The 57,671-nt window shown below is 42.0% G+C and carries 44 protein-coding genes, 5 tRNA genes and 5 pseudogenes (1 of these 54 running past the window's edge); 30 read left to right on the top strand and 24 right to left on the bottom strand.

Annotated features, from left to right (window positions below; genetic code table 11):
• Both ccsB and V7K48_RS14835 read right to left on the bottom strand, forming a co-directional pair.
• A protein-coding gene (ccsB, locus tag V7K48_RS14840) for a c-type cytochrome biogenesis protein CcsB (protein ID WP_335073632.1) crosses the window boundary here: on the bottom strand, nucleotides 1-1,030 show its 5' portion. Its footprint begins 38 nt before the window's first position; 1,030 of the gene's 1,068 nt are visible here — the first part of the coding sequence; its start codon is at nucleotides 1,028-1,030; its stop codon lies beyond the left edge, outside the window.
• 303 nt (nucleotides 1,031-1,333) lie between these two features.
• Nucleotides 1,334-3,118 carry a DUF3352 domain-containing protein gene (locus V7K48_RS14835; protein ID WP_335073630.1) on the bottom strand — a complete coding sequence of 595 codons (1,785 nt, stop codon included), beginning with the start codon at nucleotides 3,116-3,118 and terminating at the stop codon, nucleotides 1,334-1,336.
• A 470-nt stretch (nucleotides 3,119-3,588) separates the two neighbouring features.
• Here V7K48_RS14835 and V7K48_RS14830 point away from each other — a divergent pair.
• Nucleotides 3,589-3,777 (top strand): annotated as a pseudogene (locus tag V7K48_RS14830) (hypothetical protein); the annotation flags it as partial.
• Nucleotides 3,778-4,036: 259 nt separating this feature from the next.
• Here V7K48_RS14830 and V7K48_RS14825 read toward each other — a convergent pair.
• Nucleotides 4,037-4,109 (bottom strand) — tRNA-Val (locus V7K48_RS14825).
• A gap of 143 nt (nucleotides 4,110-4,252) precedes the next feature.
• On the opposite strand from V7K48_RS14825, the gene V7K48_RS14820 reads away from it, so the two are divergent.
• Nucleotides 4,253-4,843: a metal-binding protein gene (locus tag V7K48_RS14820; protein ID WP_335073625.1), complete on the top strand. Its 591-nt coding sequence runs from the start codon at nucleotides 4,253-4,255 to the stop codon at nucleotides 4,841-4,843.
• 40 nt (nucleotides 4,844-4,883) lie between these two features.
• Nucleotides 4,884-5,702, top strand: coding sequence for a nucleoside triphosphate pyrophosphohydrolase (gene mazG, locus V7K48_RS14815; protein WP_335073623.1), 819 nt, complete (start codon nucleotides 4,884-4,886; stop codon nucleotides 5,700-5,702).
• Nucleotides 5,703-5,771: 69 nt separating this feature from the next.
• Here mazG and V7K48_RS14810 read toward each other — a convergent pair whose 3' ends face one another.
• The 3 genes from V7K48_RS14810 to V7K48_RS14800 all read right to left on the bottom strand — a co-directional run bounded on the left by V7K48_RS14810 (nucleotide 5,772) and on the right by V7K48_RS14800 (nucleotide 9,081).
• Nucleotides 5,772-6,989 (bottom strand): transporter substrate-binding domain-containing protein, encoded by a 1,218-nt coding sequence (locus tag V7K48_RS14810; RefSeq protein WP_335073621.1) that lies wholly within the window; start codon nucleotides 6,987-6,989, stop codon nucleotides 5,772-5,774.
• Between the two features lie 136 nt (nucleotides 6,990-7,125).
• A complete protein-coding gene (locus V7K48_RS14805; RefSeq protein WP_335073619.1) occupies nucleotides 7,126-8,598 on the bottom strand; it encodes an aldehyde dehydrogenase family protein in 1,473 nt (490 codons plus the stop codon).
• Nucleotides 8,599-8,874: 276 nt separating this feature from the next.
• Nucleotides 8,875-9,081 (bottom strand): hypothetical protein, encoded by a 207-nt coding sequence (locus V7K48_RS14800; RefSeq protein WP_335073617.1) that lies wholly within the window; start codon nucleotides 9,079-9,081, stop codon nucleotides 8,875-8,877.
• A gap of 51 nt (nucleotides 9,082-9,132) precedes the next feature.
• Here V7K48_RS14800 and V7K48_RS14795 point away from each other — a divergent pair, with 51 nt between their 5' ends.
• Nucleotides 9,133-11,418: a hybrid sensor histidine kinase/response regulator gene (locus tag V7K48_RS14795; protein WP_335073923.1), complete on the top strand. Its 2,286-nt coding sequence runs from the start codon at nucleotides 9,133-9,135 to the stop codon at nucleotides 11,416-11,418.
• A 393-nt stretch (nucleotides 11,419-11,811) separates the two neighbouring features.
• Here the strand turns inward: V7K48_RS14795 and V7K48_RS14790 are convergent, their stop codons facing one another.
• Complete coding sequence (locus V7K48_RS14790) at nucleotides 11,812-13,803, bottom strand: zinc metalloprotease HtpX (protein ID WP_335073615.1); 1,992 nt, start codon at nucleotides 13,801-13,803, stop codon at nucleotides 11,812-11,814.
• Between the two features lie 425 nt (nucleotides 13,804-14,228).
• On the opposite strand from V7K48_RS14790, the gene V7K48_RS14785 reads away from it, so the two are divergent.
• Nucleotides 14,229-15,536 (top strand): glutamate-5-semialdehyde dehydrogenase, encoded by a 1,308-nt coding sequence (locus tag V7K48_RS14785; RefSeq protein WP_335073613.1) that lies wholly within the window; start codon nucleotides 14,229-14,231, stop codon nucleotides 15,534-15,536.
• Between the two features lie 371 nt (nucleotides 15,537-15,907).
• A pseudogene (locus V7K48_RS14780) lies at nucleotides 15,908-16,861 on the top strand (L-lactate dehydrogenase); the annotation flags it as partial.
• Between the two features lie 169 nt (nucleotides 16,862-17,030).
• On the opposite strand, the gene V7K48_RS14775 reads toward V7K48_RS14780, so the two are convergent.
• The 3 genes and pseudogenes from V7K48_RS14775 to V7K48_RS14765 all read right to left on the bottom strand — a co-directional run bounded on the left by V7K48_RS14775 (nucleotide 17,031) and on the right by V7K48_RS14765 (nucleotide 19,202).
• Entirely contained in the window at nucleotides 17,031-17,267 is a 237-nt protein-coding gene (locus tag V7K48_RS14775) for a XisI protein (protein WP_442949439.1), read from the bottom strand.
• 86 nt (nucleotides 17,268-17,353) lie between these two features.
• A pseudogene (locus V7K48_RS14770) lies at nucleotides 17,354-17,770 on the bottom strand (element excision factor XisH family protein).
• Nucleotides 17,771-17,789: 19 nt separating this feature from the next.
• Complete coding sequence (locus tag V7K48_RS14765) at nucleotides 17,790-19,202, bottom strand: isochorismate synthase (protein WP_335073612.1); 1,413 nt, start codon at nucleotides 19,200-19,202, stop codon at nucleotides 17,790-17,792.
• Nucleotides 19,203-19,514: 312 nt separating this feature from the next.
• On the opposite strand from V7K48_RS14765, the gene menA reads away from it, so the two are divergent.
• Genes menA through V7K48_RS14750 form a run of 3 tightly spaced genes read left to right on the top strand, consistent with a single transcriptional unit; the run spans nucleotide 19,515 to nucleotide 22,820 of the window.
• Nucleotides 19,515-20,411 carry a 2-carboxy-1,4-naphthoquinone phytyltransferase gene (menA, locus tag V7K48_RS14760; protein ID WP_335073610.1) on the top strand — a complete coding sequence of 299 codons (897 nt, stop codon included), beginning with the start codon at nucleotides 19,515-19,517 and terminating at the stop codon, nucleotides 20,409-20,411.
• A 13-nt stretch (nucleotides 20,412-20,424) separates the two neighbouring features.
• Nucleotides 20,425-21,453, top strand: coding sequence for an o-succinylbenzoate synthase (locus V7K48_RS14755; RefSeq protein ID WP_335073608.1), 1,029 nt, complete (start codon nucleotides 20,425-20,427; stop codon nucleotides 21,451-21,453).
• Nucleotides 21,438-22,820: a 2-succinylbenzoate--CoA ligase gene (locus tag V7K48_RS14750; protein WP_335073606.1), complete on the top strand. Its 1,383-nt coding sequence runs from the start codon at nucleotides 21,438-21,440 to the stop codon at nucleotides 22,818-22,820. The genes V7K48_RS14755 and V7K48_RS14750 overlap by 16 nt, the downstream gene beginning before the upstream one ends.
• Before the next feature lie 40 nt (nucleotides 22,821-22,860).
• On the opposite strand, the gene V7K48_RS14745 is transcribed toward V7K48_RS14750, so the two are convergent.
• From V7K48_RS14745 to V7K48_RS14735, 3 genes are all read right to left on the bottom strand, one after another.
• The gene (locus V7K48_RS14745; protein ID WP_335073604.1) at nucleotides 22,861-23,304 is read right to left on the bottom strand and encodes an acyl-CoA thioesterase; all 444 of its coding nucleotides are present in this window, start codon (nucleotides 23,302-23,304) and stop codon (nucleotides 22,861-22,863) included.
• 67 nt (nucleotides 23,305-23,371) lie between these two features.
• Nucleotides 23,372-23,833, bottom strand: a complete 462-nt coding sequence (locus tag V7K48_RS14740) for a type II toxin-antitoxin system VapC family toxin (RefSeq protein WP_335073602.1) — start codon at nucleotides 23,831-23,833, stop codon at nucleotides 23,372-23,374.
• The gene (locus tag V7K48_RS14735) at nucleotides 23,830-24,096 is read right to left on the bottom strand and encodes a hypothetical protein (protein WP_335073600.1); all 267 of its coding nucleotides are present in this window, start codon (nucleotides 24,094-24,096) and stop codon (nucleotides 23,830-23,832) included. The genes V7K48_RS14740 and V7K48_RS14735 overlap by 4 nt, the downstream gene beginning before the upstream one ends.
• Nucleotides 24,097-24,126: 30 nt before the next feature.
• On the opposite strand from V7K48_RS14735, the gene V7K48_RS14730 reads away from it, so the two are divergent.
• The 3 genes from V7K48_RS14730 to V7K48_RS14720 all read left to right on the top strand — a co-directional run bounded on the left by V7K48_RS14730 (nucleotide 24,127) and on the right by V7K48_RS14720 (nucleotide 27,351).
• The gene (locus V7K48_RS14730) at nucleotides 24,127-24,318 is read left to right on the top strand and encodes a hypothetical protein (protein ID WP_335073598.1); all 192 of its coding nucleotides are present in this window, start codon (nucleotides 24,127-24,129) and stop codon (nucleotides 24,316-24,318) included.
• Nucleotides 24,319-24,590: 272 nt separating this feature from the next.
• Nucleotides 24,591-26,909 (top strand): NACHT domain-containing protein, encoded by a 2,319-nt coding sequence (locus V7K48_RS14725; protein ID WP_335073596.1) that lies wholly within the window; start codon nucleotides 24,591-24,593, stop codon nucleotides 26,907-26,909.
• A gap of 100 nt (nucleotides 26,910-27,009) precedes the next feature.
• Complete coding sequence (locus V7K48_RS14720; protein WP_335073921.1) at nucleotides 27,010-27,351, top strand: four helix bundle protein; 342 nt, start codon at nucleotides 27,010-27,012, stop codon at nucleotides 27,349-27,351.
• A 45-nt stretch (nucleotides 27,352-27,396) separates the two neighbouring features.
• Here V7K48_RS14720 and V7K48_RS14715 read toward each other — a convergent pair.
• Nucleotides 27,397-27,481 (bottom strand) — tRNA-Ser (locus V7K48_RS14715).
• Between the two features lie 132 nt (nucleotides 27,482-27,613).
• Complete coding sequence (locus V7K48_RS14710; protein WP_335073594.1) at nucleotides 27,614-28,534, bottom strand: TIGR04168 family protein; 921 nt, start codon at nucleotides 28,532-28,534, stop codon at nucleotides 27,614-27,616.
• A gap of 149 nt (nucleotides 28,535-28,683) precedes the next feature.
• Between V7K48_RS14710 and nadA the strand changes: the two genes are divergently transcribed.
• The 3 genes from nadA to V7K48_RS14695 all read left to right on the top strand — a co-directional run bounded on the left by nadA (nucleotide 28,684) and on the right by V7K48_RS14695 (nucleotide 30,024).
• Nucleotides 28,684-29,658: a quinolinate synthase NadA gene (gene nadA, locus V7K48_RS14705; protein WP_335073592.1), complete on the top strand. Its 975-nt coding sequence runs from the start codon at nucleotides 28,684-28,686 to the stop codon at nucleotides 29,656-29,658.
• A 121-nt stretch (nucleotides 29,659-29,779) separates the two neighbouring features.
• Nucleotides 29,780-29,865: transfer RNA gene (locus V7K48_RS14700), tRNA-Tyr, on the top strand.
• Between the two features lie 87 nt (nucleotides 29,866-29,952).
• Nucleotides 29,953-30,024 (top strand) — tRNA-Thr (locus V7K48_RS14695).
• Nucleotides 30,025-30,272: 248 nt separating this feature from the next.
• Here the strand turns inward: V7K48_RS14695 and V7K48_RS14690 are convergent.
• The 3 genes and pseudogenes from V7K48_RS14690 to V7K48_RS14680 all read right to left on the bottom strand — a co-directional run bounded on the left by V7K48_RS14690 (nucleotide 30,273) and on the right by V7K48_RS14680 (nucleotide 31,708).
• Complete coding sequence (locus tag V7K48_RS14690; protein ID WP_335073590.1) at nucleotides 30,273-30,851, bottom strand: hypothetical protein; 579 nt, start codon at nucleotides 30,849-30,851, stop codon at nucleotides 30,273-30,275.
• Nucleotides 30,852-30,884: 33 nt separating this feature from the next.
• Nucleotides 30,885-31,563 (bottom strand): annotated as a pseudogene (locus tag V7K48_RS14685) (group I intron-associated PD-(D/E)XK endonuclease).
• 72 nt (nucleotides 31,564-31,635) lie between these two features.
• Nucleotides 31,636-31,708 (bottom strand) — tRNA-Arg (locus V7K48_RS14680).
• Nucleotides 31,709-32,070: 362 nt separating this feature from the next.
• Between V7K48_RS14680 and V7K48_RS14675 the strand changes: the two genes are divergently transcribed.
• The 4 genes from V7K48_RS14675 to cutA all read left to right on the top strand — a co-directional run bounded on the left by V7K48_RS14675 (nucleotide 32,071) and on the right by cutA (nucleotide 35,083).
• Entirely contained in the window at nucleotides 32,071-32,730 is a 660-nt protein-coding gene (locus V7K48_RS14675; RefSeq protein ID WP_335073588.1) for an Npun_F0813 family protein, read from the top strand.
• A gap of 140 nt (nucleotides 32,731-32,870) precedes the next feature.
• A complete protein-coding gene (locus V7K48_RS14670) occupies nucleotides 32,871-33,722 on the top strand; it encodes a hypothetical protein (RefSeq protein ID WP_335073585.1) in 852 nt (283 codons plus the stop codon).
• 21 nt (nucleotides 33,723-33,743) lie between these two features.
• The gene (locus V7K48_RS14665) at nucleotides 33,744-34,745 is read left to right on the top strand and encodes a transposase (RefSeq protein WP_335073583.1); all 1,002 of its coding nucleotides are present in this window, start codon (nucleotides 33,744-33,746) and stop codon (nucleotides 34,743-34,745) included.
• A gap of 5 nt (nucleotides 34,746-34,750) precedes the next feature.
• Nucleotides 34,751-35,083 (top strand): divalent-cation tolerance protein CutA, encoded by a 333-nt coding sequence (gene cutA / locus V7K48_RS14660; RefSeq protein ID WP_335073581.1) that lies wholly within the window; start codon nucleotides 34,751-34,753, stop codon nucleotides 35,081-35,083.
• Nucleotides 35,084-35,154: 71 nt separating this feature from the next.
• Here cutA and V7K48_RS14655 read toward each other — a convergent pair.
• The 4 genes and pseudogenes from V7K48_RS14655 to V7K48_RS14640 all read right to left on the bottom strand — a co-directional run.
• A pseudogene (locus V7K48_RS14655) lies at nucleotides 35,155-35,338 on the bottom strand (ADP-ribosylglycohydrolase family protein); the annotation flags it as partial.
• A 99-nt stretch (nucleotides 35,339-35,437) separates the two neighbouring features.
• On the bottom strand, nucleotides 35,438-36,709 hold the full coding sequence (locus V7K48_RS14650; RefSeq protein ID WP_335073579.1) for a glycosyltransferase: 1,272 nt from the start codon (nucleotides 36,707-36,709) through the stop codon (nucleotides 35,438-35,440).
• A 135-nt stretch (nucleotides 36,710-36,844) separates the two neighbouring features.
• Entirely contained in the window at nucleotides 36,845-37,786 is a 942-nt protein-coding gene (locus V7K48_RS14645; RefSeq protein WP_335073577.1) for an ADP-ribosylglycohydrolase family protein, read from the bottom strand.
• Between the two features lie 87 nt (nucleotides 37,787-37,873).
• Complete coding sequence (locus V7K48_RS14640; RefSeq protein ID WP_335073575.1) at nucleotides 37,874-38,815, bottom strand: ADP-ribosylglycohydrolase family protein; 942 nt, start codon at nucleotides 38,813-38,815, stop codon at nucleotides 37,874-37,876.
• 570 nt (nucleotides 38,816-39,385) lie between these two features.
• Here V7K48_RS14640 and V7K48_RS14635 point away from each other — a divergent pair.
• The 6 genes from V7K48_RS14635 to V7K48_RS14610 all read left to right on the top strand — a co-directional run bounded on the left by V7K48_RS14635 (nucleotide 39,386) and on the right by V7K48_RS14610 (nucleotide 47,058).
• Nucleotides 39,386-39,859: a hypothetical protein gene (locus V7K48_RS14635; RefSeq protein ID WP_335073573.1), complete on the top strand. Its 474-nt coding sequence runs from the start codon at nucleotides 39,386-39,388 to the stop codon at nucleotides 39,857-39,859.
• A gap of 240 nt (nucleotides 39,860-40,099) precedes the next feature.
• A complete protein-coding gene (gene sir, locus V7K48_RS14630; RefSeq protein WP_335073571.1) occupies nucleotides 40,100-42,016 on the top strand; it encodes a sulfite reductase, ferredoxin dependent in 1,917 nt (638 codons plus the stop codon).
• Nucleotides 42,017-42,128: 112 nt separating this feature from the next.
• Entirely contained in the window at nucleotides 42,129-42,773 is a 645-nt protein-coding gene (locus tag V7K48_RS14625) for a Uma2 family endonuclease (RefSeq protein WP_335073569.1), read from the top strand.
• 13 nt (nucleotides 42,774-42,786) lie between these two features.
• Nucleotides 42,787-43,494 carry a 16S rRNA (uracil(1498)-N(3))-methyltransferase gene (locus V7K48_RS14620; protein ID WP_335073567.1) on the top strand — a complete coding sequence of 236 codons (708 nt, stop codon included), beginning with the start codon at nucleotides 42,787-42,789 and terminating at the stop codon, nucleotides 43,492-43,494.
• A 68-nt stretch (nucleotides 43,495-43,562) separates the two neighbouring features.
• Nucleotides 43,563-44,627 carry a tetratricopeptide repeat protein gene (locus V7K48_RS14615; protein WP_335073565.1) on the top strand — a complete coding sequence of 355 codons (1,065 nt, stop codon included), beginning with the start codon at nucleotides 43,563-43,565 and terminating at the stop codon, nucleotides 44,625-44,627.
• Nucleotides 44,628-44,736: 109 nt separating this feature from the next.
• Entirely contained in the window at nucleotides 44,737-47,058 is a 2,322-nt protein-coding gene (locus V7K48_RS14610; protein ID WP_335073563.1) for a VIT domain-containing protein, read from the top strand.
• 27 nt (nucleotides 47,059-47,085) lie between these two features.
• On the opposite strand, the gene V7K48_RS14605 is transcribed toward V7K48_RS14610, so the two are convergent.
• Nucleotides 47,086-47,637, bottom strand: coding sequence for a hypothetical protein (locus V7K48_RS14605; RefSeq protein WP_335073561.1), 552 nt, complete (start codon nucleotides 47,635-47,637; stop codon nucleotides 47,086-47,088).
• A gap of 404 nt (nucleotides 47,638-48,041) precedes the next feature.
• Between V7K48_RS14605 and V7K48_RS14600 the strand changes: the two genes are divergently transcribed.
• Nucleotides 48,042-48,674, top strand: a complete 633-nt coding sequence (locus V7K48_RS14600; RefSeq protein WP_335073559.1) for an esterase/lipase family protein — start codon at nucleotides 48,042-48,044, stop codon at nucleotides 48,672-48,674.
• A 51-nt stretch (nucleotides 48,675-48,725) separates the two neighbouring features.
• Here the strand turns inward: V7K48_RS14600 and V7K48_RS14595 are convergent, their stop codons facing one another.
• Nucleotides 48,726-49,157 (bottom strand): VOC family protein, encoded by a 432-nt coding sequence (locus V7K48_RS14595; protein ID WP_335073557.1) that lies wholly within the window; start codon nucleotides 49,155-49,157, stop codon nucleotides 48,726-48,728.
• A gap of 698 nt (nucleotides 49,158-49,855) precedes the next feature.
• Here V7K48_RS14595 and V7K48_RS14590 point away from each other — a divergent pair.
• From V7K48_RS14590 to V7K48_RS14575, 4 genes are all read left to right on the top strand, one after another.
• Entirely contained in the window at nucleotides 49,856-50,677 is an 822-nt protein-coding gene (locus V7K48_RS14590) for a DUF92 domain-containing protein (protein ID WP_335073555.1), read from the top strand.
• A gap of 440 nt (nucleotides 50,678-51,117) precedes the next feature.
• Entirely contained in the window at nucleotides 51,118-51,900 is a 783-nt protein-coding gene (locus V7K48_RS14585; protein ID WP_335073553.1) for a foldase protein PrsA, read from the top strand.
• Nucleotides 51,849-54,551: a type I secretion system permease/ATPase gene (locus tag V7K48_RS14580; RefSeq protein ID WP_335073551.1), complete on the top strand. Its 2,703-nt coding sequence runs from the start codon at nucleotides 51,849-51,851 to the stop codon at nucleotides 54,549-54,551. The genes V7K48_RS14585 and V7K48_RS14580 overlap by 52 nt, the downstream gene beginning before the upstream one ends.
• Nucleotides 54,552-55,836: 1,285 nt before the next feature.
• The gene (locus tag V7K48_RS14575; protein ID WP_335073549.1) at nucleotides 55,837-57,465 is read left to right on the top strand and encodes a S8 family peptidase; all 1,629 of its coding nucleotides are present in this window, start codon (nucleotides 55,837-55,839) and stop codon (nucleotides 57,463-57,465) included.
• Nucleotides 57,466-57,671 lie beyond the last annotated feature (206 nt).

Raw genomic sequence — 57,671 nt, 5'->3', positions numbered from 1 at the left:
AAAGATTCACACCTAGATAGCAAACCCAGACAACAACAAAGCCAGTGGCGGCTAAAATTGCGGGACGGCGTCCTTGCCAACTGCGAGTGATTCGGGCGTGGAGGTAGGCGGCAAACACTAACCAGGTGATTAATGCCCAAGTTTCTTTGGGGTCCCAACTCCAGTAGGAACCCCAAGCTTCGTTAGCCCAAACGCCACCGGCAATAATACCGATTGTCAGCAGGGGAAATCCTAGTCCGATGATGCGATAGCTGATGTTGTCGAGGGTTTCGGCAAGGCTAAGGCGCTGGGGTGAAAGGGGTTCGGCAGATGCTACAGTTTGAGGCTCAGAGGTAGTTACTAAATTCAAAACAGCGGTGTTAGCATTACCGTTGCCGTTGCCGTTGCTACTAGTTTCAAAACGAGCAAAGCCGTTATTTTCGGCAGAAGGGGCTGGTGGTTGAGAAATTAGTTCAGATGCCTTGTGTAAGCGGTAGCCGTTGCTACGATAGCCACCAGTACCTACAGAACTACCTTGTAGTTGGATGTTTTGACCGCGAGTGACCACTAAAAAAGCGATCGCTAATAATGCGCCCACCATCAAAGCAGAATAACTCAACATCATGACGCTGACATGCATCATTAACCAATTTGACTTCAAGGCAGGTACTAGGGGTTCTGACGTTTGCATCTGGGATGGTAATGTCATGGTAGCAAAAGCAGCGATCGCCATTGCCACAGGAGCTGTAACAACTCCTACTAAGCGGCTACGGCTACTACTTTCGGCAATTAGATGGACTGTGGTAATTCCCCAAGTCAAGAAAAACAGAGATTCATATAAATTACTTAAAGGAAAATAACCAGCTTCTATCCATCGTGCCCCTAGTAGAGTCGCCATGCACAAATTAGCGATCGCCATCCCAGCTGTCCCCAAAGCGGCTAGATAAGGCAGATTCGGAAAAGCCGCTCCTCCCCAATACACCAGCATTGTTAGGAATAATATGGCAAAGGAGGCATTGTCCAGCCAGTTTTGGAGTACAACCAAATTCATAAAGTGTTTTCTCCGTGGATGATTTAAAATATGGATTCGGACTGTTCTGATCCTATCTGGTTAGAGGGTCATGAAACAGGGGAAAGTTAACAGACGCGATTAATCGCGTCTGTTATGAATTAATTATTTTTAATACCATTTCATTTTAAGGTTACTACAGATGATATCGCTCTGAGGTAAAGACACACCAGACGCAAAGATTGATGTATAGCAAGATTTTTGAGAATTGGTACAACTCCTAACTCCTCTACAGAGGCGATTAATCGCGTCTCTACTCCTAACTCCTAACTTTTCCAATTGCTGTTATGGAGAAATTGTAGATGGTGTAGCAGAATTGCTCTTACTGCTTTCTGGACTAGGCAATGTAGTCATGTTGGTAACTTTTTTGAGTGCGATAAAAAAGTCGTAACGGTTACTGCGACTGTCGCTGACAGCAGATGTCATCCCAATTGAGCGCGTTGCATCTAGCAAAGTTTGTTGATTGGGAATTAGAGTTGGTAAAGGGAAATTTTTCACAGTTCGTTCCACATCCAGGAAAAATTGACCATTTGTTGGATTTGGTTCTGTAGGAACTGTTTGTTGGAAGGGAAGAGTGCTAGCTAGTGTGTTGTTAGGTTGGGGAAGAATTTTATCAGTGATCGGAGCGCCCACTACTAGAAAGGCGACATCTCCATCTAACCAGCCGTGGGTGGCAGTTAACGTACCATAAGGTGAAACCCAGTTAACAACGGGTTGACCGGCAACTTTCCCCGGTTGGACTTGGAACTGGTATTGATTTCTCATCACTTCATCGAGCTGTTTTATGGCTGCTTCAGCTGATTGGCGTAGGCTTTGCCCACCGTAGGCATCGCTTGCCTGTACCATGAACACTAAACCCGCACGAAAATCATCTGGTGAACCTTGTTTTGGAGTAGTCGGAATCACTGATAAGGAAAATTCGCCTTTCATCCAACTGAGCAAATCCTTATCTAAATCGAGATTGGTAAGAGATTTTATCCCACCTCTGATTTGTTCTGGTGCGATCGGTGAGAGGGGATTTCCTTGAGATGTTAAAACGTAATCTCCCCACAACCGCTGTAAGTTACCGCCAGATAGCATCATTAAGGTTTCCGCTGGGACACGGCTTTGCATTTTCCCAGCTTTGTTTTCTACCGCCAGCACACGTTGACTATTAGGGTTTAGCCAAGAAACGCCCTTGAAGCGAATTCCTTCTGGCTCTAAGGTCATTGTCCCCGCTAAACCTTGGTTATTTTGCAGTTGAGCCAAAACTTGAGCAGGTAAAGGACGGTTTGGAGAAGCTGCTGCTATTTTGGCTGCTGTTGGCACATTTACGTAAAACTGGGCAAAGGGTTGGTAATTGGCAATTTTCGGGAAATTCTCACCAAAGCCCCCTGTTGTCGCTAGGGATGTTTTATTTTTGTAGGCGTCAATCGCTCGTTCTGTGGCTTTGGGACTATCAGTTATGACTAAAAAACGCCCATCTAGTAATGCCGCTGAGAAGTTCTCCCCTGCTTGTCCCTGATTTTGTTTAATAGCAATTCCTTGATAAGTCCGGTCAATCCATTTGCCTTGTTTAAGGGTTTTGGGTTGTGCCAAAATACTTTTGGCGATTTCTGGGTTTTTCACTGGCAATACCATTACCATCGACTGCTGATCATTGGCAGCATCTTCATTAGTGGTAACTGGTTTGGGTGCAGGTTTACTAGCTGTGTCTGGGGCCAGAAATGCGATTGTGACGTTATCGCCTACCCAAGGAGCAACATCTTTCTGGAAGTCGTAACCATTATTAGTCAGAAAGCGATCGCGCAATTCTACTAAATTTTTGTCCAGTTCTGCTTGGGTTTCTTTTGTGCCAAACTGCCGCAATTTCTGCCACTGCTGGGGATCTGTTGTCAGAGAAACCGCAAACAGGGTATCACCAGGAATAATATTTGCACCTACTAGCTCGCTGGAAACTGTTTGTCTCTGGTTTAACAACCAGTATGCTATACTCCCTGCACCAATCAATAGCCCAGCAGCCGAGAGCGTCAGCACCAGAGACGGTTTCTTATTTTTCTTCATCGGAACAGACACAAGAGGCGGTGCCATTGAAACCTATACCTTATACTTGCAAACTCATGACTTGTTTGATTGGTTAAGTTAACCAAAAAGTTTCTTGTTATCTAGGGCAGTTAACTGCATAAATTTCTCCATCCTAGACATTGATCATATTTCCGTAATAAACCTTCCCGAGTCTTTCAAAAGCTGTGTTTTTGGCTCAGTTACCATTTTTAACACGCTTTGTTGAATTTCGTAGGACGTTTCCCTAAGATTAATGCCTCAGTCGGAAAGGTTATGCGAGTAAATCCGTTATTCCAAGCAATTTGAGAATATAACTAACTGGACAAAGCTGCAAGTCATGATTAGCTGACACTACTCTGGGTTGGCAAAGTTTCCGTTCCTTCCAGAGAAAGGAATATGAAGTATCTTTGGCTACAATTTTTAATAGGCGATCACATTTCTTGGATGGATAATGTGGTAAACAAAGCTATGCCCTGAAAGCTTATTGCCTACCTATACAACTGGTGCTAGATTTAGCCGGGGAATTGGGTGAAGTTCGTCCCATTGAATTGCAGGTTGTGGGGGCGCAACTGCAAACAGAGAACATTACAATTCTGGCAGAATATCGGCAACGCGGCACTAAGGACGAATTGGTTAAGCGTTATTTGGATGAAGTTGTTAATGATTGTGGTGAAGAAAATCACGAAAGTGAATGGTGTACTCAGCCGTGAGGAAATTTATAATCTTTAATTCTTCAATTCTTCAATCCAAAATCTAAAATCGTTCGACTGAGCGTACTCCTACGGAGAAGTAAGCTACGCGCAGCGTCTCTAAGAGTTGCCGTTCGCGTAGCGTTCTGCAGGAAAGTCCAAAATCTAAAATTGGCACGGTCAATTAGAGATTGTAAATCCATTTAAAAAAGGCTAGAAACTATATTTAAGCTGTCTCTAGCCTTAATTTACTTAATGGGCAGTACCAGACTCGAACTGATGACATCCTGCTTGTAAGGCAGGCGCTCTACCAACTGAGCTAACCGCCCTTTTGACTAATCCTTAACTAATATAGCAAAACATTTCGCGTGACGCTAGTTGTTTTGGGAAAATCTTTTTTTCTCTTATACTGACTCAGTATTCAGTTACTCAGCACTGGCTCAACGCCCCGCTATCGCTAACAGGATTTAGGATGCCCTCTGGTCGGACGCACGATCGCATTACAATGTATGCTCTGCCGTTGGTGGCAGGCGTTACTTTCTGGCAGACTCGCAGTAGCAATGCGACTTTGTTGGTTGCAGGCGGGTTTCTCTTTGGGGGGCTGATGTTTGGCCCGGATTTGGATATTTACTCTGTGCAATTTCAACGCTGGGGTTTCTTGCGCTGGATTTGGCTACCTTATCAAAAAAGTCTCCGTCATCGTTCTTTTTTATCCCACGGGCCGATTATTGGCACGATATTGCGGATACTTTATCTCGGCTGCTTACTCGCTATTTTGGCAATTTTCGTTTTGGCAATTGCCGAAAGGTTAGGGAATCTGAGTTTTACTTGGCAGGATTTGGGACAAATTGTAGGGCGATCGCTCGTACAATACGATACTGAATATATCTCCCTCTTTTTGGGGTTGGAACTCGGTGCAATGAGTCATTCTCTCAGTGATTGGGGCAGTTCGGCATACAAGCGGTTTTTAAAACAGGGGGTTCGGGGGTTGCTTCCTAGTGGCAAAATCAAGAGGCGGAAAGTGACGAGGAGTGGTAGTCGTCGGCCGAAGACTAAGAAATGATTTTTTAAACGCAAAGGGAAGCGCAGAGGTACGCAGAGCTATGGAAAATCAAAATGAGAGTTTGGCGGCGTTGCAGGAGTTAATTGAGGTGGTGGCGAAATTGCGCTCGCCTGATGGTGGTTGTCCTTGGGATTTGGCTCAAACTCCGGAAACGCTGATGCCTTATGTGATTGAAGAAGCTTATGAGGTAGTTGACGCGATTAAGAGTGGAGATCAGGGAGCGATCGCAGAAGAGTTAGGCGATTTATTATTACAAGTGGTACTGCAAGCCCAAATCGCTAGCGAATCTGGACAATTTTCCCTCAAAGAAATAACTCAGGGGATTTCCCAAAAGTTGATTCGCCGTCATCCCCATGTGTTTGGTGATGTGTCGGTTGCAAGTGTGGATGAGGTGCGGCAAAATTGGGAAAAAATCAAAGCTGCGGAAAAAGGCGAAGTATCTCCAGACGCCCAAAAACTTAGTGCTAAACTCGGTCGTTATGGGCGCACCCTTCCCCCCCTGACGGCGGCGATGAAGATTTCTCAAAAGGCTGCGGCGATCGGGTTTGAATGGGAAAATATTCAGGGCGTCTGGGATAAGTTTTATGAGGAGTTGGGGGAGTTCCAGCAGGCTTTAGCTGAGGAAACACCAGAACGACAACAAGCAGAATTAGGCGATTTACTATTTGCAGTTATCCAGCTAGCCCGTTGGCATAATCTTGATCCTAGTGCCGCTTTGCAGGGAACAAATCAGCGATTTGTCCAGCGTTTAGAAAAAATGGAGGCAGTTGTTGACCGTCCCCTTTCTGATTACAGTTTGGATGAGTTAGAAAACTTGTGGCAACAGGCAAAAGCCCAACTTGCCAAAGAAGCCTCATGAGTTAATTTACAATTTTCAATTATTCTCACTTTCCCTGTTTTATTCCCAAGAACAGTAATTTTTTGGCATTTAAGAATTTTTAGGATCGAACCACTTATCATATAGCGATTGATAAGTGCCATCTTCTTTGAGACTCAGCAGGGCCAGATTAATTGGTTTACGGTAGGGACTGTTGTTGGGCAGAATGATGCCGTAGCTTTCTTCACGCAAGATACTGCCAACAACCTGTACCTTCCCTTTGCCTTCATGGGCAGCATAGAAGAGGAGTACAGGTGCATCAAACACCACGGCATCAGCTTTTTTTGCTTGCAAAGCATCGTAAGCTTCCTCAATCTTGGTAACTTCTAGAACTGAAAGATTATTTTCTCGCAGGTATGTGGCTGCTGTGCTACCCGCAGTCGTGACCACTACCCTGCCGGGTAAATCGTCTATACTCCTGATATCGCCCTGAAGCTGTTGTACTGTCAATGAGGTAGTAGCGCTGGCTGTAAAGTAGGCAACAAAGAGAACTCCGATGAACATCCAGACAATACCTACTAGGCGTCCCAGCACTCCCTTAGGCATTTCATCAGCTTGGGTGGCTAATGTGGCAGCTGCCCACCAACAGGCTTTGAAAATGCCAGGATAGTATGATTTGGAAATCAGCCCATCTTTGTGATTGCGCTCAGATAACCAAATAATGTGGGCTGCTACGACAATTAACACTAGGGCAATGCCTATTACCTTCAAAAGGGTAGCAGAGAAAAACAATTGCAAAATATTTGGGAAGGCACTGTCGTTCTTCTCTGGGTTTCGTACCATAATTTGCAGCCCACCAGCAAAAACGGGTAATGAAAAATCAAAATTTTGCTCGCGTTCGGCTGTAATTGAGATCGCTGAAATCCCTAAGTTGGCTTTGCCTTCTTTAATAGCAGAAAGCAGTTCCGACACACCAGAATATTCAATAAATTTAGACTCTACACCTATTTTGTTAGCGATACTGCGCCAGAGGTCGATACTGAATCCCGATAGCTCACCTTTGTCTGGTAGCACAAAGGGCAGTATAACTCGTGTAGCTACTAATAACGGTTGTTGGAGTTGTGGGGATTGTTGGGGTTCTGGTTTTTGCGCCAGTCCTGGAGATACCATTAACAACAATGCCAGAATTCCACCCACTAATCCTATACAGGTATACAGTGCTAAGGAACGCCTGATTTGGTTTTTACGGTTATATCTGTCAAAATAGCCAATCGGGCTGATTCTGGCAGCCATAAGTAGGCGAAATCTAGTAGCGATCGCATTTATCATTAGAATTATTCTTGGGGTTGTATGCAACGTTTGTTTATCATGCCCACCCCATATCAAATATCACGTTTATCCCCCTAAAACCGATTTTTTTTAGATTTAGGGGGATGAACATGGCTAAAGCTAGACTCAAGCCGAACTACAATTTGATGGTAACGGTCTTAACTTCGGTATATTGTTGCAAGCCATATTCGCCGAGTTCTCGACCAATACCAGATTGCTTAAATCCACCGAAGGGTGCAGCAGCATCGAATACGTCGTAGCAATTTACCCACACTGTACCAGCCCGGAGATTATTCGCAATTGTGTGTGCTTTGGTGATATCCTGAGTCCACACAGCGGCGGCGAGTCCGTACATTGTCGCATTAGCTCGTTGAATAACTTCGTCGATATCTTTGAATTTGATAATGCTCATCACTGGGCCAAAGATTTCTTCTTGGGCAATCTTCATGTCATCGCGGACATCGGCAAAGACTGTGGGTGCAATAAAATAACCCTTATCGCCGACTTGATTACCACCACATAGCATCTGGGCACCTTCGCGCATTCCAGATTCGATATAGCTCATCACCCGATCGAATTGGTCTTTGTCTACTTGCGGCCCTTGTTGTGTGTTGGCATCGAAAGGATTACCGACAACCCGCGCTCTAGCTCTTTCTACAGTCCTGGCGACGAACTCGTCATAGCATTTTTCTTCGACAAACAACCGCGAACCAGCACAGCAGCACTGCCCTTGGTTAAAGAATAAGGCATTGTGGGAACCTGCGATCGCCCCGTCCATGTCAGCATCGGCAAAGACGATGTTAGGACTCTTACCACCCAATTCCAAAGTGAGGCGCTTCAGGTTACTTTTGGCAGCTGCTTCCATAATTAGATGACCAACTTCAGTCGAACCAGTAAATGCCACTTTGTCAATATCCATGTGACGAGCGATCGCCGCTCCAGCGGTTGGGCCGTATCCTGATAAAATGTTCACCACACCAGGGGGAAAACCAGCCTCAATAATCAATTCACCTACTCGCAGCGCTGATAATGGTGTTTGTTCCGCTGTTTTCAGAACTACAGTATTACCAGTTGCCAAAGCCGGTGCTAGCTTCCACGCCTGCATCATTAGTGGAAAATTCCACGGGATAATTTGACCAACCACACCTACAGGCTCATGGCGAGTGTAGCAGAAGTATGGTCCGTTAATTGGGATGGTTTTACCTTGAACTTTGTCAGCCCAGCCTGCATAGTAACGATAGCAAGCGATGACGAACCACAAGTCACCTAATGAATCTTGTAATGGCTTACCGTTATCGAGAGTTTCTAGCCGCGCCAACTCATCGATATTCTGCTCAATTAAGTCAGCTAACTTGTAAAGCAACTTGCCGCGACGGGTGGCAGATATTTTTCTCCATTCCCCACTAGTAAAGGCAGCACGGGCTGCTTGTACTGCTTTATCTACATCCAGGGCGTTTGCTTCTGAGACTTCGCAGATTACCTCGCCTGTAGTCGGGTTAATTGTTTCAAATCGGCGATCGCTGACACTTTCTACCCACTCATTATTAATCAGTAACTTAGTTGGACCAATTTTGACCTGTTGTCCTGGTACTGTTGCTGTAACCATCATACCCTCCTTAAGTTATAAAAAAATTTGCTTACAATCTACTTATTATGTTTGTTGCTGTATAGCACTGTCAGTGGATTTCTTTATGAATTCTTTATTTTACAATAGTAGTTAGAGCTTGAAACAACTATAGTATGTCTAATTCACTTTGTATAACTCACGTTGGAAAGACAAATCTATCTTCTGAGCAATTGTTCAGAGATCAGGCTTTAGCGTACATTTGGACTTATACTTGCTTAATGTTTCCTCTAACATGCGCTTCTTAGTCTTAGTACAGTTTTATGTAAAAGCGTAGGCTTTTAATGCAGAGGAACGTATTAACAATGCGGCCAACACATTAACAATGTAAGCCAACGCATTAACAATGTAAGCCAACGCATTAACAATGTAAGCCAACGCATTAACAATGTAAGCTGACGCATTAACAATGTAAGCCAACGCACTAACAATGTAAGCCAACGCATTGGTATTGCAGGGTATTGCCAAATTTAATTCGCTACAAATTAATGAAATACTGTACTTAGCAAAGTGAGCAACATGGATGTAGACGATTTTAGTCAACAAATAGAGACATTGCGCTCACGAATGACGGGATTATTGCAAAGTACTGCAAGTGAGCCGTACTCACAACAGGAGCTAACAGTAGAAACTTTTGAAGAACTTCAAATCGCTTTAGAAGAACTGAAAATCGCCTCTGAGGAACTACAAGCAACACGAATAGTAGTAGAGAAGGAGCGTCAGCGCTACCAAGAATTATTTGATTTTGCGCCTGATGGTTATTTGGTAACTGATACCTATGGCACTATCCTTGAAGCTAACCGTGCTGCTACCATATACCTGAATGTTTTACAGCGATTTTTGATTGGCAAACCGCTGCTTACTTTCATTGCCAAGTCAGATCATCAAGCTTTTTTTAATTATCTAACTCAGTTACAGCAGATCGACCGGGGTGAGGAATGGGAAGTGCGTTTACAACCACGGGAAAAAGTCTCTTTTGATGTTGCTTTGACAGTAGTTACCGTCCGTAACGAGGAAGGTAACCCAGTTGCTTTGCGCTGGCTAATGCGCGACATTACCAAGCGCAAGCATTTAGAGTTAGAGCGCGAGCAGTTATTCGCCAATGAGCAAGCCGCCAGGATTGCAGCCCAAGCGGCACAAAATCGCTCTAATTTCCTAGCTGAAGCAAGTAGTGTACTGGCATCTTCCTTAGACTATCGCACCACCCTAACTAGCGTCGCGCAATTGGCAGTGCCTACCCTGGCCGATTGGTGTATTGTAGATGTTGTTGAAAGTAATTCGTTAGTCTTCAGTAACCCAGTAGTAGCTGCATCCCAACCGCAGAAGGAAGCACTAGTACGAAAACTCCGACAACTCTATCCAATTTCTATCGATGCTGATTATGGACTACCAAAGGTTTTACGGACTGGTGAGCCGGAACTAGTTACAAACATTCTTGAGTTCTCATTACAGAGAAACGTATGGAACGAGGAACAGCTGAATTTGCTGCAAGTTAAGTCTTATATGGTTGTACCACTGCTGGTGCGTAAACGCAAGCTGGGGACAATTGTATTTGCGTCTGCACAACCAGGACGCCATTACACGATTGTAGATCTAGCAATGGCTGAAGAACTTGCCCAACGGGCAGCGTTCGCCATTGAAAATGCCCAGCTTTATCGGGAAGCCCAAGAAGCTAACCGATTTAAGGACGAATTTTTAGCGATCGTCTCCCACGAACTTCGTACACCTCTCAACTCTATGCTGGGTTGGGTTCAAATAATCCGTAATCGAAAATTGGATGAGGCAATTACTTTTAAGGCACTGGCAACAATCGAGCGGAATGCACAACTTCAGAGGAAACTGATTGAAGATATCCTGGATATTTCACGTATTGTCCAAGGTAAAATCCGCCTAAATATCCGTAAAGTTGACCTTGTACTTGTAATTAACGCAGCGATTGAAGCTGTACATCCCACATCTGAGATTAAGGTTATGCAAGTTGAGTTTAACCTTGATCCCTCAGTAGGTAAGGTTATGGGCGATGCAGATCGCCTCCAACAAGTCGTCTGGAATTTGCTAACTAACGCTGTCAAGTTTACACCCAGCGGGGGGCGAGTTGAAGTGGATCTAAAGCAGGTAAACTCAAACGCCCAGATAACTGTCTCTGACACAGGTAAGGGAATTAGTGCTGACTTTCTCCCTTATATGTTTGAGCGCTTCCGTCAAGCTGATAGCACAACTACTAGAGTAGATAGTGGTTTGGGGCTGGGACTGGTAATTGTGCGCCACTTAGTAGAAATGCACTCAGGCACAGTCTACGCAGTTAGTGAAGGGGAAGGACGCGGAGCAACATTTACAGTGCTGTTGCCTCTAGTGAAATCGCAACAAGAGCAGTTAATTGAAGAGAGTGAAGTAAAAGTCGATGACTTCTCAAGGGTCGACGGCTTGCAAGTACTCGTTGTAGATGACAATGCCGATACGCGTGAATTAATTGCCTTTATTCTTGAACAGTCTGGAGCGCAGGTGACGGCAGTTAGCTCAGTAAGTGAAGCCTTGAAAGCCCTGGCAAGATTAAGTCCAGATGTTTTAGTCAGTGATATCGGAATGCCAGATGAGGATGGTTATTCGCTGATTCGTAAATTGCGGGCGCAGGAAGCTCTTGGTGGGGAAAAGATTCCAGCTGTAGCACTAACGGCATTTGCTAGAGATGAAGAACGCAGGCTTGCTCTGCAAGCTGGATTCCAAGTTCATGTATCCAAGCCAATCGAGCCAGAAGAGTTGGTGACAGTGGTAGCGAACCTTGCCAAAGGCAGTAAAAAAGTTTAACGCACAAGTAAAACTAGGGAGTTTCGCATTGCAGTAGCCGAGATAGTAAATGCGTAGGCGTAGCCAGCCGTAGGCATCGCCGAAATTGCAAATGTGTAAGGCGTAGCCAGCTGTAAGCATCCTTAAAATAACGTGAATTCGACAGTTCATAAAATTAGGACATTTAAGTTAGACAGGACTTACGCACGGATCATGGAAGAATGAACCACAGAGATACAGAGTACACGGAGGAATAAGAGTTTGAGAGGTTTTTTGCGTAAGTCCTATTAGAGAAATAAAGATTTTTGTCAATGATATAAGCTGCATAAAAAAAGGAGGCAGTTACTACCGCCTCCTGACAAATTAAAGCTTGGATGGACTGAGAAATGCTTTGACAGCAGGCTAGAAACTCAGCTATCTGCTCAAAAACATAGTCAAGACCACTCCCAGGATAATCGATCCACTGCCAAGAATAAATGACCAGAAGCGATGGTAACTGTTGACAATGGTGCCATTTTCACTTTGAAGTTGAATCAGATCCATCCAAGGTGCAACACCGCGACGGAACCAACCCACAGCCCCCACTTGTTCACCAATCAAGCTTTTCACTCGTTTCATCCCAAACAAAAAATTGCCGATGGGGCCAAAACGTGAGGCGTAATGCAGATAAAGCATCCCGCTACGATCCTGAATTTTTAAATCGGAACCAAACTTATAACCAGCGTCGCCACGACCAATTAGTTGCCCTTCAAGTTTTGCAGGTTGTCCGCGCAACGGACTGGCATAGGGGTCTGACATCAGGGTGAGAATATCAGTTTCTGCTGCTTGCTTGTAGTCGGGGAACATCACCAAGGCTTTAACCAGAATTCCTATCCCTAAGCCAATAAGTGGCGCACCGATTACTAAACCTGTGTTTGGGGAACTTGACCAGAGAATCACACTCATTACCAAGCCAACCAAAAAACCAATTGTTTCAGCGCCGTACAGTACAACATCTAAAAAGAAGTTGCCGTAAAGCCTACTTTTACTCAAACTTTTGCCTTCTCCAATAACTCGCCCCATATCAAACTCAGTCGGTAAACCCAATTGTTCGGCATAGGTGCTTAATGCACGAACTCGTTTACCTGTCAAGGGATGAGTTGAATTTAACTCCATCCACCAGCCCCAAGGGTTAAACATATCCCACAGAAAGACGCGACCAATTTTTTGCGGATCGGATGCAATGCGGTAGGCGGTTCCTGTGGAAGCGGCGGCTTTATGGTCATAGATACCCAAAGCGCGAGTCCCTTCAATTAAACGACTGGGTTCTTGTGTCCGTGAACCTTCTTCTAATATCCCATAGGCAATCTTCACCAAAGCGCGGGATAATCCATTGGGATTACCTGTACTTTCGGCTGCAAAGTGGTCAGCAAAGTATTCCCGTGTACGGGAGAGGTACAACAGTAGATAAGTACCGATGACATAAAACACGTAAGCAACTAAGGCAGCAGTTTGCATCGCATCTTTGATTTTGCTATCGCCGCCACGCCCAAATCTTCTGGCTGTGCTGTAAATCAGGTAACAAATTTGTACTAAGGTAGAAGCTACAGTCATCACTGCGAAGTCCCAGTGGACGATGTGTCCTAATTCGTGGGCGTAGACAGTAGCAATTTCATCGTCATCTAGGTATGTGAAAAGTCCCTGACTGACGACTAAACGGGCGCTGTTCGGCAATGAGCCATAAGTAAAAGCCGTGGGGTTTTGGTCGTTAATGATTCCCAGTCGTGGCGTTTTCAGCTTTTTTTGCTCACAGATTTGGCGAATAACTTTAGCTGTCTCTGGACTGAGGGTTTCAACTTCTGTCAACTCTATCCAGCGAGTTTGGTAAAGCCAGCCTTGAGTTAAGTCCATAAGAAATGGAGACAGGAAAAAGGCGGCGAGATTAAAAACTAGGGTAATACCAATAGCGATCGCTAGCCCTTGGAGTGGATTGTCGCTACCCAAAATAAATACTAAGCTCAAACCTAAAGCCAACACCATGCCAAACAGCAAGGTGATGGTGACACCAGAAGCTAACGCCAAACTACCACCCACACCCCCCATCGTTAATTTCATCCCATTGGTAGCAGCACGACCAGCTTTTTGGATATTATTAGCCTGGTTTGCTGGCGTTTGGCGGAAAGATTGACTAGCTTGTTCTGCCCAACTGCGAGCCTGTGGATTTTCACTGATGATTAACTTTTGACATAGGATCTTGGCTTTTTCGATTTCGCCTGTAGCTTGATAGGCTTTCATCAACCACATCTGTGCTGAAAGATAATCAGAGGAATCGTGTTCAACACAATTGCGGCAGAATTGTTCGAGTAATTCAACCGCTTCTTGATAACGTTTTTGTTTTAGGGCATCTAATCCAGATTGCAATGACATAGGATCTCCTTAGCATAGGAGTGGTATTTGATCCATCAATACTCAATAGATCCAGCGATCGTCACTGCAATTTCGTAAAAATTTAAATAACAGCAGTATAAATTATTTACTAAAATTATTTACTTAAGTAAAAGACTAGAGAAACATAAATTAGAATGTCTCTCTAGCCTGGGTAACGCATAAATCATATTTAGATTTTCAAATAAAACCTGTAATAATACTTACAATATTTTTAATATTGTGAATTTACTACCTCATAATTTGTCTGTGTTCGATAATCACAGAATAAATCTTTTGAACCAAGTCTTGCTTCACCCAATCAGAGTAATTATTGATTACCCAGATGGTTCACCCGATTGGAGGAAGACGATAAGCAATGATCAACTTCAGATTGATAAGATGAAGAAAAAGTAAAGATTTATGCTATGACTATTATTGACATCGCTTCTCCCCTAATTACGATCGCAAGGCAAACCCGGAAAGCTGCAAGTAAGCTAGCGATTCTCTCCACTGAGGCAAAAAATCAAGCAATTGTTGTGATCGCTCAAGCTTTAGAATCAGCTAAAGATGAAATTTTACAAGCAAATGTTGCTGATTGTGAAGCTGCTACTGCCGAAGGAATTCCCCAACCGCTTTATAAACGTTTGCAGTTGGATGAACATAAGTTAAGAGATGCGATCGCTGGGGTACGAGATGTTGGTAAGCTAGCTGATCCAATTGGGAAAGTACAGATTCACCGCGAACTTGATACTGGCTTAATTCTCAAGCGGATCACTTGTCCTTTAGGGGTTTTGGGGATTATTTTTGAAGCCCGTCCAGAGGCGGCGATTCAAATTATTTCTTTGGCGATCAAATCTGGAAACGGTGTAATTCTCAAATGTGGAAAGGAAGCAGTGCGTTCTTGTGAGGCAATCGTTAAGGCAATTAAACAAGGATTATCTCATACTGCTGTTAACCCTGATGCGGTACAGTTGCTGACAACTAGAGAGGAAACTCTAGAACTTTTGAAGTTAGATAAATATGTTGATTTAATTATTCCTAGAGGTTCTAATTCTTTTGTCAGATTTGTGCAGGAAAATACTCGTATTCCAGTACTAGGTCACGCCGATGGGATTTGTCATCTTTATATAGATAAAGCCGCTGATATTTCTAAAGCAGTTCCGATTACCGTCGATGCCAAAGCGCAATATCCGGCTGTTTGTAATGCAATTGAAACTTTGCTAGTTCACTCCTCTATTGCTACAGAATTTTTACCAAAAGTTGCTGAGGCTTTGCAAGAACGCCATGTGGAATTAAGAGGTGATAAAAGTACCTTAAGGATTTTACCTAATATTGCAACTGCAACAGAAATAGACTGGGAAACAGAATACAGCGATTTCATTTTGTCGATTAAGATTGTAGACTCTATAGAAGATGCGATCGCCCATATTAATGAATATGGTTCTCGTCATACTGACGCGATTATTACTGAAGATTCAACATCTGTTGAAACTTTCTTTGGACTGGTCAATTCAGCCAATATATTCCATAATTGTTCCACCCGCTTTGCTGATGGCTTCCGCTATGGTTTTGGTGCAGAAGTCGGGATTAGTACGCAACAAATGCCTCCTCGCGGCCCCGTTGGTTTAGAAGGATTAGTCACATACAAATATCAAATGACTGGCGATGGTCATATCGTTGCTACTTACACCGGAGCGAATGCTAAGGCTTTTACTCATCAGGATTTGGTGTAAAGTATTCTCACATATAGGACTCATGTCTGATTTCTGAAGAAGATTTCAAATGAAACCCCAATCAAATAGGCTTTTGAGTCTCAGGATGTTTTCAAAATCAAATCGGAGTCCTATAGTATGTTATGGAAGTACTTTTTTCAACCTGTCAAACTCACGTTTATTTACTTACAAGTGACTTGATTGCTCTTTTCAATCTAAAATCGTTCGACTGAGCATACCCTACGGAGAAGCAAGCTATGCGTAGCGTCTCTAAGAGTTGCTGTTCGCGTAGCGTTCCGCAGGAAAGTCCAAAATCCAAAATTGCTTGACTTGAAAGGGTTAGTTCTGGAGTTAATATTAACCTATTAAGCTAGTTACAAAAAAGTAGATTTGGCATGAGTAGCAAAACATCCAAGGTCAGTATTATTGGTGCGGGGAATGTGGGTGCAAACGTAGCAAATGCTTTAGTGCTACTCCGTAAATGTGTAAGAGTCGTCCTTTTTGACCGAACTTTATCAAAAGCTGAGGGACAAGCATGGGATATTGAAGACAGCATTCCCCTACTTCAGGATATGGAGATTATACCATCAAATCGGTATGAAGATTTAGCTGATTCTGATGTCATTGTCGTGACTGTTGGGATACGGCACAAACAAGGAGAGAGCCGATTAGATACGTTGAGGGAGAATGCAGAGATCATGCGTTCGACGATGAAAGAATTAGATCGAGTTGCACCGAATTCAATCGTACTTATCGTTAGCAATCCAGTGGATGTACTGACACGAATTGCTAAGGACAATTCCACTAGAGCAGAAAACCTAATTTTCGGTTCGGGAACCGTTCTTGATACTGCTAGACTAAGATATCAACTTAGTAAGCAATTGAATGTTGCTCTTCGAGACATTCATGTTTATGTGATTGGAGAGCATGGAGACAGTGAATTTATCATTTGGTCTAGTGCATTTATTGGGGGAATTGCGTTAACTGAATTTCTCATCCCACAAGAAGCAATGCTGGAAAAAATTCAGCAAGAGTACGCAGAGTTAACCCGTAAGCGAGGCTATAACATTTTTGAACGTAAAGGATATACTAGCTATGGCATATCAACAGTCGTTTCTCAGTTAGTTGATACCATTCTGCGAGATGAAAAGCAGATATTTCCAGTATCGGTGAGAGCAGATTCTAACTATGGAATTGACAGTGATATTGTTCTTGGACTTCCATGCATCATTAGCTCAATAGGTATTGAGCGCCAACTGGTGTTACCAAGAAATGCTGATGAACAACGCCTATTGGAAGAGTCAGCCACTAAACTGAATGAAGCCTACAATTCTTTGGATAATTAAAATCAACTCAAATAGTCTGTTTAAAAACGTCCTTTTTTGAATGTTAAACTAAGGCTTTCAGTAAAGCTTGAAGTTTCAGCTGCACCTCTGCAAACTCTTTGTCAGGATCGGAGCCAGCCACAATACCAGCACCAGCATACAATCTTCGCGCGATCGCCAGATTTAAAATTTATGTAACAGCAAAATCAGTATACTTTCTGACTTCGGCAGGTTGAAAGGCTAGAACTATGTGATCTTTAGGAATGCCGACACTGACGAATTCGTTAGCAATACCATCTTCGGTGCCATCTCTTTGAATCCAAATTTTATCGTTGATAATATCAATGTGGACAAGACACCCATGTACCCGTTGTTTGTTTTCCCACCCAAGTGTGAGTAGTAGGTAATGGTTTGCATTTTCATCAATAATTAGCTGTCTTTATAGTTCTCCATGAGCGTAGGGAAGTTGGGCATATTCGACTAATATTTTTTCAATTATTTTGCGATAATTATCTAAGGTATCCATTCTAGAATCACCTCTAGTTCTGAATCGAAAACGAGTAAACAAAGACGCTGATTTTCTATCAATATCTTACCAATTGGTTCTTGGAACAATTCTGAGTATGTTTGTTGACGAATAGCAAGATACAAGCGGCGGTCTGGTTCTAAGCGACTTAGAATATCGTAGTATAAAATATATTGTCCCAGAGCCTTTTCTAAATCGGTTACTGGAGAAGCACCAATAAAGCTTTTAACTTCTACTGCTATTTTATGCCCCCTTTTCTCTGCTGCTATTAGCTTTTGGGCACCTAAATCAATGTATAAATCTCTTGCACCCCATCTTCAGATAAATGGATCATTGGTAATATGCCAACTTTCTTTTTCAAGAGCGTTTTTAACAGAATCGTGGTAAATATCTTTAGCTGGCATACTAGATTAGTAATTAACTTTAAACTAATGCTTTAAGTAAAGCCTGAAGTTTAAGCTGCACCTCTGCAAACTCTCTATCAGGATCAGATCCAGCCACGATCCCAGCACCAGCATATAATCTCGCGCGATCGCCATTGATTAATGCTGAACGAATTCCCACAATAAACTCGCAGTTACCCTCAGAATCTATCCAACCCAGGGGCGCAGCATATAAACCCCTCTCAAAGCTTTCATAACTACGAATTTCGGCACAAGCAACATCTCGTGCTGCACCGGCAACGGCTGGTGTAGGATGCAATTGGGCAACAATTTTTAATGGATGGATGTTAGCAGGAACCATAGCACTTATTGGTGTCCATAAATGCTGGATATTAGATAATTGTCGCAGGCGGGGTGCTAATATTTGGGGTAACAAACCTAGCTGGCATAGGCGTTGTGTAATGAAATCAAGTACCAGCAAATGTTCATGCTTTTCTTTTTCACTATTGAGTAAGCGATTGGCATTAGCTGCATCTTCAGCAGGGGTTTTACCTCGTGGTGCAGAACCAGCCAAAGCATCAGTGATTAAGTGTTGATTATTAATACTAATTAATCTTTCTGGACTTGCACCAATAAAGTTTTGTCCTTTGCCATTACTAGTAGAAAAAATATAACAATTAGGATGTCTTTGCCTAAGATTATTTAAGGATTTAACTAAGTCAAAATGGTTGCTTGACTTGACGTCTAATACATCTGCTAGTACAATTTTACTTAAATGACTAGACCGAATTTTTTCCAAAACAGATACTACTGAACGTTTAAATTGAGCAGCATTTGTAACGGATTTTTTGTATAAATCTGCTGAAAAATAATCAATATTAGCAGAGTAACATTCTAAAGATTGGATAAATTCAATTTTATTTTGCACATTCTCCAACAATCTTTGAATATTTACATTTTCATTGATAATTATATTTGTTACTAATATGCAACGCTGATTTTTCACTGCTACTTGCCAACGTGGAAGAAAGACGGTCGCAGATGGAAAGGGATAATCTACTTGGGAATTTTTCTCAAAAAAGCTAAAATAACAAAAAAAGTGAGGCCCAGAAAAAGGTTGGTTAGCATTACCAAAATTAATTATATTTTTTAGACAAGATTTGATAAAATACTCGGCTTGACTAAAACGGTCTGCACCATCAATCTGTAATTTTGCTGTAGCATCAATTGCCGCGATCGCTTCTCCTTTACCTCTGTCCTCAAAGTAAAAATTTATTTCATTTGCTTGTGTAAGTTTATCTAATACAAGTAAAGGGTCAACTAAATTGATCTCTTGGGAGATACTAACAATTTGCCTGCAATTATTTTTGAGGCACTTTTCTTGCACTGCTACCAGAAATTGATATAAATCTTTGTGTACAAACAAATTGCTACGACATGGTGAAACTGTCATGGATTTAACGATAGTAAATTTTTTTTAAGTTAACTTCCTAAAGTCTAATTAATCGTGGTCGTATTTCTACAGGTAACATATTAAGTTATCATTTCACCAGCGTAGGATTTGTCTTGTTCGTGGTGTTCATAAACCCTGACAAGCCAGTTCCAGCCTTGGGCTGCAACCGTGAGGGTGGAGTGTTAACAACACAAGGTTAACGAGCCAGAGTAAAAGTAGGAGTTGTTTTTCGCTGATGAATATCTAGGGTCTCTTTAAATCATAAAATCTCAAGTGTGAGTAATATTCCGGCAATTTAATTAATCACCACTGATGACTACCAAGCAGATTTTATATCCCAACACTAAGTTATGGATGGCAGCGATTAAACCGCCAATGTACAGCGTTGCCATTATGCCCATTTGGGTAGGAACAGCAGTAGCATTTGCAGAAACAAAAATTTTTAATGGTGCAGTATTTTCTACTTTTGTAGCTGCGGCAATCTTAATTCTTGCCTGGGAAAATATCAGTAATGATGTCTTTGATTCCGAAACAGGTATTGATCAAAATAAGCACCATTCTTTGGTTAACTTAACAGGCAATAAGCCATTAATATTTTGGTTAGGAAATTTGTGTTTAGGTTTAGGGTTGCTGGGCATACTAGCGATCGCCTTTTGGCAACAAGACCTAACTGTTATCGGTATAATTTTGCTGTGCTGTGGTTTGGGCTATATGTACCAAGGGCCTCCCTTTCGCTTAGGATATCAGGGTTTAGGCGAGGTTCTTTGCTTTTTTGCCTTTGGCCCCTTAGCAGTGGAGGCAGCCTACTACAGCCAAACCCAAACTTGGTCAATGACAAGTTTAGCAGCCTCAGTGATTGTCGGGATTGCCACAACCTTAATTTTGTTTTGTTCACACTTTCACCAGGTTAAGGATGACATCACCGCAGGTAAGCGATCGCCTATCGTCCGTCTGGGAACAGCAAAAGGTGCTCAACTCCTAGTTTTGTTTACTGGTAGCATTTATCCCCTCACCTTGCTGTTTGTGCTGTGGGGAATTTCTCCACCTTGGACATTGCTGAGTTGGGCAAGTTTACCATTTGCCTTCAAATTATGCCGCCACGTCCAAGAAAATCACAACCAGCCCGACAAAGTTAGTAACTGTAAATTCATCGCCGTAGCCGTGCATTTCTGGAGTTGCTTGCTGTTGAGCTTGGGATTTATGCTTTAGCAATTACTAATTGATGCGTTATCAATTTAAGTTTCGTCCCTATAGGCGAAAATTTGTGCGCTCACTCACTACCAATCATGGTAATTGGGATATTCGTGAAGGTATTATCCTTCGGCTCACGGATGAAACTCTTAGAGTCGGCTGGGGAGAAATCGCCCCCATTAGCTGGTTTGGTTCCGAAACCCTAGAACAAGCCTTAGATTTTTGTCGCCAACTCCCAGCAGAAATTACAGACGACACGATTTTCTCAATCCCAGATGAGTTATCAGCTTGTCAATTTGGCTTTGAGTCAGCATGGGAAATGGGGACTGGGGGAGATGAAGAAAATAATTTCATAACTCTTAACTCCTGTACAGACGCGATTAATCGCGTCTCTACTCCTAACTCCTCACTGCTCCCCTACAGCGGCTTATTACCAGCTGGGAAAGCAGCTTTAAATCAATGGGAAACCCTATGGCAGCGAGGATATCGCACGTTTAAGTGGAAAATTGGTGTGGATGCGATCGCTCATGAACTAGAAATTTTTGAGTCATTGATACACACCTTACCAGCCTCTACGAAACTGCGATTAGACGCCAACGGTGGACTCACCTATGAAGAAGCTAGCTTATGGCTGTGGACTTGCGACAATCTCAAAGCAAATCCAGAACTTCCCCTAGAAATTGAATTTATCGAACAACCGCTACCCGTTGAGCAATTTCAGGGGATGTTGGAATTGAGTCTGAGTTATGAAACTGCGATCGCTTTAGATGAATCTGTTGCCACACTTGGGCAACTTGCTGCTTGTCATCAACAAGGTTGGCGAGGGATTTTTGTGATTAAACCTGGGATAGTTGGATCACCATCTCGTCTGAGAAAGTTTTGCCACCAGCATCAAATTGATACTGTATTTTCATCAGTATTTGAAACTGTGATCGCAAGACAAGCAGCACTCCAACTAGCAGCCGAATTATCCCGAAACAACAGGGCAATTGGTTTTGGCATCGACCATTTTTTTGAACAAGAAGAAACCTGGCTTCAAAGTTTATGGAACGACCTTTAGACTGTCTTAAAAACCTGGTTCAGGATGATTGGCTTATCGGTTATAACAGCCGTCAATTTAATCAAATAGCTCAAGAGTTATATTTAAAACTAAAACAGATATCAGCATGTGGAACACCACCAAAAATCATTTTAGCTGAACGCGAACCATTACGATTTTTAGCAAGTTTTATTGCTGCTTGTGCAGCTAATTGTCCAGTTTTTCTTTGTAACCCTGACTGGGGAACACAAGAATGGCAACAAGTCTTTGATTTAATACAGCCAGATATTATTTGGGGTATGGGGCATGGGAATAATATTCAATACCCAATGCCCAATCCCCAATCCCCAATCCCCAATCGTATTATGATTCCCACAGGTGGTTCATCGGGACAGATTAAGTTTGCCATCCACACTTGGGAAACTCTTGTAGCATCTGTACAAGGATTTACAGAATACTTTCAATTAAAGCAAGTCAATTCTTTTTGCATGTTACCGCTATATCATGTCAGCGGTTTAATGCAATTTATGCGCTCTTTTACCACTGAAGGTAAACTGGCGATCCTGCCATTCAAAGCAGTAAAAGCGGGTCAAATATTGAATATCAAACAATCAGAATTTTTTATATCTTTAGTACCAACACAGTTACAACATATCCTAGAAAATCCAGAATTAACTGAATGGCTATCCCAATTTAATACTGTACTTTTGGGAGGTGCGCCAGCATGGAGCGAAGTACTAGAAAAAGCCAGATTTCATCGCATCCGGTTAGCACCAACCTATGGCATGACAGAAACTGCCTCTCAAGTTGCTACTCTCAAACCAGATGATTTTCTCGGCGGTAAGATTAGCAGTGGTCAAATTCTTCCCCATGCAAAAGTAACTATTCGGAATCAGCAAGGCAAAATTTTAAATTCAAATCAAATAGGAAATATCACTATTCATGCTCAATCTTTAGCGCTTGGTTACTATTCTAAAACCCGAGAAAATCAGGATACTTTCCAAGTAGATGATCTAGGTTTTTTAGATGACCAAGGTCATTTAAATATTGTCGGACGTAACAGCGACAAAATTATTACAGGTGGAGAAAATATTTATCCAGCAGAGATTGAATCAGCTATACAAGCAACTCAAATGGTTGTTGATATTTGTGTCATCGGCATCCCAGATAAACACTGGGGACAAGCCTTAACAGCGATTTACATTCCCAAAAAATCAGATACCTCTGCCTTAAAAATCCAAACTCTACTCAAAGACAAACTCAGCAAATTTAAAATCCCTAAATATTGGATTCCTCAGCAAAACTTACCCCGTAACTCCCAAGGTAAAATTAACCGCCAACAGTTATATCAAATAGCTACAGAATTCCTCCAAAATCACATTACATAATCTCTCTCGACTTTCTTCTCTCTGCGCCGCGCCAGTTGCTTCAAGTCGGGGAACCCGCCCAACGCACTGGCTTCTCAGCGTCTCTGCAGTTCGTTTCCAACCACTGAGTAATCTCATCAGGTAATTCTTGCTTACTTCTACTACTTGCATCAATACAAATATGCCTAGTAATAGCCTTAGCAACTACCACCTCAGCCACTGTAATTTCGTAAGTAATTTCAAACTTCTCAACACCTAGTTTTTGGGGTATTAAACTAATCAGCAACTTGTCCCCGACAAACATAGGGCGTAAAAAATCAACATTAGCATGAACAATGGGGAAAGCCACAGACGGATTAGTGAAAAAATTTTTGAGATTAATGGTTGATGCTTCTAGAGATTCTTCATAAGCTTCATGGCAAATACCCAAAACATTAGCAAAATAAACTACCCCAGCAGCATCAGTATCTTGAAAGCGAACTGTGCGATTATAAGTAAAAGGCATTTTTGATAATTGAATTACGAATTACTTAGCTTGCTTCTCGCTTTTGGCGAGTATTACGAATTACAAATTATGTTGACTCCAACGGCGGAACCTCGAAGTCATTAAACGAGGAAACATTGAAAGATGAAGCGGCTATTGCCCTGACCAGCTTACCATCGAGAGTCAGCAAAGTAGCACCTACCTGCTGGGAAAGCGCAACATAAGAGCCATCGTAGGCGGATATTCCATAATTTAAGGCGATCGTAACTGCATCCGCCATCAAATCAGCTGTGGAGACAACACGCAAAGGGAAGCTTTTGAGAGTTGCTAAATCTGCTGGCACATCAGCAACAGCATAAAGTCTGGCGCGGACATACTTCCAAATGATGTTGCCACACTCAATGTAAAAAAGGTCTGGGACAAAGATTGCAGTCTGGGGATTGGCAAGATGAGCAAACAGTTGATTAACTTTCGGAGTTAGTGGATCGTCTGGTATAAATTGCTTAATAGCTACACTTGCGTCTACAACACACCTGAGAGGGATAGTCATCTGTCGCGGTCTTCTCGGATTAACGCAGTACTATCAGGCCATTCCACATCAGTCTGGCGACTCTCACGGCGAAGACGGATTTCCTCTAAGAGTTTTGGGACATTTTTTCGCTTTTCCTCTTCCGTTTGCTGTGTTTTCGCCTGCAAGGCATTCTGCAAGATTGTAATAATTTGATCATCAACTGAATTATTTTCAGCTTTAGCTAACTGTTGCAGCCGTTCGTATAACTCATCGGGAATATCTAGCGCATGAAGGCTAGCCATTGATTGACCTCCCAAAAGAATTTATTGGTAATGGTAGCACGATGGGAGTTTGGGGAGTGGCGATCGCCTTTGGTTTGTGAATGCGATCGCTTTATTAACTCTACTACCCACCTGTTTCTTAATCCTTCTGTTTTGATTCCTCTGACAGAGATTTTAGTGATGTTTTTCGTAAAACCCAATCAAGATAAAGTACGAGAATCTGCATTTTCAGAAAGTTGTTAGCACTTTTGATATTGGCATCGCTCAGTACCCATTTACAAAACTTTTCCAACAGTATTCCAACAACAACTTCAACAGACTTATTTACAACCAAAGGGATTAGTGTTTCTAGCATTGCGATTGCCTCAGTAGCTTGACTGAGTTCAATGTCGCAATTTTCTTTTGTAGTTATTTATCTGACTTACCTTGACTTAGCCTGACTTACACTGATTTAACTCCACAATTTGATAAAAACTTTGGCTACACTGGCTTATAAGTAATTGTGGGAGTGGTCAATGTCTATACCAGAGGACTTTCTTAAGCAACTGGAGCAATATAGTGAATTGTCGCACCGAGAGAAAGAAGTTTTTCTGGAAATATTCGGTCGCAGTAAGAATCGAGTCCACGTAGCTCAAGAATTAAATATTTCTGAAAGTAACCTTAGCACTTGCCTCACAGGCATTTACAAAAAATTTTGCATCACTGGTAATGGCCCTGTTAAAGAAAGCCGCTTACGGGAGTATCTGAGCAAAAGATACTCACAGCAAAAACCCTCTGGCGATTTAACTACAGATGACGTAGATGATTCTATTGATACCTTAGTGCAAGAAATCCGCAAACAAGTCAAACCCTACATCAAAGAAAAGTGCGGAACTATGCGGGTATTAGATATGCCTAAGCCAATTGAGTTAACAGGAAAACAAGGTATTTACACAAATGTCAATATTCTAGAGGCAATAACAGGGCGAAGACGACTAAAAGTTGCAGAACTAATGCAAAGCTGTGACTATGATAACTTTGAGCGGATTGGACTTAGCCGGGTAAAACAGAAACGAGTCTCAGGGCTAGAGGTTGTACAGCGTTATAGTAAGTTAATGGTTTTAGGTAAACCAGGAGCAGGAAAAACCACTTTTTTAAAATATCTAGCAATGCAGTGTATTGAAGGGAGATTTCAAGCAAACAGAGTTCCTTTGTTTATCACATTAAAAGATTTTGCAGAAGCACCTAAAAAACTAGATATTTTGAAATTTATTGTTCAACTCTTATCAAGCTGTGGGGTAACTCAAGGCAGTACGGCAGTAGAGAAACTGTTGAAAAAAGGTAAGGTATTGATATTGCTGGATGGGTTAGATGAAGTACGAGAGGAAGACACCAAGCGTGTTTTACGACAAATTCGGGAATTTTCTGACTTGTTTTATACTAATAAGTTTGTAATTACCTGTCGTATTGCTGCCAAAGAATACACTTATGAAAGTTTCACAGAAGTGGAAATGGCAGATTTTGACGAAAAACAAATAGCCATTTTTGCTCAAAACTGGTTCCAATTAACTGATCCCGTTAAAGCTGAAAGATTCATTCAAAAACTTAAGGAGAATAAATCAATACAAGAACTGGCAACTAGTCCTTTACTGTTGACATTACTGTGTTGGGTGTTTGGAGATAGTGGAGATTTCCCAGCAAACCGTTCTGAACTTTATCAAGAAGGATTAGATGTATTGCTGAAAAAATGGGATGCCAAACGCAACATTGAAAGAGAACAAGTCTATAAAAACCTGTCTTTGCAGCGTAAGGAAGACTTGTTGAGTCAAATAGGCTTAACTACCTTTGAGCAGAAAGATTATTTCTTTAAGCAAAAAACGGCCGAAACATACATTGCTGATTTTATCCGTAACTTACGTGATGCAGACACAGATCCAGAAGTATTGAAACTTGATAGTGAAGCCCTTTTAAAGTCTATTGAAGCACAGCACGGGTTATTAGTAGAAAGGGCAAAAGGCATCTATTCCTTTTCTCACTTGACCTTTCATGAGTATTTCGCCGCACGAGAAATAGTTGCTAATTCTGCCTGGGAAAGTTTGGTAGAGCATATTACAGAGATACGTTGGCGAGAAGTATTTTTGCTTGCTGCTGGAATGATGCGAAAGGCAGATGATTTTTTGCAGTTGATGAAGCAAAAGATTGATAAACTAGTTGCTTTAGATGAAAAGCTACAACAGTTCTTTTTCTACCTTAACCAAAAATCACTCTCTCTAGAACTTCCTTATAAGCCTACCGCAGTTAGAGCTGTTTACTTTGATTATGAAATGCTACATGAATTAAATGGTTATGTTCTTTCTCTTCCATACGCTATTGACTCTCTCCTCAATGAGGATGACAACTTCATTTTAAACTTTCAGCTTAACGAACGTGAAGAACTACGCGAAATAGCTCTCGACCATAATCTTGAATGCTGTCTTCAGCAGGCTTTGGAATCTGACTATCAATACACAGACCAGTTAGAAGCATTTATGTCTAGTGCTTTATATTGCGTTGACGATTCTAAGCTCCAAAAGATATTAAAAAAGCTTTATCACCAATTACCTGCTTTAGATGAAGATGAAACACTGTGGAAATCTAATAACCAAATTTGGGTAGAAAAACTTAGGAGTGTGATGATTGAATATCGAAATATTGGACATAACTGGCAATTCACTAAAGTACAAAAGCAAATATTAGAACAGTATTATGATGCTAATCAGCTATTAATAGATTGTCTAAATAGCGAATGCTATGTCAGTCAAGAAGTAAGGCAAGAAATTGAGGATACTTTACTATTACCAATTAACAATTTGTAGAAAATAAAATTTGTTATATAATAAGTAATAAAAATATAAATTAAAATTGATTTTTAGAAAAATACATTTGCTTGTCAAAAATTAAAGATTTAAAAAAGATATTTGCGAGCGCACTTTTACTTTTTTAGTTCGCATAGTCAAATTGTGCCAGTTTTTAGATGACAAACCAGGAGTAGCGCGAACCCTTGCTCAACAGTTATTAAGGTCAGGAACATCGATTGGAGCTAATGTAGAAGAAGCACAAGCTGCTCAAAGCAAAGCAGATTTTATCAGCAAGCTCATGATTGCACTAAAAGAATCCCGTGAAACTCGGTATTGGTTAAAGTTGCTCATTGCTGCCGAAATAGTACCTCAAGAAAGAATTAGTCAACTCCAAACCGAAGCCGAAGAACTAACAAAAATTCTTGGTGCCATTATCATCTCCACCAAAGGCTCCACCTAACCTCTTCAATTTTTAATTTTTAATTTTCAATTTTTAATTCCTCAACGGAGAGGGGGAGATTCGAACTCCCGGAGGTTTTAGCCTCATCCGATTTCAAGTCGGACGCAATCGACCACTCTGCCACCTCTCCAATAAATCTGTCAAACTTGTGCCCTAACCTACTTTCAGACACTATTCAGGCGCTTTTGTTGGTTAGCACTAAAGCTGACAGATCATACTATATCGTATCATCTACGCAGATTGCACTACTGGATGCGAATGTCTACGACACACTACGCGATCGCTCATACAAAATTTCCTCTGAAGCCACCTGGAAGTCATTGCCCACCCAAACTAAGGAAACTTGCGAAACCACACCTGCCTCTAGGGTGACGATGGAAAAATTACGCAACTTTTCGCTGCCATTTTCCACAATCCTGGGCACAGTGGCTGCATTCAAGTAAATTGTCCCCTCTGGACTTCTAAAGATGGACTTGCGCTGCACCTTCTTGGTATGGCGTAAATCTCGGTGCATATGACCAAATGTCACCAGGGGAATAGTTTTACCAGCAGTCAAGGCTTGAGAAATCGCCTCGCCAAAATCTGGATCGCCAAAGTCGCCGCCAATTGGGTGCCAGTCTTTGCCACAGGGGTCTTCGGGGCGATCGCCTAACCCACTAGGCCCATTGTGACCCAAAAATATAATCGTCTCGTAAGCAGCGCTTTTGACTGCTTTAAAGATGCGATCGGCAGATTCTTCCAAACTCGTCACACCGTAACGTTCTTTACAGATTTCCGTGAATTTCCACTCTGGACCACCCCAGGTAAAGGGACGACCCCCCACTACAGTTAAATTCCAAGCGGGAAAATCTAGCTTACCGTAACCGACATGGGATGGGCCTAATAAATCGAGTTGTTTCTGTACCCAGTCTTCCTTAGAGCGGTCATAAGGAGCCTTCTTACGTCCCCATTCGGTGGCCGTGTACCAGGCATCGTGGTTGCCCATTACGGCTGCTTTGGGAATATCGAGAGAGGCGATCACTCTGACCACTTCCACCGATTCATTGCCAAAATCCCCCACAAACAGCGCTAAGTCAACACCCAAATGCTTGAGTGCAATACCATCTTCCACTTCCCATTGGTCGTGAACATCTCCAATTACAGCAATTTTCAGGGTTATCGATTGAGTTTTCTGACTGGTCATGCCACTTTCCTTGCCGTCTATCTCCAGGATATGAAACTCAGCCCGATTTGGACACAACCCGAAAATATCAACCGCCCACTATTTTTGGTAAAAACTACTATAATTGATTCCACAGGACATAAATTTGCAACTTAGAGCACCCCTTAACTGTGTTTACTACTGCACTGGCTCAACGAGAAAAAACCCAACCGGGTGAACTACCACTAGATTTGTTTGCCGCCATTGAGAGTCTCAAAAAAGAACTCAATGCAGTTATTCTGGCACATTATTATCAAGAGCCAGATATTCAAGATATTGCAGACTTTATTGGGGATTCATTACAACTGGCGAAAGCAGCAGAAAAAACCAATGCGGATGTGATCGTCTTTGCTGGTGTTCACTTCATGGCAGAAACAGCAAAGATACTTAATCCCGATAAATTAGTACTTTTACCAGATTTGAATGCTGGTTGTTCTTTAGCTGACAGTTGTCCACCAGAGGCGTTTGCAGCTTTTAAAGCAGCGCATCCAGATCATTTGGTAGTGTCTTACATCAACTGCTCTGCTGATATTAAAGCGATGAGCGATATTATTTGTACTAGTTCCAACGCTGTTAAAATTGTGCAGCAAATACCGAAGGAACAGCCGATTATTTTTGCTCCAGATCGAAATTTGGGGCGGTATGTCATGGAGCAAACTGGACGAGATTTAGTGCTATGGCAAGGTAGCTGTGTTGTCCATGAAACCTTTTCGGAAAAGAAAATTGTTCAGTTAAAAATTGCCTACCCAGAAGCAGAGGCGATCGCCCACCCAGAATGTGAAAGTAGTGTATTGCGCCACGCCAGCTTTATTGGCTCCACAGCCGCTTTACTCAAACATTGTCAAAACAGCCCCGCTAGAGAATTTATCGTGGCTACGGAGCCTGGAATCATTCACCAAATGCAAAAACTAGCTCCTGACAAGCGTTTTATTCCTGCCCCGCCGATAAATAACTGCGCTTGTAACGAATGTCCCTTTATGCGGTTAAACACTCTAGAAAAGCTTTACTGGGCAATGAAAAATCGTACTCCCGAAATTACCATGTCAGAGGATATTCGCCTTGCGGCACTGCGACCAATGCAACGAATGCTGGAAATGAGTGTGTAACTAGTATTTTTTATCCAATTTGTAGAGACGTGTTTTATCGCGTCTCTACCCACAAGTTATTTTTTTAACCACTTGCAATTTACAAAAGATGATGCTATGATTTTAAATCGTGAGACAAATTGGGTCGGTGTCCGAGTGGTTAATGGAGACGGACTGTAAATCCGTTGGCTAGCGCCTACGCTGGTTCAAATCCAGCCCGGCCCACCACTTACGAAGTTATAGGTTATAATGTCTGGGTAAAGAGCAAAGCTCCCAGCATTGTAACTTACAACTGAAAAAGCAAAGTTGTTTTTTGCCCGTGTGGCTCAGTGGTAGAGCACACCCTTGGTAAGGGTGAGGTCACGAGTTCAATCCTCGTCACGGGCTTTTTAAATTGATAAAATAATCAACAGAAAACCAATAGTTTCAGGCTTTTAAAGGAATTCTGATGTTGAGAAGCTAAGTCTCTTACTTGTATTTATGACTATTTTGGCTATGATCTTGACTATCAGGTCAGAATTTCGGATATCCAGCTTGTTTTTTGGCTATGATTTGGCTATGATTTTGTAGGCTAAATACAAGCCATAGAGACATTTATCCTACTATTTAGCAACGCCCTTTTTTCACTCTCTCCTCTAAAGTCCTTGGATCTGATTACAAATTTTATTATCAATCTGTGATTCCTGAATTACTGAAAAGTCATCCGAATCATCATGTAATCCGTGAGAAGCGATAAATCTACTCCCATCTTCTACCTCAAAGAGTAATCCAATTTCATTTGCAAGATCTGCATATAGTGGATTACTGTAGCTTCTTTTTAAAATAGTTATATTTGATATACGTTGCCCTACTAACCTAGCCCAAAAATTATTACTGTATACTGCATCTATTGCATCTACTGGATAAAGCTCGTTATCTTCTTCAGCTAGTTCTTCACTTGTTTCAGTAACCTCGTTTTTCTCAACCCAGATAGTAACTGAGTTTTTTGATGGTTGACTTGAATATCCAATAACTAGCCCTGAGTCAAAGCTCATGATAAGACAGCCGGCTGTCAATGAAAAAACTTCTTTTGCTTCAATGCCGTATTCCAGAACCGCCCTATCAGGTGGCTCCCAACTATATCTAGTCAAATTAAATATCATAAGTCCCTTAAGGGAGTCTAAAACCTCACTCCGATTAGATGGAATATCTGATGTATATAAAAAAGTTTTCATTTATTTAGTTTTTTTGAGCGGACTCAATAAGTTTCAATCATGGTCATGGATTGTTAACTGTTCTTCCACTTTTGCATAAGCTTTCTTCACCCAATATCCTCTAGGTGGTCTTTTCTACCCCATAAGCCTTACACCACTTTTCTACAGCTTTATCAGACACACCAAAATCTCTCCCAATTTGTGCAGTTGCCTTTTCCCAAACTAGTTTTCCTAGTTCTTCTTTTGATGGCCTTTCAACTTTTCTGGTATGAATTCTAGAGTCTGGGTTAACCTTTCTAGTTGTTAAGTCAACGCCAAACTCCTTGTAGGTTCGCTTAGATGCTGCTTCAGTTAAATCTGTAAAATCTTCCCACCAATAAAAAGGATTGGGTGATTTAGGTGGCGTTGTCCTGATTCCACAACCGCCAAACTTGATTGATGGATATACTACTTTGTTTATATCTGGCAAATAAAGGCCATAGAAATCAAAGTCATCAGATTTGTACTTTTTCTCATGACAACCGTTCTTGTCTGCCCAATTGGTTTTATTTTTCAGTGTGCCATCGATACTGTATTTAGCTTGAATTCTGTAACATTTGCCATCTTTGTAGGCAATCAAATCAAACGGTGCATGTTCAGTTACTACTGGTACAAAAACCGAATATTCTTTCTCAACTAAATCTGCTATGACTTTAGCAGCTGCTAGATCACCCTTATCTTTTGTATGGTGCATTTATATGAACTTTCAAGCCTATTTGATAAATTACCATGAAAAGGCTTCTTTAGGGTTCGTATTACATTAAAACGAGCGCGGCAGGGTTCGAACCTGCGACCAACGGATTAGAAATCCGTGGCTCTATCCACTGAGCTACGCGCCCAATACAAAATAATGGCTCACAGAGGAGTCATCTAAAATATTATATCGTTTCCGCATACCAAGAAGCAATTGAAAATTGCAGATTTACCACTAGCAAGGCTAAGATGCTAGTCGCTAGTTAGTCAATCTACACTACACTAAAAACGAAACAGATGGGGTATTGGTTTAGATATATTGAGTTATCGAGGGGTTACTTGCCCGTTAGCGCCAACGCCCTCTGGGCGGCTACCTTCGGGAAGGATCTGGCGATCGCTAGGCCCATTTTCACAGTCTGCTAGGTAATTTCAGCCTTGGCGATGCTGCCAAATGCCATTATATATTCCATATTAAGAGTGCCCCTGTGAGGAGTTATTTGCTAGTGCCATGTTTATTCTCAAACGGCAGGATGTTGAAATATCAAGCATTCAGCACCCAAAACGGGATCAGCAGATGCCGATCCTCAATTATCAAGGGCAAACTTTTCGCTTGATTAGTGTGTTCAAAGCTAGTCAAGAAGAAGAAGCTAGAGCCTTATGGAGAGAACTAACGGATAACCGGGGTAAAGCCTGTGTTTTACTAGAGGAACCGGAACGCTTTACCGTCTGGGGTAAAATCCGTTTAGAGCAACTGGGTAATGACACAGGTAGTCATAGTAAAACGGGGATTTTGATCCAAGCCAGTATTTTACTGTTGCAAGGTGTTTATATCGATGTTGAAGAGTTTTTAGGTGCTCGGCAAGCTGCATTATTTGAAAAAGATATTGCCGAAGTTTTACAGCAGAAGCAATTTCCCCAAGCATCTTCTTTAGAAGCAGTTAAATATTTGGTATCTACTAATCCTTTACCGAGTGCCAAAATGCCTGATTGGCAAGAAAACCATGTAGTTACCCTTTTACAAGAACTGCATCGATTAGGAAAGGCGTATTTTGGCAACGCCAATTTTACCAAACAAGTGATTTATAAGCTAGAAGATATGCCAGAAGCCGAGCGATCGCTGTTTATCAGTTGGCTAAACCAATCGCCACTGGGTAAACTATGGCAGTAGCATGGAAATTTTTAATAAAAGTTCCTGCCACTGGCACTTGCTTTTAGTGTCCGATTGTGCATTACCTGACAGATAAACTGCTAGGCACACAGTTCTTTAATTCAAAATACTGCCAGAGTGCATCTACATAGTCAAGCCCTATGAATAACTCTTACAACAAATCGTTCCTTTTTAAATCCATTTTTACGACTCAGAACATTGTCTTAGCTAATATTGGCTGGGCCGTACTGGCACTGCTATACTTTTTGTTATTTAGTGCCAAAGTTCCCGGAGCAGATGGCATAGAAAGCCGGGCCGAGTGGTATGTGATTGGCACAAATATTTTTGAAGCTTTAGCTTATTTGAGTGCCAGTATCTTATGCTTGAGGAACTGGTTGAGTCCGCAAATCGTCAGTGGGCGGAATGTTTGGCTCTTAATTGGCTTAGGTATGCTTTCCTATTTCGTTGGGGGGATAATTTTTGGCTATACCGAAATAGTTTTAAAAGATGAACCGGATGTGTCTTCAGGCGATATATTTTTTGTACTCACTTATCTATTACTTGGCGCAGGCATGATTTTAGCTGTGGCTTCCAGGCGAATCAATCTGGAAAAATGGCAGTGGCTAATTGTGTTAGCAATTGCAATGTTCGGTAGTTTGTTGGCATGGTGGATTTCTATGCAACAGGAGACACCCTCAGAACTGCTAGTTGCTATCTTGAACTGGTTTTATGTAGTTAGCGATGTGGTTTTGTTAATTATTGCTACCATTCTGCTGTTAGCCTTTTGGGGGGGAAGAGTTTCCCAGTCTTGGCGAATGATTGCAGCGGCGGCCTTTTCGCTCTACATTGCAGATATGTGGTTTAAATACGCCCAAGGCCCCAATTATCAAAGTGGGGAGATATTAGAAGTGTTTTGGGTGTTTAGTGGAGTGTTATTTGGCATGGGCGCTGTCTTAGAATATGACGCATCACTAAGACGAACGCGGCGTACCAGCGGACGAAAACGAGCTTAGTAAAGATTTTTGGTATCTACCGTGAGAAAATTAACAGACTCTGACAAGCAAGAAATTCTGAAGTTATATCGAGAGACTGCCGAAACAACCTCAACTTTGGCAGACCGCTATGGTGTGAGTAACTCGACAATTAGTCGCCTGCTCAAAAGCACTTTGCCAGAAGATGAGTATGAATACTTGGTCTCTTTAAAGCGGGCTGCGAGAACTCCTGAAGGAAGGGCACAGGTAAGTTACGAGCAGTTACCCCTGCTGAGTCAACCAGAGCCGGAGATAGAAGTTCCACCCAGCCAAAGCCAACCCTTGGAGTTGCCAAAGGTTGAGCCACAGCTGCGTCGGGTAATTCATGTAGAACAGGAACTTTACTCAGAGGAAACGGCAGAGTCAATCGCCGCTAGTAGACGGGTGCGGCGACGCCCCTCGGCGTCAGAAAAACCGAAGTTACGAGTAACCGAGAAATTAGAAACTCCAGAGCAAAAGCCGCTGGAAATAGTCAACATCCCCATCCCACCGCTAAAGAATGAACATCCAGGAGCGGCGGTCATCGCGCAAATGCTGGGCGATGATTTACTAGACGATTCAGAGGATTTGGATGATTTAGAAGATGATGATTTAGAAGATGACGACTTTGAGGAAGAAGACTTTGATGATGATGACCTGGATGACCAAAGACCTTTAGTCACAAAACGAAGACCAGGTGAAGCATCAGTTCAAGTTTTACCATTGTCTGTAGCCAATTTGCCCAAAACTTGCTATTTGGTAATTGACCGTTCCTCGGAATTGATTACACGACCTCTCAAGGACTTTGGTGACTTAGGGCAAATTCCCAGCCTGGAAACCCAGCAAAGAACTCTGCCGGTGTTTGATAACCATCGCGTCGCCAAGCGCTTTTCTACGAAGCGCGATCGCGTGATTAAAGTTCCTGATAGTAAAATGCTCCATAAGGCTCGAACTCATCTGCAAGCCAAGGGCATCACACGACTGCTGATTGATGGTCAGGTTTATTCCTTGTCTACGACGGTTTAGAGGTTATGGAGACACCTACTGGCTATGGTGTGGTATTGGTGACAGCTGGCAACATGCAGGAGGCAGAAGCAATTGCAAATGCCCTTGTGGAAGCTAAACTTGCTGCTTGTGTGAATCTGTTACCAATCCACTCAATTTACACCTGGCAAGGGGAACTGCATAATGAGCAAGAATGGCAATTACTGATTAAAACTGATTTGGCGCAATTTCCGGCAATGGAGGCCAAAATTAAGGAAATGCATTCCTATGAAGTGCCAGAAATTATTGCTTTACCAATTGTTGCCGGTTCTCAAGCCTATTTGCAGTGGATTTCTCAGCAAGTTAAAAGTCAAGAGTGAGGAGTGAGGAGTCAAGATTTTCATAACTCCTCACTCCTCACTCTCAACTACTAACTCTAAGCGTAAACAGCGCAAAAAGTCAGCGAACTGTCATCTCCATGTACCAGCAGGAACATCCCAAGTTCCATAACCCAGCATCGATATGACTGGAGATTTTACTCGTTCAGCACGGCTGGTGGACTCCACTGGCACACCCAACGCATCACCAACACATAAACCTATCAAACCGGACAACGTTTTGGCAGCGGTTAGCATTGTTCAACCAGCATGAAACTTTTCTACAACTGAATTTTACTTGCGAAAAGCCGTTGATCAAATAATTGGTATAGTTTATAATTCCAAACTAGCTGTAGACTAGGGTGTTGACTCTAAAAGCTGATTTTCGATTGCATCACATGCCATCTTAACCCCACTTTCTGCTTGGATAATACGTCCGATGTCTGCTGCTTTAGCAGCATAGTTGGGATTTTCTAACAATTCACGCAATTGCTTGGCTACCCGTTCTGCTGAATACTGTTTTCGAGGAATTGTCCGTGAACTTCCCAAGCGTTTAACTCTTGCTGCATTGTCAGGTTGATCGTGGCTGTAAGGCATTATCAGTGTTGGGCGACCTGCCCGTAATGCTTGAGCCGTTGTACCAATGCCACCTTGATGCACGATCGCACAAGCACGCGGAAAAATTTGAGAATATGGAACATAACTCATGGCAAGTATGTTCTCTGCTAGATCCTCTGGAGGAGTATTTTTACCCATCAATAAAACAGCACGGCAGTTCAGTTGCTTTGCAGCTTGAACACTTTCCTGATAAAAATGACCAGGAGTCATCACTGCGGCTGAACCTAAAGTAAAAACAATTGGGGGATCGCCCCTATCCAAAAACTGCTGAAGTTTTGCTGCAAGTTCTGTCTCACCTTTGCTGCCATCATAGAATGCAAATCCGGTGAGTACTGTATTTTTTGCCCAATCGGGTTGAGGCTTTGCGAATACTGAAGAGAACAGTGCTAATACAAGATAAGGTGAATATTTATCATCAATGAATGGATTTCCTGTGAGAGGTGGCAAGCCAAGCTCACGCCGCAATTGGTGGATCGGCTCTGCCCAGGATTTAGACAACACTTTTGATAATTGAATGATGCCTCGGTTAGCGAGAGAACCTAGCCCCCGTAACTTGGCAAGAAATGGCAGTACAGGCAAGACAGATGGATCATAAACCGAAAGAAATGAGGCAGGCTGTAGAACAGCGAACGCCCACGGAATTTCTAATTTTTCTGCTACCAATCGAGCCGCCACAACTCCTTCACCTGTAACGATGAAATCTCCATCTTTTGCACCATCCATCAAATCGGTATAGGTTTCACGCAAACTCGCACAAACCCAATTTTTGATGACATACTCTGTGCCCGTTTTCAGATCCATCATCCGCGCCATTTCTTGTGGATCATTAAGTGCAGTGTTATCAGGGCGCATCCGATGAAACTCGAAATCGAGAGCCTCAATTTTGTCTTGATATTCTTTATGAGTTGCAAATACGACATCATGACCGCGCTTTCGTAATTCAAGTGCGATCGCAATTTTGGGATGCAAATCACCAAAAGAGCCGATGGTAGTTAAAACAATTCGGCTCACTACTGCGCCTCTCGGTTAATGACACCGTATAGATATACTTGCTTGATCTTAAAGCCTCGCTGCCCCAACAGTAAAATTGGAGTACCACCCTTACCGAGATATGAAGCAGCCCAACTTATAATTTCTAATTCCAAACTAGCTGTAGACAGCCCTTGCAAAACGCTCTGCTAAGTAAATAATGTCTTGTCTGCGAGCAATTTGGTTCATCCATTTTTGAGGAATATTTTCCACTCCGTAATAAATTCCCGCCAACCCACCGGTAACGGCGGCGGTAGTATCAGTATCTCCGCCTAAGTTGACAGCTTTCAGTACTGCTTCAGAATAAGACGAGCTATTTAACAAACACCACAGGGATGACTCCAAGGTATCAATTACATAGCCACCAGAATTAATCTCTTCTACTGGTAATTTAGCAATCTCACCACTCAAAACTCTGCCAAAATGCGGCTTCTCTAACAAAAATTCCCGAATCGAATAAATTGTTTGGATATCTTGTAATCCTTGTAAATAAGCTGTTTGGAGGTCAGCCCCTTCCAAGAGCGCCACTGCAATACTAATATAAATACCGCAGGCCATCTGCGATCGCGCATGAGCATGGGTAATGCAAGAAACTTGATGTACCCGCGCAATCAATTTATCCAGGGTTAAGCTTCTGTGACAATAAGCCATCGGCAAGATTCTCATTAGAGAACCATTGCCATTACTATTTTCACTATTACCACCGGCTTTCAAGGGTGGAGTTCCTTGTTTCCAATTCACAATTGCTAAAAATGTGGTGTTACCGATATCAAATACTTCGCCTTGAGCAGTCCAGTAACTTTCGTGATACCAGCGCCAGAAGGAATTAGCAATCGCATCCAGTGAAAATCCCTCACAAAGACATTCTGCCAAACAAAAGGTCAGCGAACTGTCATCTGACCATGTACCAGCAGGAACATCCCAAGTTCCATAATCCAGCATAGACGTGACTGGAGATTTTACTCGTTCAGCGCGGCTGGTGAACTCCACTGGCACACCCAAGGCATCACCAACACATAAACCCATCAAACCAGACAATGTTTTTGCAGTGGTTAGCATTGTTCAACCAGCATGAAACTTTTCTACCACTGATTTTACTTGCGAAAAGCCGTTGATTAAACGCTTGGTATAATTTTTAATTCCAAACTAACTGTAAATAGCTTTTGCAAAACGCTCTGCCAAGTAAATAATGTCTTGTCTGCGAGCAATTTGGTTCATCCATTTTTGAGGAATATTTTCCACGCCGTAGTAAATTCCTGCTAACCCACCAGTGACAGCAGCAGTAGTATCGGTATCTCCACCTAAGTTGACAGCTTTCAGTACTGCTTCAGAATAAGACGAGCTATTTAATAAACACCACAGGGATGATTCTAAGGTATCAATCACATAGCCACCAGAATTAATCTCTTCTACTGGTAATTTGGCAATCTCACCACTCAAAACTCTGCCAAAATGCGGCTTCTCTAACAAAAATTCCCGAATCGAATAAATTGTTTGGATATCTTGTAATCCTTGTAAATAAGCTGTTTGGAGGTCAGCCCCTTCCAAGAGCGCCACTGCAATACTAATATAAATGCCGCAGGCCATCTGCGATCGCGCATGAGCATGGGTAATCGCTGAAACATCATGCACCCGCGCCAGCAATTCGTCTAAAGTTAAGTTTCTGTGACAATAAGCCATCGGCAAGATTCTCATCAACGAACCGTTGCCATTACTATTTTCAACCTTCCCGCCTGCCTGATGGGGTAGAATGCCCTGTTTCAGGCGCATAATTGCTGTATGGGTCGTTTGACCAATATCAAAGACATCGCCACGAGGAGTCCAGTAAGCCTCTTTGTACCAGCGCCAGAAGGAATTAGCTATAGCATCCAACGAATACCCCCGACAAAGACATTCTGCCAAGCAAAAGCTTAACGAACTGTCATCTGACCAAGTTCCTGATGGTTGATTCCATGTGCCATAACCTAACATCGTTGTCACTGGAGATTTGACTCGTTCAGCACGGCTAGTAAACTCCACCGGCACACCCAACGCATCACCGACACATAAACCCATCAAACCAGACAACGTTTTTGCAGCGGTTAGCATTATTCAATCTCCACAAGAATTGCTCAAAATTAACTTTATAGATTCCCTCTATAGCTTGTTGCAACAGATGCTACAGCCTACTTTTTCATCCTATGTGAAAAGCTCGGCAAAAAGTTGTTAATCGGGTATTTTATTTACCATATCCCGACTTCTACCAATTCGCTATGAAGATGCACTTAATTTTTATTTAACGAACTGCTAAGTATGCCTTATCTATGAGACACTACGTGTAGCTTGCTTCCCCGTAGGGGTACGCGCAGCGTCTCGTTAGAGAAGGACGTCAAGGAAGAAGGAATAATCATTTAGTGCAAGTTTACTGATAATTGGTATCAGTTTAAGTTCCAAATATTATGCTATTTTAAAAAGCGTCTGTCTTGAGATAAAGAACTAGAATGAAAAGATATTGAAATGTAATTATAATAGCTTATTTATTATTTCCAGGGATAGTTACCCTGTAAGCGTTATGAATCAATAATAGTCATTTAATAAAATCTGTGAATTACTTGGAACATTTTCACATGATTTTGACTTGGAATATATAAGTAAAAAATACAAACCTTTATAAAAATTATGAAAGGCTTACTCAAGTCTTTCATGACAATTTCTGCATTATCTTCCTTAATAATTGCTCCTCTTGTTCTATCAGCTGGTCAAGCTTCTGCTGAAACCAAAAAAGGTACTGATGCTAGTTATGTTGGTGCTGGTGTTGCAGCTGGCGTTACCAGCGGTGGACAGTTTTCTGCACGCGGTAATGTTTTCTGGAGTGATAAGACAAGTGCTATCATCCCAGAACTTTCTGTGGATGTACCCATTGCTAATAGAACTAATGCCTATTTAACTGGTGGTTATTCTTTTGTAGAGAAAGATGGCTTACCAACTCCTATAGGGAACAGAGATTCAGTAGTCGTAGGTGCTGGTGTTGAATCGGAAGTTGCTAACAATTTCCTTGTCTACACTAATGCCAAAGTCGGACTTGGTGCTTACCAAAATAGCGATGCTTCTGCTGTTAGCATCAATGGTGGTCTTGTCTATCGCTTCAAATAAAAGATTATTGAGTCCTCAGTCACTCTATACTTTAACTAAGTACTCAGGACTTAGCACTTCTTCACTCACTACTCCAAAAAGCTGGTTTTGTTAAGTGCTACATCACTGACAAAGCCGGCTTTTGCCGTGGTAAAATTAAAATATTCCTCATTATTCCGGCCGGATTACCGGGGATCAAGTAGCCGAAGGGTGCTGATTCGGCGTCTACTAATGCTTTATTGAGAATACTATACAAGTCTAATGGTTAAATCTGCTCCTTCCCCCATCGCTAGCCGTAAGCCTTCCAAACTAGAAGGAATCAAGGAAAATAGTAATTTTTTGCGTGAACCTGTAGCAACTGAGATCCTTGAAGACACTACCCATTTTACCGAAAATGCGGTGCAGCTTTTGAAGTATCACGGTTCTTACCAGCAAGATAACCGTGATAACCGCACCAAGGGACAGGAAAAAGATTACCAGTTTATGCTGCGGACAAAAAATCCGGGTGGTTTGGTACCACAGCAGCTGTATTTGGCTTTAGATAAACTAGCTGATGAGTATGGCAACCACACCTTACGAGTAACTACCCGTCAAGGTTTCCAAATGCACGGAATTTTAAAGAAGAATCTTAAGACAGCAATTGCTACAATTGTCAAGAACCTAGGTACGACTTTGGGAGCTTGCGGCGACATTAACCGTAACGTCATGGCACCACCAGCCCCCTTTAAGAATCGCCCAGAGTATCAGTATGCTTGGGAATATGCCCAGAATATTGCTGACTTGCTGTCAGCGCAAACAGGCGCTTATTATGAAATTTGGTTGGATGGGGAAAAAGCAATTAGTGCTGAAGAAAACCCAGAGGTGAAGGCGGCGCGACAGCGCAATGGGAATGGCACAATTATTCATAACAACGAAGAACCGATTTATGGCACTCACTATATGCCCCGCAAGTTCAAAATTTGCGTGACGGTGCCAGGGGATAATTCGGTTGATTTGTATTCTCAAGACCTGACTTTGATAGTAATTACCAATAAAAAGAAACAGCTAGAAGGATTTAATATTTTTGCTGGTGGTGGTTTAGGGAGAACACACGGTAAAGAAGAAACTTTCGCTAGGTTAGCAGACCCCATCGGTTATGTAGCCAAAGATGACGTTTACGATATAGTGAAAGCGATTGTTGCTACCCAGAGAGATTATGGCGATCGCACTGATCGTCGTCATGCCAGATTAAAATATCTAATCAACGATTGGGGTGTAGATAAATTCCGTACCCAAGTTGAAGAATATTTTGGTAAACCAGTTGAAGCCTTCAAACCACTGCCAGAGTTTAAATATCACGACTTCCTCGGCTGGAATGAACAAGGTGATGGCAAGCTATTCTTAGGAATTTCCATTGATAATGGTCGAATCAAGGATGAAGGTTCGTTTCAACTGAAAACTGCCTTGCGGGAAATTGTCGAGCAGTTCAACTTGCCCATCCGTTTGACACCCAACCACAACCTGATTTTTTACGATATCGAACCAGATAGCAAGCAAGCTATTCAAGACATTCTCAGCCGTCACGGTGTCGGAGACGACCCTAGTAAAATTGAACCTTTAGTGCGGTATGCAATGGCTTGTCCGGCTTTGCCCACCTGCGGCTTGGCAATCACGGAATCAGAACGGGCAATACCGGGGATTTTGGAGCGGATTCGCGCTCTGTTGGATAAAATAGGTTTACAAAATGAGCATTTTGTGGTAAGGATGACCGGATGCCCTAACGGCTGCGCTCGTCCCTACTTAGCAGAATTGGGCTTTGTCGGTAGCGCTCCAGAATCTTACCAATTATGGTTAGGGGGTTCGCCAAATCAGACTCGACTGGCACAACCTTACATAGAAAAGCTGCACCATAATGACTTTGAAAGCTTCCTAGAACCGATTTTTGTCTACTTCAAGAAATCTCGGAAATCGAAGGAAAGCTTTGGTGATTTTTGCGATCGCGTTGGTTTTGATGCCATCCGCGAATTTACTGCCACCTACGACTCGCAAACAGCCGATAGTGCAAACAAATCGCGCCATCGGGTGAATTTGAAAAAAGAGGTTTATAGCAAGTTGAAGGAAGTAGCCCAAAGCGAAGGCAAGCCAATGACTCAGTTAGTGACTGAGGCGCTAGAGGCTTACTTCCAGAATCTTTCGTAAGCTGAAAAATTGAAGATAATGAAATTACAGATAGACACAGATGGATTTGTCTGTGTCTATCTTGTGTAAATCCTAATGCCGTTAGGTAACACATCCACAGGAAAACTGAACTATGGTAACAACAGCAAAATTTGCAGAAACTAGGGATGTGCTGCAAAATATTAGCTGGCAGACATTCAAAGCTATGCTGGCAGATATGGGATCTGAGCGAAATAAAAGGCTAGCTTATGACAACGGAATTGTAGAAATTATGACTCCGCTGATGCCACACGAGAACTCAAACCGTCTGATTGAAGGTTTTGTTCTTGTGCTGTGTGAAGAATTTGGTTTAGAAGTTAAAAGCGCTGGCTCGTTGACTATGACGCGAGATGATTTGGAACGAGGAGCCGAGCCGGACAGTAGTTACTACATCCAAAATGAATTGTTAGTCCGCAATAAAGAAAATATTGACCTGATTATAGATCCACCACCAGACTTAGTACTGGAAGTGGAATATTCCAGATCCAAGATAGACAAGTTGGCTCTTTATGCTTCAATGGGAGTTCTAGAATTCTGGCGGTATAACGGAAATGTGTTGTGCGTTTACACCCTCAATGGTGGGCAATATTCGCAGAGTGATAGTAGTCCAAGTTTTGCGCCTGTGCTGGTGACGGAGATTCCCAGATTTATCCAAGAAAGCAAGAAAGTTGGACAAATAGCAGCAACCCGTGTTTTCCGCACCTGGGTTAGACAGCAGATGTCTACAGCAGGGCAGTAATTTATTAACAAAAATGTCTCAACTGCAAAGAATTGCGATCGCACCCTCCCAATTCCAACAAGGGCAAATTTTGCTCACCAAAGAACAACAGCATTATTTAGGGCGTGTGTTGCGCTTGCGTGAAGGCGATCGCTTTATTGCAATGGATGGTAGGGGAAAATGGTGGTTAGTGCAGCTAGAAGACGAGCAGGCACAGGTTTTAGAACCACTGACAGTAGAAACAGAATTACCCGTATCGATTACGCTGATAGTGGCGTTGCCTAAAGGCAATGGATTTGATGAAGTTGTGCGGTGTTGTACAGAGTTGGGAGTAACTTGTATTGCACCAGTATTGAGCGATCGCACTTTGCTTGATCCTAGTCCTCAAAAACTCGAACGCTGGCGGCGCATCGCAACAGAAGCCGCCGAGCAATCAGAGCGCTCTTTTGTACCGACAATTCTAGATCCTGTTGCTTTTAACACTGCTGTCACCGCTAATCAGATAAGTCACCGTTATATTTGTGAGGCTCGTGGAGAGTATCCCCATTTAAACAAAGTACTGAGTAGCATCTCTGAGGAGATTGTTATTGCTACTGGCCCAGAGGGAGGATGGACAACACAAGAAATTGAGAATGCGATCGCATCTGGATTTCAACCTGTTTCTCTTGGTCGCCGCATCCTGAGAGCAATTACAGCCCCAGTAGTAGCATTATCCTTGATTACCGCAAGTTGTGAAGTATAAATGATTTATGGCTCACGCAAAAGTGATTTTGTGCCAGACATGACTCCAGCGTGTATTTAAAGTAAGTAATGATTGAGCAAGTTGCGATCGCCTTTGACGATAAAGATTATCAAACAGCTGCTAAATTACTCAAACAGCTGCAAAAAGAATCACCAGACAATCCTTGGGTGCAATTTTATCTTGGTCGGCTACATGAAGTATCTGGAAAGCGTCAGGATGCAGAAAAAATTTATCGGCAACTGCTGCGAGATATAAGGAATATCAAAATAGTGACGCTAGCACGTCAAGGTTTGCAAAGACTACAAGAAATGGAGCTAGAAGAAAGACAAAGAGCTATTTCCCAAGCAACAGCCCAGCCGAATAACACTGAACTTGGCATACTAGTTTTAGAACCACTCAGTAGCGAGATGAAAACAGAAGCATCTCGAAAATTCGCCGAGATTATGCAGCTAGACCCTTACACCGCACGACTAATACTGCCAAGTCGTGGCTGGAGGTTATACCGCACTGGCCAAGTGGGAGAACTAAAATTTTACGGAAAACAGTTACAGCAGGCTGGCATTCCTTGCTTTTGGGCAACAATAGCTCAAATTCAGCAAATTCAAGTTTATCAAGTCAAATATTTCCAAGAATCTACCCCACAAGCTACTGTTGTTTGCCGTAATGATATAAATCAACTCGGTTCTCTCACCTTTGACTGGTCAGAAGTCACAGCAAGAGTAATAGGACTTTTGCCCATTTTTGAACAAGTTGTAGATGTTGATGCCCAGCGTAAACTGGAATGGAAAACCCAAACACAAGACTATGCTCAGTTTTGTGATTTACACCTACCTGGTAGACGTTGCATTCTCCGATTTGATGACAACGGCTATGAATTTCAGCAAGGTTTAGAAATCATTCCCCAAACTAGCCAAAATACAATCAGAATTAATTGGAATAGTTTATCAACTTGGATTGACCAGCAACTACCTCAAGTCAAAATTTGGTCAGATTTCACGTCTTTTGCAGATACAACATTAGATCAAACAGAAATGCTGGGTCACATCAAGTCTTACATTCATCTGTTTCGTAGGGAACAGACTAATTGGGACCCAGCTTTTCATTTATATAGTGGACTGGTGTTTGTTAAATAATTTATGGATAAGTATAAAATGACACTAAACCCTTATCATGAGATTAACTAATTTCTAGCAATCCGATTTGATTTTTTCAAAAATCTAAGTATATGTAGCTATCAAATCTATGAATACAGTAAGTGCTAAAAACCAACAGCTAGGGGGTTTGTATGTCCAATCCCCTCAAGGAGAAAAACTAGTTTTTCCGCTCAAACATACGGAAGTTCTAGCAAAAATTGCAGGTAACTTGTCACGAGTCGAGGTGATTCAAAGCTTTGAAAATCCGTTCACACAGCCTTTAGAAGCAGTATATATCTTCCCATTACCTGATGAAGCGGCGGTGGATGATATGGAAATCAAAATAGGCGATCGCATTATCAAAGGTAATATTAAAAAACGTGAAGAAGCGCAACAAATCTACGAAAAGGCCAAACAAGAAGGACGCACCACCGGACTTCTAGAACAGCAACGAGACAACATTTTTACTCAATCTTTGGTTAACATCAAACCTGGTGAACAAATTGATGTCATAATTCGTTACACCGAAAGTTTAAAATTTGAGGCGGGAAACAACGAATTTGTTTTTCCGATGGTGATGGGGCCAAGATATATTCCAGGAACACCGATAGATAATAGAGGTGATACAAACCAAGTTCCTGATGCTTCTCGTATTACACCGCCTGTAGTCCCAGAAGGAATGCGCTCGCGTCACAATATTAATGTCACAGTAGAAATTGATGCAGGTTTACCAATTTCTCAAGTGCGTTCTCCTTCACATCAATTAAAAATTGAACACTCAGGTCAAATAGTGCGGATTCAATTAGCTGGAGAAGATACAATTCCCAACAAAGATTTAATTCTCCGCTATCAAGTTTCTGGTAAAGAAACTCAATCCACGATATTAACCCAAGCCGACGATCGCGGCGGACATTTTGCAATTTATCTGATTCCAGCTTTGGAATATTCTACTGATGAAATTGTCCCCAAAGATGTCGTCTTTTTGGTGGATACTTCCGGTTCACAATCTGGTGATCCATTATCGAAGTGTCAAGAATTGATGCGGCGATTTATTAATGGGTTGAATCCCAATGATACTTTCACAATTATCGATTTTTCTGATAAAGTCAGACAGTTATCAAAGGAACCTCTGCCGAATACACCAGAAAATCGTGCCAAAGCGATCGCTTACATTAACAATTTACAAGCTGATAGCAGCACAGAAATGCTCAGTGGTATTCGTACAGCCATAAATTTCCCTACACCAGTCGGAAGATTACGCAGTGTTGTACTCCTAAGCGATGGCTACATCGGCAACGAAAATGAGATTTTGGCAGAGGTACAACAGCACCTCCAACCAGAAAATCGCCTTTATAGTTTTGGTGCTGGTAGTTCCGTTAACCGTTTTTTACTGAATCGCATCGCCGAAATTGGCCGGGGAATATCCAGAATTATTCGTCATGATGAACCCACAGAAGAAGTTGCCGAAAAGTTTTACAGGCAAATCAACAACCCCGTACTTACAAATATTCAAATTTCTTGGCAAGGTGACATAGAATCGCCTGTTATTTACCCAGCCATAGCACCTGATTTATTCAGCAAACAACCATTAGTTTTATTTGGTCGTAAACAAGATAGAGCCAACGGTAATCTGCAAATCTCCGGCATTGCTGCGGGCGGTAAGCACTACGAAAAAATGTTTCACCTCATATTTGAGGAAACAGGAAATCTTGCTATAGCGCAGTTATGGGGACGTGCTTGCATCAAAGATTTGATGAATCAAATGGTGAGCTTTGAAACCAAAGCTGGTGTAGAAGCAGTTACAGAAACCGCCTTAACTTATCAACTGCTTTCTCAATACACCGCTTTTGTGGCTGTCAGCGATGACGTGCGGGTTGAACCAGGAAGCGAATATGTGTCTATGCAAGTGCCAGTCGAAATGCCTGAAGCAGTTAGTTACCAAGGAGTGTTTGGCAGTCCTCCTGCTGGTGGTTTTGTGCGTCAACTATCACTCTTAATGCCATCAGCACCACCTTCAGAAGACGTTCCAGATTTTCTCCGACAAAAGCGATCGCCACAATCCCTAGTAGCCAAAGAAGTTAATATTCCTTTTAACAGCTTTGATTCCCAACAGATGGAAGAAGATGAAATATCAGACGCAGCCATCAACTATCAGTTAGAAGTAATCAGCGTTACTGGCTTGGATGAAACAGGAATTGCTGACCTAACCCAACACCTTCAACAACTAAACTTGCCTTCTGGCTTTAGTGGTGAAATCGTTTTTGAGTTCACCGTCAATGAAGGTCGGGTAGGAGGGGTAGTTTTGGATGAAAAAGCCTCGACTCTAAAAGATGCAGTTGTAGTGGAGAAAATTAAGCGATCGCTCCTAGTTTGGAGAGTTCCCCCATCTACAACTGGCAAAGTTATCTTAACCTTGCATGTTCACGTTTAACTTCTAGAGACCGTAAATTTACGGTCTCTATCCATTACTAGGCTTTTTAACCTGACGTGCCATGTCTAAGTAAGCACTCATATTCGCCCCTGGACGACGACGACCATTAGAGCTAGTAGTCGAAGGAGCAAGATATTTTGGTGCAAAGGTGGTTTCAGTTGGCTGCTGTTTGAGTACTTTGGCTGCTGCGGCTTTTTCATTTTTGCCAGGTTGAACTTTAAGACCCTCAGCAGTCTGGACTAACTGAACATCAGCTGCTTTGGGATTTTTAGCTGATTTTGCCTTAGCCTCATCTGCGGCAGTTTTTGTTCCGTTCAATGAATCTGGCTTGGATGGAGATGGTGCTTCTGATCCAATTGTTGCCGTTACTTTCTTAGCATTCGATGCAACTGTATCTGCTACTTGCTTCACATTCGATGCTACCTCTTTAGCAGCATCTTTAGCAGCATCTTTGGCTTCGTCCAATTCTAAGAAGTAGCCGTTGCTTTTCTTCTTCCCTGGTAACAGTCCGGTAATGAAACCCAGAATACTGCTAAGAAAACCCTGAATGCCCGAAATTGACTTTTTGATAAAACCCATTACAATTACTCCTGCCTTTTACCTTTTATATTTGAAACTAGACCGTAATTTTTAACAATTACGACAAAATCTTACATTTTATGCTTTGCGCCACCCCATTCTGGTGACATCCCTTATAGGTTTGTGCTTAATCAACATTGTAGTAAAACTAGAGAGCAAATGTTTTCTTACAAACATTTGTGACCTGTATACACCGAGAACTAATTATTAAATTTTACTGTAACTAAGAGCAAGATTCTGAAAGCAGGCTTTACAAAAATTAACATTTATTTGTTTGAAAATTACTAATTGGAGAAAAACAAGCGGTTTACTTTCAACCAGTGGGAGGAGTGTCATAGCCTGTTGGCAGATACTAACGGTACTCGTTACATTTTCTACAGACTTAATTCAGCCAGATTTTGGAGATGAACACTGAAAATCAGCAGCGCAATCCTGTGATATTAGTACACGGGATTGACGACACAGAGGCAGTTTTCCATAAAATGAGGGCATACCTAATACAACGGGATTGGTCTGTATATAGCTTAAATTTGGTTCCTAATAATGGTGATGTGGGTCTTGATGAGTTGGCAAAGCAACTAGCTGATTATGTTACAACCACCTTTGCACCAGAACAACACCTAGATTTAGTAGGCTTCAGCATGGGAGGAATTGTCAGCCGTTACTATGTCCAGCGACTGGGAGGAATTAACCGCGTCCAGAGGTTTATTACGATCTCTTCACCCCATCATGGAACTCTGGTTGCTTATGGTTCCCGGCGTCCTGGTTGCGTACAAATGCGCCCCGACAGCATTTTTCTTAAGGATTTAAATTCCGATGCTGTAATATTGGAGCAGCTAAATTTTACGTCTATATGGACACCTTATGATTTGATGATTGTCCCAGCGAATAGTTCACAAATGCCCGTAGGAAGCGAAGCAATAGTAACGGTTGCTCTACATCCTTGGATGCTGACAGACTCCAGGAGTTTAGCAGTAATAACAACAGTTTTAGCAGAGCGTATTAAGCTGCCTTTCCTTAAGAAAGCATCCAGTTAGTAGCCAGGATGCTTGTTACGCTTGATTTATTCATCTTTAATTACGAATTTCTTAAGTCCTATCCCCAATTTGTGTATGTTCGTAACTCCCAAAAATCGCCTCTGAGTGACGATAATACTTGAACTCCATGAGGTTATAAAAGGGATCTTCTAGAAAGAAAGTGCGATGCTCAAGAGGAGAACCAACAAAGCGGTTTTTGGTTGATTCGCGAAAAAGTAGCTGTTGTTGTTGTGCCCTTTCTAGTAAGTCTTGCCAATCACGTTCTTGGGTAAAAATTAGCCCAAAGTGTCTAGGGTAGATAGTATGTTGCGGTGTCAACGGTTCTTTGGTGAAGTGAGCTACTAGTTGATGACCGTAGAGATTGAGAATCAGGGCGTGGCGGTTTTCACGACCAGGAATGCAGCCCAAGCCATCCACGTAATATGCTTTTGTTTGGGCAATGTCAGTCACAGGGAAAGCCAGATGGAATAAAGTTTGGCTCATAGCTTGTGTAGAAAAGACTAGTAGTTGATGCTATCTACAATTTATGCTGTTAAGTTTTGATTGTGGTCAACTTGAACACAGTTTTAATTGATATTAACTTATATTCTTTATGTTTATGACTAAGATTGGGGACTGAGTAATACTTCAGCCGTTGCATCCTGTAGCTACAGACTTCGCCCTGTATCTACATAATTTACACTTAATTCTTTAGGTGACTGTTTGTCTTGTGCAGCTATACTAATTTAGGTTTGCATGGGCACACGCTTAGGAACGTAGATTTTATAACTTACAACTTTATTAGAGTGTATTGGGAACTTAACCCACCCGATGAAAGTGCTTTGAGTGCATTACGTACTCGAAGAGTCCAGGCAACTAAACAGAAGTTTTGCATTTTGTTTAATCCACGTTCTTTAGTCAATATTGCAGTGTATATCTAAGATGTTGTTTTTAGTTTTACACTCAGCTTTCAGAGCGATACCTACGCAATTTAGTTAATAATACAAACATATTACTTTAGCTGAGGAGGTGTCATACCAATTCTTTGTGAAGCTGCACAAAATCAACCTTGTAAGACTTGGGGCTTAAGCAAATTGTTCTATGCAACCTCATAGATAATCGGTGTCGAAAATTAAGCACTAAGAGTGATAAATTCGTTATTCTGTTGATATTCAGACAAAATTACTCATGATTAATTGCTGATGTTGTCCTTAATTGATTCTGTAAATCCTTGGTTGGTAGCAGTAGGATTAAACACAGTTTTATTGGGTTTAGCTTGGGTTGCTCCGAAAAAGCTACTTACCCCTGCTGGATTATTCCACGCCTGGTTCCTGGCCATCTTAATTTGGGTAACTCTAGGCTGGCGAGGATATGCAGTAGTAATGTTCTATTTTCTGGTTGGTTCTGGCGTTACCCGTATCGGGATGGCGCAGAAAGAGGCAGAAGGAATTGCCGAAAAGCGTTCTGGAGCTAGAGGCCCAGAAAATGTTTGGGGTTCAGCTTTGACTGGGGCGCTGTGTGCCTTGGGAGTAGGAATGATAAATTCGGGATTTCTTGTACCTAGTCCCCAATTCTTAGTTCCCAATACTTCGGCTACCCTCAGTACAAGTCTCCAGTCCCTATTATTGTTAGGCTATGTAGCGAGTTTCAGTACCAAGCTGGCTGACACCACTGCTAGTGAAGTCGGTAAAGCATATGGTAAAAGCACCTTTTTGATTACCACACTTCAACCAGTGCCTCGGGGCACAGAAGGAGCGGTAAGTTTGGAGGGAACTTTAGCTGGGATCGTGGCTTCTGTGGCGATCGCATTTGTTGGTTGGGGAGTTGGTTTAATTGATCTATTGGGAGTAGCTTGGTGTGTACTGGCAGCATTTATTGCCACCAACTTAGAAAGTGTGATTGGAGCAACACTGCAATCTAAGTATACTTGGCTGACCAATGAAGTAGTAAATATTTTGAATACTTTAATCGGTGCGATCGCGGCTGTGCTACTTGCCTGGACATGGACAAGTATCATTAAGTAGATCGGTGAGAATAAACAATTACTTGGTCGCGTATGGGACAATTTTCCCACCTCAGTTGCTACAACTTTGGTCACATGAGCAACGCAGTGGCTCAACTTTTAGCAACTGGCAAAGAAAACTGACAAGAAACAATTCTTACATATGCTTTGCTTTATTTTTGCCTGTCTACCCACCTGATTATTTCTCTGAATCTATAAAGATTTGGTTACACAACTTGCTTTGCCTTACAACCGAGATTTTCAATCCTGTTCTGTCCCAGTTAGACCGTAAAAGTGATTATGGGAAATTATTTTACTTATTAGCTATATAATTTTTTGACCATTTAGATGTAATTAGTTCATGGAATCTTTATCATATTTATCCATCAATGACCGGATGATTTCTATATGATTTAATTTAAAAGTCCTATAAGTGTTTAACCATTTTCACATAACTAGTTCATGGAATCTTTATCATTTTTGACAATCAATGACCAAATAATTTCTGTTGAGTCAGCAATAAAGTACCTGCAAGCCTCTGGGAAATTGGGACAGTTCATTGGAGATATTCTCCGCCAGTACGTAATTGAGGAAGAAATCCGAACACGAAACGATATTGAAATTGGTACAGCAATAACTGAACAGGCAATTATTGACTTCCGGCTAAAAAATCAACTGACTGACCCCCAAAGTTTTCAAGAATGGTTAAAGACCAACAACACAGATTATGCTACTTTTCACACATCGGTTAGTTCTGGTTACAAGTTAGAAAAGCTGAAAGCTGTAGTGACGGAATCAAAACTCCAAGAATATTTTATTGAACGCAAAATTTTTTTGGATCGGTTAGTACTTTCCCGGATTATTGTTGATAATCGAGAATTGGCAGACGAACTACAAACTCAAATTGAAGAAGGAGGTAGTTTTGAGCAACTAGCTAAAGAGTATTCACTTGCAGATGACCGAATTGTGAACGGCATGATGGGAATCATCAGTCGAGGAAGTATGCCGGATATATTACGGGCAGCTATTGATGTGGCGAGTCCTGGACAATTGCTAGGACCAATAGAAATCGTTGGCAAAGACTCTCCCCAAGGAGAAGGACCTTATGGTTTGTTTCGAGTAGAACAATTTATGCCAGCGTCCTTAGAAGATACTCAACTAAAGCAAGCACTACAAAATGAGTTATTTGAAAAATGGCTAGCAGAGAAAATTCAAAAACTGACAGTCAAATTACAAGTGAGTTAAATATTCTGGATAATGAATCTTTACGATTAAAAGTGCTAGCTTCTTTGCCTTGGAATCAACCACCACTATCCTGGCTGACTCCCGAACAACAATCCCGATTGGAAAATGAGTCCCAAACTCGTCAGTATCGTCTTGGAGAAAAAATCTGGTCAAACGATGTCGGTGGTTATCAATTCTTGATTGTGGCTGGGAAAGTTCGCTTGCGAGAAGAAGGAGTTGGCAAACCAATAGCCGCCCTAGATGTGGGAGATTGGTTTGGCGATTTCCAAAAGCTGTCTGCGGATTTTAAAGCTGTAGCTGCTAGTAAAGAAGTGGTAGTAGTTTGTTGGGATACTGCACTATGGGCAGAATTTTCTCACCCACAAATTCAGGAGTTTTGGCAAGTGTTACCGATGGACATGGAAAGAGAAAGGGAGACATTTTCCTTCTCTTCCACTCGTTCACTAGCGCCAGCCTCAGAGGGAACTTCCAGCCCCCACAGCCTCCAACCCCAAAGAGGACTCCCAGCCGCCAATCTGATCATCCCAAATTATCCGTTTGTTGCCAGTTGGAACACCGCTGCTGCCTGTTTAACAATGGTGGCGCAACAGTTAGAAAATTCTGTGCAACTGGAATGGGTGCAGCGCCAACTCAGAGGACAACGCCCAAAACAGGTTGTGGAAGCAGCAGAAAAGTTAGGGTTAGTGTTGCGGCGGTTACAAGTGAGTTGGGGTGAGTTGCGACAGCTGTCATTTCCAGCTTTACTGCTGTGGAATTCTGACTCACCCCAGAGTCCATCCTGGGTGGTAGCCTATGGAGTTAAGGGCGATCGCCTAATTATTGCTAACCCTCTAAATCCCGATCGCATTTGTGAAAGCTTGCCGCAGTCGATAGTTGAGGCATCCTGGGATGGACAATTGTGGCAAGTAGAACTCATATCCCAGCAAGAAAAATTTAACCTCAGTTGGTTCACCCCAGCAGTTTGGAAGTATAAAGGATTGCTAACAGAAGTATTGTTAGCATCTTTTACCTTGCAGCTTTTAGGGTTAACAACACCGCTAATTACGCAAGTCGTCATTGATAAAGTGATGGTGCAAGGGAGTTTGCCAACTCTCGATGTGATGGCGATCGCACTTTTGTTTGTAGCCATATTTGAGTCCATACTTGGCATTCTGCGCCTATTCATCTTTACCCATACAGCTCGTCGTCTCGATTTGAGTTTATCAGCACAGCTATTTCGTCATCTGATGCGTCTGCCATTAGCTTATTTTGAATCGCGGCGCGTCGGAGACACAATAGCACGAGTCCAAGAACTCGAACAAATTCGTCAGTTTCTCACAGGTACAGCATTAACTGTAATTCTAGATAGCATCTTTGCTGTGGTCTACCTGGCATTGATGTTTTACTATAACGTCCCACTCACCTTTGTTGCCTTAGCAGTACTACCACTATTTGCAACTTTGACGATAGTTGCAACACCAATTCTGCGTAACTGGCTCAACGAAACTTTCAACCGGAGTGCTGATAGTCAATCATTTTTAGTGGAGACAATCACAGGAATTCACTCTGTTAAAGCCCATGCAGCAGAACCAGTAGCCCGCGATCGCTGGGAAGGCTTGTTTGCTCGCTTCATTCGCACAAGTTTTAAAGCTTCTACTACCTCCAATATCAGCAGCAACATTGGTGACTTTCTCACCAATTTTTCCATCATGCTGATTCTCTGGTTTGGAGCCAAGTTAGTCATCGAACAAAAGCTCACAATCGGGCAGCTAGTTGCCTTTCAAATGCTGTCTGGTAGAGTCACAGGCCCGCTTTTGCGTTTAGTACAGTTGTGGCAAAACCTCCAACAAGTGCTACTTTCTGTAGATCGCATTGGTGATATTCTCAACGTCTCTCCAGAAGCTGAACTGGGAACTGGCCTAGTTTTACCACCCCTGAAAGGACAAGTCACCTTTGAGCAAGTCTTTTTCCGCTACCAGCCAAACTTTGAAGCAATTCTGCGGGGAATATCTTTCAATGCCGAACCAGGGCAATTTGTTGGCATTGTCGGACGCAGCGGTTCTGGTAAAAGTACCCTGTCTAAGATATTGCAACGCCTCTATCAAATTGAATCAGGACGCATCCTTATTGATGGTTTTGATATTAAAAGTGCCGATTTAGCCTCACTGCGTCAACAAATTAGTGTAGTTCTTCAAGAAGACTTTTTATTCAATGGTTCTATTTTGGAAAATATCACTCTCGGTACTCCTGACATTAGCGCAGAGCAAGTAGTAGAGGCGGCAAGACTAGCAGTAGCCCACGACTTTATCAGTCAATTACCCTACGGTTACGAAACCAATGTTGGTGAACGCGGTACAGCTTTATCTGGTGGACAGAGACAACGTATTGCCCTAGCAAGGCTATTTCTTTCCCAAGCGCCGATTTTAGTTTTAGATGAAGCTACCAGCGCTTTGGATAGTGAAACTGAACAGCAGGTACTGCATAACCTACAAAAAATTTCCGCTAATCGTACCGTGTTCCTCATTGCTCACCGCTTTGCACCCCTCAAACGTGCTGATTTAATTTTGGTATTAGAGCAAGGCGTGATTGCCGAACGTGGTACTCACTCCCAGTTGTTGCAACAAAAGGGTTTGTACTGGTCACTATATCAACGGCAGCAGGCAAATATCTAGTCAAGCAATTTTGGATTTTGGACTTTCCTGCGGAACGCTACGCGTAGCTTGCTTCCCCGTTAGCGCTAGCGTCTGTCTGCGACACGCTGCGCGAACCTAGAGAAGGGGTACGGCTACACTCAGTCGAATGATTTTAGATTTTAGATTGACCCCAGAAATCAAGTCACTTGCTTGTCAATTAATTTTGGATTTTGGATAATATAATTATTCTCGCGTTCTAATTTGGGGGCAACTCTACCAGACGCGCAAGGGACAAACATGCATTAAATTTTGGACTTTCCTGCGGAACGCTACGCGTAGCTTGTTTCCACGTTAGCGCTAGCGTCTTTGTTGGCGCAGCCTCTTTGTCAGGAGAAGGAGAAGTGGTACGGCGTGAGCGCTCAGTCGAATGCTTTTGAATCTTCTCTACGAGAGGCTCCGCCAACAATTCTATTTTCCAAAATTTAAACATCGTAAATTCGGTGATGCCAAGTCTAGATTTAACACTATCTTTCCTAGTTCGGCTTCTAAAACGCCTGTTGGATAAGCAGCCAACCCCTATTTAACCTCAATAATTCAACTAAAAGCGCTCTCAATCCTAGAGAGCGTTTTGCTGTTTGGTGATGTTCTGGCTTTCTCCCTTTGCCCAAATCTTATATCAATGACAAAAATCTTTGCAACACATGAATCGGCTGTAGGAGCGTTAATGCTCAAATTGAGTATCTCCTGACAGAAGCAGCACGCAAAACAGGGACATGGAAAGAAGATAAGCGCCAAAAAAATACTAAAAAGCACAAGATGGATATACAGACACAAGACACATTAGATGATTAATCCTAAATCAATACTTGTATTACAGACGTGATCAGGATGGTGTGCTTTTAAATCAGGTATTTGTCATCTTAATCTTGCATCATTGGGAAGGGAACTAGGAACAATTCTTTTTAAGGTATAAAAATAGGTGCGTTACACTCTGTCAACGCACCTTACTGGCATGACACAGTTAAGGTAGTACATTAAAAATCTCTGGAAACTCTAATTTTAGAAATATAATGCAATTTTTATATTGCACCAATTTCGACTTGCTAACTAGTAATAATTTAAAATTTACTCGCTTGATAAATTGACTCTTAAGAAAAAGCACTATTTTTAGAATGTTTTTTGGTAGTAAAATTAGCAATTTTTTATGAAATTTCATAGTAATTATTGAGAATAGAATTGATTCACAGATTAAAACCTTTTTTTTAAAGGTTTTAACGCTTCAATCTGTCAAAAAAAGATTGCTATTTTTGAGAAAAAAATACTTATGCTGCGTGATGATGTTAATAACAATGTGCTGTCAGATAAACGGCTAAATGTCACTTCAACTTCCTCATTAGATACCTTTAATAGGAAGGATGACTACAGCCTCAACTTCATCAGACGTAGTAGCTACAACTCAGCCGATGCTAATGTGCGGTTGCAAAATAGCGGTAACTCCGAAAATAGCAGTAACACTACTGCTAATGCTTTTAACACTGGGAATTATAACTCTACCAATGGTTATGGCTTGATTAATGGAGCAGCAGCAGTGGCTAGAGTCATTGGTCAAAATACCTTTGCTGATGTTCCTGATCTTGGTGGCAATAATTGGGGAGCAGACCTGGTTAAAGCACCGGAAGTCTGGGCACATGGATACACAGGTAAAGGCGTTGTTGTCGCTGTTGTAGATACTGGAGTTGACTACAACCACGAGGATTTAAAAGATAATATCTGGACGAATCCCAAGGAAATTGCTGGCAATGGTAAAGATGATGATGGCAATGGTTATGCTGATGATATCCACGGCTGGAACTTTGTTGACAATACTAATAATGTCCTAGATGACAACGGTCATGGCACTCATGTTTCCGGCACAATCGCAGGAGAAAATAATAACTATGGTGTCACTGGTATTGCCTATGATGCCAAGATTATGCCCGTCAAAGTTTTAGATGAGTCTGGCTCCGGTTCCTTTGATTCCATATCTAAAGGTATTCGCTACGCCGTGGATAATGGAGCTAATGTGATTAACCTCAGTTTAGGAGGGCCATCTTCCAATAGTACTTTAGAGTCAGCCATTGACTATGCCAGCAGCAAAGGAGTGATTGTCGTCATGGCAGCAGGTAATGATGGTGGCCCATCACCAGAGTATCCCGCCAGCTATGCATACAAGTCGGGAATTGCAGTTGGGGCAGTAGATAGAAATAATAATATGCCTGACTTCTCTAACCGCTCTGGAACGAAGGAAATCGCTTACGTTACAGCCCCAGGAGTCAAGGTCTACTCATCAGTTCCGAATAATAAGTATGCCACTTATAGCGGCACTTCTATGGCTGCTCCCCACGTTGCTGGTATAGTTGCTTTGATGCTTAGTGCTAACCCCAACCTTACTGATGCCCAAGTCCGTCAGATTGTTACAGAAACTGCCGGAAATAGTACACAAACTACAAGCTCTAGTTTTAATCTTTCTAATGTCAGTTCTCTACCAAAACAGGCGATGTCTGACGACAATCTGTTACACATCAACGCACAAACTGCAAATTATCTGACATCACAGACAATTTCTAGTTTTAATAGTTCTAATTTTGGTTCTCAGAATGGTCAGGCAATTACAGAAACAGCAAAATATCTGACACCAGATACTATCGCTAGTTTTAATAATTCTAATGTCGGCTCTCCAATAGGTCAGGCGATCGCAAAAACGACAAAGTATCTGACACCAGCCGAAGATAATAACGGATTAGCCAATCCAGAATTATGGTCGCAATTCCAAAACTCTGAGAAGATTCTGAGCAGCACCAATGTGGATAGTAATGATGATAATGATGATCAGAATAATCCTGATTATGGCAAATTACTAGAGGGAATGCAAAAACAACTCGAACAGTATAGAAAATACTTTGGTATCGCTTGAAAATTATCTAGCGATTTGCAGTTGAGTTTAATACAGAGCTAATACTGCTCGATGAAGAAAATCAAGCAACCTAAAAACCTTGTAGAGATCCGAATTTTCGCGTCTCTACATTTTTATAGAACCCATTTGATATCTTTTAGGCGAACAAGTAGAATCGACACGAACAGGTGAATTCAAACAGGTAAGGAGTGAAAATGGGGTATTCA

Source organism: Nostoc sp., assembly GCF_036919615.1.
GTDB lineage: Bacteria > Cyanobacteriota > Cyanobacteriia > Cyanobacteriales > Nostocaceae > Nostoc.
Note: the sequence above shows the minus strand (reverse complement) of the source record. Positions and strands in the feature narration are given on the sequence as shown.

Bases quoted from the DNA above. Each gene is read 5' to 3' on its own strand.
- V7K48_RS14820 (WP_335073625.1), top strand. From the start codon at position 4,253: ATGCCCTCTGGTCGGACGCACGATCGCATTACAATGTATGCTCTGCCG.
- V7K48_RS14600 (WP_335073559.1), top strand. From the start codon at position 48,042: ATGAACACTGAAAATCAGCAGCGCAATCCTGTGATATTAGTACACGGG.
- V7K48_RS14575 (WP_335073549.1), top strand. From the start codon at position 55,837: ATGCTGCGTGATGATGTTAATAACAATGTGCTGTCAGATAAACGGCTA.
- V7K48_RS14590 (WP_335073555.1), top strand. From the start codon at position 49,856: ATGTTGTCCTTAATTGATTCTGTAAATCCTTGGTTGGTAGCAGTAGGA.
- V7K48_RS14795 (WP_335073923.1), top strand. From the start codon at position 9,133: ATGGATGTAGACGATTTTAGTCAACAAATAGAGACATTGCGCTCACGA.
- mazG (WP_335073623.1), top strand. From the start codon at position 4,884: ATGGAAAATCAAAATGAGAGTTTGGCGGCGTTGCAGGAGTTAATTGAG.
- V7K48_RS14620 (WP_335073567.1), top strand. From the start codon at position 42,787: ATGTCTCAACTGCAAAGAATTGCGATCGCACCCTCCCAATTCCAACAA.
- V7K48_RS14740 (WP_335073602.1), bottom strand. From the start codon at position 23,833: ATGACTATCCCTCTCAGGTGTGTTGTAGACGCAAGTGTAGCTATTAAG.
- V7K48_RS14675 (WP_335073588.1), top strand. From the start codon at position 32,071: ATGTTTATTCTCAAACGGCAGGATGTTGAAATATCAAGCATTCAGCAC.
- V7K48_RS14765 (WP_335073612.1), bottom strand. From the start codon at position 19,202: ATGACAGTTTCACCATGTCGTAGCAATTTGTTTGTACACAAAGATTTA.
- V7K48_RS14670 (WP_335073585.1), top strand. From the start codon at position 32,871: ATGAATAACTCTTACAACAAATCGTTCCTTTTTAAATCCATTTTTACG.
- V7K48_RS14835 (WP_335073630.1), bottom strand. From the start codon at position 3,118: ATGGCACCGCCTCTTGTGTCTGTTCCGATGAAGAAAAATAAGAAACCG.
- V7K48_RS14605 (WP_335073561.1), bottom strand. From the start codon at position 47,637: ATGGGTTTTATCAAAAAGTCAATTTCGGGCATTCAGGGTTTTCTTAGC.
- V7K48_RS14785 (WP_335073613.1), top strand. From the start codon at position 14,229: ATGACTATTATTGACATCGCTTCTCCCCTAATTACGATCGCAAGGCAA.
- V7K48_RS14725 (WP_335073596.1), top strand. From the start codon at position 24,591: ATGTCTATACCAGAGGACTTTCTTAAGCAACTGGAGCAATATAGTGAA.
- V7K48_RS14745 (WP_335073604.1), bottom strand. From the start codon at position 23,304: ATGCCTTTTACTTATAATCGCACAGTTCGCTTTCAAGATACTGATGCT.
- cutA (WP_335073581.1), top strand. From the start codon at position 34,751: ATGGAGACACCTACTGGCTATGGTGTGGTATTGGTGACAGCTGGCAAC.
- V7K48_RS14690 (WP_335073590.1), bottom strand. From the start codon at position 30,851: ATGAAAACTTTTTTATATACATCAGATATTCCATCTAATCGGAGTGAG.
- V7K48_RS14730 (WP_335073598.1), top strand. From the start codon at position 24,127: ATGGTAGCACGATGGGAGTTTGGGGAGTGGCGATCGCCTTTGGTTTGT.
- menA (WP_335073610.1), top strand. From the start codon at position 19,515: ATGACTACCAAGCAGATTTTATATCCCAACACTAAGTTATGGATGGCA.
- V7K48_RS14805 (WP_335073619.1), bottom strand. From the start codon at position 8,598: ATGATGGTTACAGCAACAGTACCAGGACAACAGGTCAAAATTGGTCCA.
- V7K48_RS14750 (WP_335073606.1), top strand. From the start codon at position 21,438: ATGGAACGACCTTTAGACTGTCTTAAAAACCTGGTTCAGGATGATTGG.
- sir (WP_335073571.1), top strand. From the start codon at position 40,100: ATGGTTAAATCTGCTCCTTCCCCCATCGCTAGCCGTAAGCCTTCCAAA.
- V7K48_RS14735 (WP_335073600.1), bottom strand. From the start codon at position 24,096: ATGGCTAGCCTTCATGCGCTAGATATTCCCGATGAGTTATACGAACGG.
- V7K48_RS14625 (WP_335073569.1), top strand. From the start codon at position 42,129: ATGGTAACAACAGCAAAATTTGCAGAAACTAGGGATGTGCTGCAAAAT.
- V7K48_RS14640 (WP_335073575.1), bottom strand. From the start codon at position 38,815: ATGCTAACCGCTGCAAAAACGTTGTCTGGTTTGATGGGTTTATGTGTC.
- V7K48_RS14595 (WP_335073557.1), bottom strand. From the start codon at position 49,157: ATGAGCCAAACTTTATTCCATCTGGCTTTCCCTGTGACTGACATTGCC.
- V7K48_RS14810 (WP_335073621.1), bottom strand. From the start codon at position 6,989: ATGATAAATGCGATCGCTACTAGATTTCGCCTACTTATGGCTGCCAGA.
- V7K48_RS14610 (WP_335073563.1), top strand. From the start codon at position 44,737: ATGAATACAGTAAGTGCTAAAAACCAACAGCTAGGGGGTTTGTATGTC.
- V7K48_RS14710 (WP_335073594.1), bottom strand. From the start codon at position 28,534: ATGACCAGTCAGAAAACTCAATCGATAACCCTGAAAATTGCTGTAATT.
- V7K48_RS14580 (WP_335073551.1), top strand. From the start codon at position 51,849: ATGGCTAGCAGAGAAAATTCAAAAACTGACAGTCAAATTACAAGTGAG.
- V7K48_RS14755 (WP_335073608.1), top strand. From the start codon at position 20,425: ATGCGTTATCAATTTAAGTTTCGTCCCTATAGGCGAAAATTTGTGCGC.
- V7K48_RS14645 (WP_335073577.1), bottom strand. From the start codon at position 37,786: ATGCTAACCACTGCAAAAACATTGTCTGGTTTGATGGGTTTATGTGTT.
- V7K48_RS14615 (WP_335073565.1), top strand. From the start codon at position 43,563: ATGATTGAGCAAGTTGCGATCGCCTTTGACGATAAAGATTATCAAACA.
- V7K48_RS14635 (WP_335073573.1), top strand. From the start codon at position 39,386: ATGAAAGGCTTACTCAAGTCTTTCATGACAATTTCTGCATTATCTTCC.
- V7K48_RS14790 (WP_335073615.1), bottom strand. From the start codon at position 13,803: ATGTCATTGCAATCTGGATTAGATGCCCTAAAACAAAAACGTTATCAA.
- V7K48_RS14585 (WP_335073553.1), top strand. From the start codon at position 51,118: ATGGAATCTTTATCATTTTTGACAATCAATGACCAAATAATTTCTGTT.